The sequence below is a fragment of the Acinetobacter baretiae genome (assembly GCF_015627105.1).
GTDB classification, from domain to species: Bacteria; Pseudomonadota; Gammaproteobacteria; order Pseudomonadales; family Moraxellaceae; genus Acinetobacter; species Acinetobacter baretiae.
In genome coordinates this window covers 1-41133 of the sequence record NZ_VTDM01000025.1, presented here as the reverse complement: position 1 = coordinate 41133, position 41133 = coordinate 1, and the positions used below count along the sequence as shown (strand labels likewise).

The 41133-nt window shown below is 36.9% G+C and carries 36 protein-coding genes and 2 pseudogenes; 22 read left to right on the top strand and 16 right to left on the bottom strand.

Translation table 11 applies throughout. The features are described 5' to 3' along the window. On the bottom strand, window positions 1-161 hold a 161-nt coding region (locus tag I2F17_RS10225), incomplete at its 3' end, for a helix-turn-helix domain-containing protein (RefSeq protein WP_211139442.1). Between the two features lie 100 nt (window positions 162-261). Between I2F17_RS10225 and I2F17_RS10220 the strand changes: the two genes are divergently transcribed. The 4 genes from I2F17_RS10220 (at window position 262) to I2F17_RS10205 (ending at window position 4974) form a co-directional block, all read left to right on the top strand. After that, entirely contained in the window at window positions 262-642 is a 381-nt protein-coding gene (locus tag I2F17_RS10220) for a CDI toxin immunity protein (RefSeq protein WP_211139821.1), read from the top strand. Window positions 643-787: 145 nt separating this feature from the next. Next, window positions 788-2221 (top strand): hypothetical protein, encoded by a 1434-nt coding sequence (locus tag I2F17_RS10215; RefSeq protein ID WP_211139820.1) that lies wholly within the window; start codon window positions 788-790, stop codon window positions 2219-2221. 904 nt (window positions 2222-3125) lie between these two features. After that, window positions 3126-4235 carry a protein adenylyltransferase Fic gene (gene fic / locus I2F17_RS10210; protein WP_211139819.1) on the top strand — a complete coding sequence of 370 codons (1110 nt, stop codon included), beginning with the start codon at window positions 3126-3128 and terminating at the stop codon, window positions 4233-4235. A 430-nt stretch (window positions 4236-4665) separates the two neighbouring features. Next, on the top strand, window positions 4666-4974 hold the full coding sequence (locus I2F17_RS10205) for a DUF4282 domain-containing protein (protein WP_211139818.1): 309 nt from the start codon (window positions 4666-4668) through the stop codon (window positions 4972-4974). A gap of 1138 nt (window positions 4975-6112) precedes the next feature. On the opposite strand, the gene I2F17_RS10200 is transcribed toward I2F17_RS10205, so the two are convergent. Beyond that, window positions 6113-6886, bottom strand: a complete 774-nt coding sequence (locus I2F17_RS10200; RefSeq protein ID WP_211139817.1) for an META and DUF4377 domain-containing protein — start codon at window positions 6884-6886, stop codon at window positions 6113-6115. A 199-nt stretch (window positions 6887-7085) separates the two neighbouring features. Here I2F17_RS10200 and I2F17_RS10195 point away from each other — a divergent pair, with 199 nt between their 5' ends. Next, a complete protein-coding gene (locus I2F17_RS10195) occupies window positions 7086-8708 on the top strand; it encodes a PglL family O-oligosaccharyltransferase (RefSeq protein ID WP_211139816.1) in 1623 nt (540 codons plus the stop codon). 49 nt (window positions 8709-8757) lie between these two features. On the opposite strand, the gene bfr is transcribed toward I2F17_RS10195, so the two are convergent. The 9 genes from bfr to gmk all read right to left on the bottom strand — a co-directional run bounded on the left by bfr (window position 8758) and on the right by gmk (window position 18050). Next, window positions 8758-9228, bottom strand: coding sequence for a heteropolymeric bacterioferritin subunit Bfr (gene bfr / locus I2F17_RS10190; RefSeq protein WP_211139815.1), 471 nt, complete (start codon window positions 9226-9228; stop codon window positions 8758-8760). A gap of 188 nt (window positions 9229-9416) precedes the next feature. Continuing rightward, window positions 9417-9611 carry a bacterioferritin-associated ferredoxin gene (locus I2F17_RS10185; protein WP_196422750.1) on the bottom strand — a complete coding sequence of 65 codons (195 nt, stop codon included), beginning with the start codon at window positions 9609-9611 and terminating at the stop codon, window positions 9417-9419. Window positions 9612-10046: 435 nt separating this feature from the next. Continuing rightward, window positions 10047-11681 carry an ABC transporter permease gene (locus tag I2F17_RS10180; RefSeq protein ID WP_211139814.1) on the bottom strand — a complete coding sequence of 545 codons (1635 nt, stop codon included), beginning with the start codon at window positions 11679-11681 and terminating at the stop codon, window positions 10047-10049. 84 nt (window positions 11682-11765) lie between these two features. After that, window positions 11766-12788, bottom strand: coding sequence for an extracellular solute-binding protein (locus I2F17_RS10175; protein ID WP_196422752.1), 1023 nt, complete (start codon window positions 12786-12788; stop codon window positions 11766-11768). A gap of 39 nt (window positions 12789-12827) precedes the next feature. Next, a complete protein-coding gene (locus tag I2F17_RS10170) occupies window positions 12828-13913 on the bottom strand; it encodes an ABC transporter ATP-binding protein (protein WP_235985950.1) in 1086 nt (361 codons plus the stop codon). A 448-nt stretch (window positions 13914-14361) separates the two neighbouring features. After that, window positions 14362-14742, bottom strand: a complete 381-nt coding sequence (locus I2F17_RS10165) for a RidA family protein (RefSeq protein ID WP_196422753.1) — start codon at window positions 14740-14742, stop codon at window positions 14362-14364. Window positions 14743-14760: 18 nt separating this feature from the next. After that, a complete protein-coding gene (locus tag I2F17_RS10160; RefSeq protein ID WP_196422754.1) occupies window positions 14761-16878 on the bottom strand; it encodes a RelA/SpoT family protein in 2118 nt (705 codons plus the stop codon). Between the two features lie 197 nt (window positions 16879-17075). Continuing rightward, a complete protein-coding gene (gene rpoZ / locus I2F17_RS10155) occupies window positions 17076-17354 on the bottom strand; it encodes a DNA-directed RNA polymerase subunit omega (protein ID WP_196422755.1) in 279 nt (92 codons plus the stop codon). A 75-nt stretch (window positions 17355-17429) separates the two neighbouring features. Next, entirely contained in the window at window positions 17430-18050 is a 621-nt protein-coding gene (gmk, locus tag I2F17_RS10150; RefSeq protein ID WP_196422756.1) for a guanylate kinase, read from the bottom strand. Window positions 18051-18181: 131 nt separating this feature from the next. On the opposite strand from gmk, the gene ispH reads away from it, so the two are divergent. The 14 genes from ispH (at window position 18182) to I2F17_RS10080 (ending at window position 30514) form a co-directional block, all read left to right on the top strand. Continuing rightward, window positions 18182-19132, top strand: coding sequence for a 4-hydroxy-3-methylbut-2-enyl diphosphate reductase (gene ispH, locus I2F17_RS10145; protein ID WP_211139813.1), 951 nt, complete (start codon window positions 18182-18184; stop codon window positions 19130-19132). Window positions 19133-19213: 81 nt separating this feature from the next. After that, on the top strand, window positions 19214-19642 hold the full coding sequence (locus tag I2F17_RS10140) for a pilus assembly FimT family protein (RefSeq protein WP_196422757.1): 429 nt from the start codon (window positions 19214-19216) through the stop codon (window positions 19640-19642). Then, entirely contained in the window at window positions 19642-20169 is a 528-nt protein-coding gene (gene pilV / locus I2F17_RS10135) for a type IV pilus modification protein PilV (protein ID WP_211139812.1), read from the top strand. Before I2F17_RS10140 ends, pilV begins: the two co-directional genes overlap by 1 nt. Then, window positions 20169-21005, top strand: coding sequence for a PilW family protein (locus I2F17_RS10130; RefSeq protein ID WP_211139823.1), 837 nt, complete (start codon window positions 20169-20171; stop codon window positions 21003-21005). The genes pilV and I2F17_RS10130 overlap by 1 nt, the downstream gene beginning before the upstream one ends. Before the next feature lies 1 nt (window position 21006). Continuing rightward, window positions 21007-21819 (top strand): pilus assembly PilX family protein, encoded by an 813-nt coding sequence (locus I2F17_RS10125; RefSeq protein WP_196422760.1) that lies wholly within the window; start codon window positions 21007-21009, stop codon window positions 21817-21819. A 4-nt stretch (window positions 21820-21823) separates the two neighbouring features. Next, the gene (locus I2F17_RS10120) at window positions 21824-25525 is read left to right on the top strand and encodes a pilus assembly protein (protein ID WP_211139811.1); all 3702 of its coding nucleotides are present in this window, start codon (window positions 21824-21826) and stop codon (window positions 25523-25525) included. Further along, window positions 25509-25946: a type IV pilin protein gene (locus tag I2F17_RS10115; RefSeq protein WP_196422762.1), complete on the top strand. Its 438-nt coding sequence runs from the start codon at window positions 25509-25511 to the stop codon at window positions 25944-25946. Before I2F17_RS10120 ends, I2F17_RS10115 begins: the two co-directional genes overlap by 17 nt. After that, window positions 25940-26389, top strand: coding sequence for a type IV pilin protein (locus I2F17_RS10110; RefSeq protein WP_211139810.1), 450 nt, complete (start codon window positions 25940-25942; stop codon window positions 26387-26389). Before I2F17_RS10115 ends, I2F17_RS10110 begins: the two co-directional genes overlap by 7 nt. A gap of 129 nt (window positions 26390-26518) precedes the next feature. Next, window positions 26519-26776 carry a 30S ribosomal protein S16 gene (gene rpsP / locus I2F17_RS10105; RefSeq protein ID WP_196422764.1) on the top strand — a complete coding sequence of 86 codons (258 nt, stop codon included), beginning with the start codon at window positions 26519-26521 and terminating at the stop codon, window positions 26774-26776. 19 nt (window positions 26777-26795) lie between these two features. Beyond that, on the top strand, window positions 26796-27344 hold the full coding sequence (rimM, locus tag I2F17_RS10100; protein WP_196422765.1) for a ribosome maturation factor RimM: 549 nt from the start codon (window positions 26796-26798) through the stop codon (window positions 27342-27344). Window positions 27345-27386: 42 nt separating this feature from the next. Next, the gene (gene trmD / locus I2F17_RS10095; RefSeq protein ID WP_211139809.1) at window positions 27387-28127 is read left to right on the top strand and encodes a tRNA (guanosine(37)-N1)-methyltransferase TrmD; all 741 of its coding nucleotides are present in this window, start codon (window positions 27387-27389) and stop codon (window positions 28125-28127) included. Window positions 28128-28284: 157 nt separating this feature from the next. Then, window positions 28285-28656, top strand: a complete 372-nt coding sequence (gene rplS / locus I2F17_RS10090; RefSeq protein WP_196422767.1) for a 50S ribosomal protein L19 — start codon at window positions 28285-28287, stop codon at window positions 28654-28656. A gap of 158 nt (window positions 28657-28814) precedes the next feature. Beyond that, on the top strand, window positions 28815-29726 hold the full coding sequence (gene truB / locus I2F17_RS10085) for a tRNA pseudouridine(55) synthase TruB (RefSeq protein ID WP_211139808.1): 912 nt from the start codon (window positions 28815-28817) through the stop codon (window positions 29724-29726). Window positions 29727-29737: 11 nt separating this feature from the next. After that, window positions 29738-30514, top strand: coding sequence for a sulfite exporter TauE/SafE family protein (locus I2F17_RS10080; protein ID WP_211139807.1), 777 nt, complete (start codon window positions 29738-29740; stop codon window positions 30512-30514). 26 nt (window positions 30515-30540) lie between these two features. Here the strand turns inward: I2F17_RS10080 and I2F17_RS10075 are convergent, their stop codons facing one another. From I2F17_RS10075 to serA, 3 genes are all read right to left on the bottom strand, one after another. After that, window positions 30541-31398, bottom strand: coding sequence for an EamA family transporter (locus I2F17_RS10075; RefSeq protein WP_211139806.1), 858 nt, complete (start codon window positions 31396-31398; stop codon window positions 30541-30543). A 22-nt stretch (window positions 31399-31420) separates the two neighbouring features. After that, window positions 31421-32311 (bottom strand): EamA family transporter, encoded by an 891-nt coding sequence (locus tag I2F17_RS10070; RefSeq protein ID WP_211139805.1) that lies wholly within the window; start codon window positions 32309-32311, stop codon window positions 31421-31423. A 66-nt stretch (window positions 32312-32377) separates the two neighbouring features. Then, window positions 32378-33610: a phosphoglycerate dehydrogenase gene (serA, locus tag I2F17_RS10065; protein ID WP_211139804.1), complete on the bottom strand. Its 1233-nt coding sequence runs from the start codon at window positions 33608-33610 to the stop codon at window positions 32378-32380. A gap of 88 nt (window positions 33611-33698) precedes the next feature. Here serA and I2F17_RS10060 point away from each other — a divergent pair, with 88 nt between their 5' ends. Beyond that, a complete protein-coding gene (locus I2F17_RS10060; RefSeq protein WP_211139803.1) occupies window positions 33699-35108 on the top strand; it encodes an FAD-binding oxidoreductase in 1410 nt (469 codons plus the stop codon). A 162-nt stretch (window positions 35109-35270) separates the two neighbouring features. Here the strand turns inward: I2F17_RS10060 and I2F17_RS10055 are convergent, their stop codons facing one another. Continuing rightward, window positions 35271-37079: an aminopeptidase P family protein gene (locus I2F17_RS10055; RefSeq protein ID WP_196422774.1), complete on the bottom strand. Its 1809-nt coding sequence runs from the start codon at window positions 37077-37079 to the stop codon at window positions 35271-35273. A gap of 555 nt (window positions 37080-37634) precedes the next feature. Between I2F17_RS10055 and I2F17_RS10050 the strand changes: the two genes are divergently transcribed. Then, the gene (locus I2F17_RS10050; RefSeq protein ID WP_196422775.1) at window positions 37635-38858 is read left to right on the top strand and encodes an MFS transporter; all 1224 of its coding nucleotides are present in this window, start codon (window positions 37635-37637) and stop codon (window positions 38856-38858) included. 30 nt (window positions 38859-38888) lie between these two features. Here I2F17_RS10050 and yccS read toward each other — a convergent pair. Then, window positions 38889-40937 (bottom strand): annotated as a pseudogene (yccS, locus tag I2F17_RS10045) (YccS family putative transporter); the annotation flags it as partial. 90 nt (window positions 40938-41027) lie between these two features. Between yccS and I2F17_RS10040 the strand changes: the two are divergent. Then, window positions 41028-41133, top strand: a pseudogene (locus I2F17_RS10040) (IS982 family transposase); the annotation flags it as partial.

Here is a 41133-nt window from a genome sequence, read left to right as displayed (position 1 = left end):
TTAAAAGGTTTCCGTGGGCGGGTTCTTTTAATTTCAATTCGTTTTTTCCAACTCAAAATTGTATTTTTATCAATTTCAAATTGTGCAGAGACCGCTCGTATGGAATATCCTTCCTCAAGCTTCGCTATCACTTTTCGTCTAAAATGTTCTGAATAACTCATTTTTATATTGTCTTATATTTTTGATTGTTTGACTATAAAATAGAAATCAAAATAATGATTTGAAAATAGGTTTAGCTAAAACTTATATAGGAAAGTAGTAATGAATATGCTGTTTGAAGAATGCCGAATAGCTTTGGGAAAAGATTTTCAACTTATTGCTAAAGAAAAGGAAGAATTTATATTTAAACAATTAGACGAATATTTGACATGCTACGGTACAGTGGACTGGAGTAAACTTACTACACACGAATATGTAGAGATAAGTGACTTAATACAATCTAATAATCTAATAAATGGCAGTGATGTTTATGTTGTTGCGGATACTAGTGATGTACCAGTTTTTGAATCTAAACTAAATACGGTTTTAAGTAATTTTGCTGATGTGACAGCGTTGTCTTGTAAAGTATTTATTTTTAATCAAAGTTTCATTATCCAAGAGCAGTTTCCAAGTAGTACCATTAAAGTTGGGTACAAAGTATAAATAATAAGTTTTGAAAATTTCTCAAATAGTATTTTAAAAATTATTTGTATGAGTTAAGAAATTTGATAAAAATTAGTCCATATATTGAGCTTATGACGAAAATTCTCAACAAACTATCTTACGTATATTACAAGGAGTAACTTATATGAAATATGATGAAGATGAAGCAAAATTCCTTGGATTATGGAAGTATTTAGTTGGAAAAAACCTGATAGCAAGTATTAGCTTAGATACATTTAAAGTTGAAGCTAAAAGTAAGAATGTAATTATCAATGAGATAGAAGAGGTTGAGTTTGGTTTTTCTTCAACACTAAAAGCTATTAAAATAGTAACTTCAACAAACAAGAGTGCAGTTTTTCCTAGAAAAATAATAGATTCAGAGTTTTATGAAAAAAAGATAAAACCTTTTAAAAATGAGGAGAAATTTTGGAAGGAAGTGGATTGGTTCTTTCCGGTTATAATCTCAAGAGGTGATATTTGGGATGCCATAAAACAATCTGGAGTAAATAGATCTAATTTAAATGACCCAAATCTACAAGAAAAATTTGAACAGTTTTTTCCTAATGTTTATTGTATAAGAAATATTTTACCAATTACTATAATAACATTGGAAAAATCTTCAATAATTGGAAAGCATCTACCTGTCATTAAAGAAGCTATACTATCTTTTTTTAGTGGAATGAGAGTCACATCAGTAGCTTCATTAATTCCGATTATAGAAGATATTCTAAATGGAATAATTGGCATAGAAAAAAATGCATATAATTTAATTGAGAAAGTAGATCATTGTATTGATAAAGCAAAGAAAAATATCTTATATGAACATATATGCAGGAGTGACTGGGTTCCAGAAGATTATACTGATATTGATGTTTTAAAAGCTATGAATGAAAGAATTAGAGTTATTGAATCTGTACGGGAATGGTTGAAAAATAGTTTTTATAAAAATACAGATAATTATCAAAGTTTTTCAGGTTTCAATAGACACTATTTTGCACATGCAAAATCAGAAGTTTGGCAAAGAGAAACCAATTTTTTTAGAGCTATGGGGTTGATACATGCACTGGCTTTTGTTGAGTGTTTTGCTTTAAAAACGCCCAATTTAAGTATCTTAATGCATCCTTCAAACAAAAAAGTTGAATCTTTTTGGGAAGAAGTTATGTTGTGTATAGAAACTCAAAAAATTAGAAAAATCTTACTACAAGATACACAAATTAGAAAAACATTGCCTTTTTACAAAACAGCCTCTGATGATGGCGTACTGTTAAGGAAAGCTATGCTAGAAAAGAATATGAATGATACTTTACTGAAAAGACTAGCTTATAAAAATTGGATTATTTTTGATTTCGGTGAGCCATCTGTTAACGGTGAATATATAACAGTTAAAGCAAGAAAAAATCATCAAACTATAGGTATAGCATTATTATATTCATGTGCTTCAAGCAATAACATGTATAAAGAGCTAGCAACTTACAATGATTTTATCCTATATCAAGGTTATCCTTACAATCAGGATGATTATGCCTATGATATTAATTGCTATGTTGGACCATTAAATGCATGGCTTCCTCCGAACTAAATTTTTTTAACTATCTACAATGTAAATAAACCTATAAGTATTAGATTTTGTTAAATAATCATAAATAACTAAGGAGTATTTAAAACTCACTCTTAAAAGTAACAGGATTGAGCGATAGTTTAAGTATTAAGTTTAATATAGATATCTAGTTTTATGAGGTTCTAACCGCAGGTTTTGACAGGTTCTAACACCAGTAGCACTTAAAAGTCATGTTTAGTCATGGTTGAGCCACAGTCCTATAAATCTTGTTTGACAAGATATATTCTTATAGCTTACTCAAGGTACTGATATATAAGGAATATAGAGTTATTGATACCCCTCACTTTGTCATACTACGTCAAACAAAAACTTGCTAGACAGCAGTGTTATAACAATACGGATTTAATGCTTATCTAGTAAGGGATACAGGGCATTTTATACTTATTGCTTTGTCTAGCTACGTATAGCAAGAAATAGCCTTTCTAACGTGTTCAAAAAGTCGGTATAGGTATGGTGGAAATGGCCATGTCCCCTTTTACGGTTCAGGTTTTATAAGGTTTTGATACTTCAAAATGTCAAGTTTTATCAAGTCCAAAGGTGAGGTTTTGTGAGGTTCTAATGTTGGGTTTTGTGAGGTTCTAATACAGGGTTATTCTCATTAGTCATAAATAACGAGTGAGCTTTTAAAAGTCAGGTTTAGTCAGGTTCTACTGGAGTATATAAGCCCTACTCATGTTTATATTTCATGGTTTTATCGACACGTTAGGTATTTCATGTTTATAGCATCGACATATAAAGCCCCTCATGTCGATATTTTCCCTTTTTATCGACATGATGATGACAATATGTTTATAGTATCGACATATAGTTATACTCATGTCGAAGTTTTGCCCTTTTATCGACATGCCAATATAGGGTTATTTAGATGAATCAATGGCAAGCCGACCAACCATATAACCAACTTCCACAGCTACCACCTGAGCAAGAAGTAGAAACAAAAGTGGTCTTAAAAGCATGTATTACGGCGAATAAAGCCCTTGCTGAGTTAAAACAGGCAGGTGAGTTAATACCAAATCAAAACATGCTTATTAATATTATTCCTTTACTCGAAGCTAAAGACAGCTCAGAGATTGAAAACATTGTCACCACCACAGACAAGTTATTTCAGCATGCCCAAGGCAATGATGACACGGCAGACCATTCAACCAAAGAAGCCCTACGCTACCGCACTGCATTGTATAAAGGCGTACAGTCAATTAAAGAACGCCCATTGTCTACAGGTACAGCCATAGAGATATGCCAAACACTTAAAGGGGTAGATTTAGGTATTAGATCGACAACAGGGACAGCATTAAAAAATAGCTACACTGGTGAGGTGATTTATACGCCTCCAGTTGGAGAGGACAATATAAGAGGGCTACTGTCTAATTGGGAAAAGTTTATTCACTACAATGATGACATAGATCCTTTAGTTAAATTAGCTATCTCACATTATCAGTTTGAAGCAATACACCCATTTATAGATGGTAACGGACGTACAGGGCGTGTACTCAATGTATTGTACCTGATGGGTGAAAACCTTTTGAGCTTGCCTATACTCTACCTGAGCCGTTTCATTATTCAGAACAAGGCAAAGTATTACGAGCTATTGCTTAATGTGACTAAGGACGGCGATTGGCAATCATGGATATTATTTATCTTACAAGCGATTACGGTTACAAGTGAATGGACGCTTGCCAAGATTAACGGCATTAAACAGCTACATGAGCATACAGTGGAGTATGTGAAAGCCAATGCAGAGAAAATATATACAAGGGAGCTTGTAGACCTCATATTTGAACAACCTTATAGCCGTATTAGTAATGTGGTAGACAAAGGCATAGCTAAACGCCAGTCAGCTTCAAACTATCTTAAAAAACTAGCAGAGATAGGCATATTAGATGAAATGGCGGTAGGTAAAGAAAAGTTATTTATTCACCCTAAACTATTGGCTTTATTACAGGACGATAGCCATAGCTTCATGCCTTATGAGTAATCCAATATAGTAAGTACAAAACGCATTTTTGCGCTTTGTTTACTTATCAATGATATAGGGTGTAACGATTTGCGTTATACCCCTTTTTTTTGCTTTACAGCTCTTACTTACTAAATCACGTATAAACCATGATATATAAGGATTACAGGGCTATTTGTACTTTTTAATCTGTATAACTACGTATAACAAAAACAATGAAATCTTACCGTCCTATGACCTCGTTAAACCTTGGGGTAATCATGGGGTTCTCTTTATAAACCTTACCGTAATCTTACCATTCTTTTTGATGGGATTCTAAATCTAAGCAAGATGGGTTTATATTTATTTAAAAAAATTATATTTAATTGAGTTATAGCTAAAGTTAATTTTTTCATAGTAAATTGTCCGTATTATATTTTTATAACTTACTTAAATATTAACAGGTCTAAAAATGAAAAGTATATTGTTCCTTGATGCCGTTTTGTCGACAAAAATTGTAACCCTAGCATATTGGTTAATGCTATTAACACTTTTAGTATTTGGAGTGGGAGTTGCAATAGACTCTATAGATATTCCAATGCTTAGAGATACACCTCAAGGATTTAGATATTTTGCATCAGTAGCATTTACCCTTTTGGGAGCAATCTTAGTACGTCTATGGGCTGAATTCACGGTAGTTATGTTCAAAATCCAACAAAACACAAGAAGAACGGCTGAGTTACTAGAACAGAAGGCTAAGAGTGATATTCACCATAACTAAATAAAAACATTATTAATCATTTACTTGAATTGAGTTTCGATACAACTACGCGCGCGAGGGCATTTGCTAAAATATAGGGGTGTTGTTAAAAACGATGCCCCTACTATGACCTATTACTTTTCACTACACTTTTCGGGTAGTGAACCTTATTCACTAGGCTATAAATACAATTAATATTGAACCGTGGTGATTTCCACAATAGTAGCCATGTGATTGTTCAACCATCATGGAAAGAGTGATTGTTGTCATGGGGTGGCATTTGAAATCCAACCCTTTTGCATATCGGCATTTGAAATGCTGAATTGATGTAATTATTCAAAGTGAACCAATCGAGTAGTTCAAAATGAGCCAATCTCATATATAAGGGTTACAGGTAGGCTTTCTTAAGGTAGATATAAATATGGGCTAAAATTATTGTTTATATTTTAGTCAAACAACATTGGGAGGTTAAATGGGAGGTTAAAGGGAAATGTGTTTTAAAATAATTTATTTAAATCATATATTTATAGCAACAAACAAAGTCCCCCCTTCCGCACCAATAGTGCATAATTTGCAGTATTGGATACTCACTAAAGGCTTAATTCTTTAAGAATTGAGCTTTTTTGTTGCTCAGCAAAAATGTTTAAAAAGTGTCTATGTATAGCGTGTTTAAATATACAACACGTAATTAAAAGTGCCTTAACATAGAAATATTAATATTTATTCAATGATTGAAGCGATATATATCAAACTCATAAAGGTTTGGGTATTAAAATAGATTGTTTTACTCTATGAGTATTTTTTGTTCTGCATGTGGCAAAAATGAGTGTACAAGAAAATATACTATATACTGTCATTGATCATCAAATCATCAAATCATCAAATCATCAAATCATCAAATCATCAAATCATCAAATCATCAAATCATCAAATCATCAAATCATCAAATCATCAAATCATCAAATCATCAAATCATCAAATCATCAAATCATCAAATATAAGCTTTAACGGCATTATGATCATGATGATCAGCTTTATGAAATAAAGGCACTTTCAAGTGCCTTTATGGGGATGTGGTTTTTGCTGTTAAAGTAAATATTTTGAAATCAACTAACATTGACCTATGCATATTCATTCAATATTGAATATTTATTGGTATTTATGATCTATGGTGTGATACCTCTTGCTGTACAGTCATATCATAAATATATGCATATTGTGGGACAGTCGCTTTGGTTTGAAAGCGTTTTACACGTATAGTTTTTTTAACTTTAGGGTCATGAGTGTATCCCTGTATTCTTTCAGGCAATACTCTCCAATTTTGATCGATATAAGTTTGTATACCTTGATCATTGTATTTGATTTCTTTGACTTGAAAACATTGAGCATTTGTAGTGTTCGTACATGGTTTTGTGGTGGGTGCAATATCTAGAAAAATGATTTCAGCTGTAGATTGATATTGTGCTTCGGGTTTTATTGTTCCTGTGAATGTGAATGTTTTACCAGTTTGATCAATCATTTGTAATTGAGGTGTGTTGCTGTTGTGATGATTGATCTGAAGCGTTAATTTTGATTGATCAAATAAAGCTGCCGATAATTTTTCTTGTAACATGAGCTGAGGGCTACACATCATCATTGTTGAGCGTAATAAAGATGTTGTTAGGGTTTGGCCTGTAAGTTGCCAAGAGCCATTTTGTTGGTTACAGCCTGTAGATATGCTTAAATTTTGTGATTGATCAAAACTTGCAGTAATTGCAGGTAAATTTTGAGTGGCTTGATACGACCATGTATAGTCAGTAAGGATTTGTTTTAAATTGATGTCATGGTTATGTTGAGTATTCATCATCTGTGGCATCGTAGTGTGTTGAGGTAAATTTTGGCAAGCAGGCAATAAAAAGGGAATAATACTGAGTAAGAGATATTTTTTATTCATTGGATTGGTTCCTCATCGTGAACTTTTTAGTATTTAGTATAAAGTGATGTTGTAATTTGTTTGTTGTATTTGGTCAATATATTGATATTTTAAGTAAATTTAATTCTAAAAATAATCATATAAATTAATTTTTTTTATTACAGCCGTATGCATTAAAGTTATCTATAATTGCTCCTTTATTTTTTTACTGTCTGATCACATGCTTCGTTTTCTTTTTTTGTTTTCAGCAATCTTCCTTGCATTGGCTTGGTTGTCGCCCGATCACTATACGCCATGGCTCACTTTCTCGAGTGAAATGTTTACTTATGCAAGTATGTTCTGTTTGTTGGCCGTTTATATAGAGCGTCCTTTGCAGTGTCCGAAGTTTCAATTACTTTGGTTAGGCATTGTAAGCATACCGTTTGTACAGTGGTGTTTTGGAGTAGAGTTATATTTCAGCAAGGCACTGTTAAGTACCTGTTATTTACTTGGCTTTGGAGTGGCTGTAGTTTTAGGCTATAACCTTGCAAGAGATTATAGTAAGGCACGTATTTTAACTCAGTTGTCTTTGGTCATGTGTGCTGTTGCGGTGCTCAGCTGTTGTATTGCATGGATACAATGGCTAGATTTGGAAGGGAATCTTTGGGGAATTATGCAACTTAAAGGGAATCGTCCGTATTCAAATTTTGCACAGCCCAATAATTTTGCAACCTTTTTGTTAATGAGTTTGTTTGCGACATGGTATTTATTTGAAAAGCGCGTGCTATCGACGTTATTAACCATGATTGCGGCAAGTTGTATTATATTTACAATCGCTTTGACGCAGTCTAGAACACCTTGGATTGCGTGTATTGTTTTAACAGCCTACATTCTTTATAAATATAAACATGATCACTATCGTTTAAAATATTGGCATTTGGCTTTGTGGTTATCAGCCTATATCGGCAGTTTACTGTGTTTGCCTTTTTTAAATGGATGGTTGGTTCATTTAGGTTTGTCACAAGCACAAATGGTGGATGTTGTGCAACGTGCAAGCTCAAGTCATTCACGTTTTGGTATATGGGCACAAATGTTATATGCCATACGCGAACAGCCATGGCTTGGATATGGGTGGAATCAAACCAGTATTGCTCAATTGGTCGGGGCAGATTTTATCGTTCATAGTGAAAGAACCAATAGCGCACATAATTTAATTCTAGAGTTATTTATTTGGAATGGAATACCTCTAGGTCTCGCTATTATTGTGTACTTTTCATATTGGTTATTTAAGCTGAATCAGGTGGTTTGTTGTAAAGAAAATTTAATCGTAGCACTGATGGTCTTATCGGTCATGATTCATGCTATGTTGGAGTTTCCGCAAAATTACGCATATTTTTTATTTCCAAGTGCATTTTTACTTGGCATGATTCAATCTGATTTCATTGGTCAAAAGGTCGTTTTGATTCATTCATGGTTGAGTACTGTTTTTTTAGTGTTCTGTATATTGTTATATGGCTTAATTTGGCGTGACTATATTGTTGCTGTAGATGAGTTATCTGTAGCAAGAAAACATGCCGAAATCGGTCTGAATCAAGCACCAAAGAGTGAAATTATATTATTAACAGAATATAAAGCACGTGCCACGTGGTATGCTTTAGATCGTTTTAGTACACTTTCGCCTGTGCAATTGCAACAGTTTCGCGATGCAGTGGATGTATCACCCACTGAATATGATTTGTATAAATATGCACAATTATTGGCGTTTAATGGTCAGCAACGAAAAGCTGTACATCAGCTAGAACTGATTAAAGGATTATATCGGGTTGAATATACCGTTGATCAACTTGAAAAACGGCCTGAATAGATGTTATTAAAAAAAGCGCATTTCATGTGGAATGCGCTTTTACTAGAGTTTATTTGCTTAAATTGCTTTGAATATAATTTTCGATACTTACTTTTTCAGTCAGATCAATTTGTGTATCTGCCCAATCTAAAAACTCTTCTTCAGACTCTAAAATTTCCTGTATAAAATCGCGCGTGACATAGTCTTGTTTTTCTTCTGCAATTTTTACACATTGTGCCAAGGCATCTATATTTTCTTTCACTTTACGTACATCACACTGCAATACTTCTAAGGTGTGTTGACCAATATAGAGCTTCCCTAAATGTTGCAGATTAGGTAGACCTTCTAGAAATAAAATACGCTCAATTACTTTGTCTGCATGTTTCATTTGACGAATAGATTCTTTGTATTCAGCAGCTCCGAGCTTTTCAATACCCCAGTCATTGAACATACGTGAGTGTAAAAAATATTGGTTAATTGCGGTGAGGTGATGGTACAACACTTGGTTGAGCTGGTTAATAACGTCACGATTGCCTTTCATTTTATATGCTCCACACAATTTTGGTGCCTTATTTACATAACAAGGCAATCTATAGGTGTATATGCTAACGAAGCAGGCCGAGCAAAGCGAGATGTTTTTTGAACAGCAAATGGAAATCATAATCAAAAACAGTTATCTACAGTATTTGATTGAGTAAAGAGAACAGGGAGGAGGTATTAGAAAATATATTAAGCAGCAACCGAAATTCGAGCAGCGATTTGAGAAAGTTCTTCACCAATAATACTTTTTGCTTCAGGTGCACAACGACCACAGCATGTTGCTAGATCGAGCTGATCACGTACTTCACGAAAAGTCTCTGCACCATTTTGTACAGCGTCTTTAATGTCTTGATCTGTGATACCTCGGCATAAGCACACGTACATCAGATGAACTCACATTTTGATTTGATAATGGTTATATTATTGATAATTATTATCGATTGTCAAGATCGTTTTTACAGCAGATGTGATCTAAATTTTATAAAAAATATAGGCCAAAGATTGCGATAAATTTATTTTTTGTGAGGCTCGATAGAGGTGTTTTGCTAAGTATTTAATTTCATTCATGAATAGTGATTCACTGATTTTCATGCATATGAGCTGAGTATGTGTGAATAGAATGTGATCGTTTTTTATTATCTATTTTTGAGTTTCAAACAGAATAAATAATCAATACTGTAATGATGAAATAGTAATCACATTAAATGGTTGGGTGAGTGAAACAGGGGAATGAAAACAGCTGTTCGCAATCTACTGTGACTAGATGATATATTTTTTGAAGTAGATTGCTTGTTATGAGATATTTAATCTTTGGTCAAGCTAACGTTTTTTACTGACATAGGCCAATAAAATCACAGGAATTAAACCGACAATAACAATGAGTAAGGCAGCAATAGCACCATCTTCATAGGTTCCTCGTGAAGCCTCTGCATACAGAAAAGTCGCTAATGTTTCTAGGTTGATTGGACGTAATAATAGGGTTGCAGGTAACTCTTTCATGCAATCCACAAAAATAAGTAACGCAGCCGATACCAAAGCGGGCCTTAGGAGTGGTAAATGAATTTTATATAAAATACTGCCTGATTGGCGTTTAAGGTTACGAGCGGCATCATCTAAACTTGGACTAATTCGGTGGTATCCTGCTTCTGTACTACCAATAGCAATTGCTAAAAATCGGGTGCTATATGCATAAATTACGGTAAACGTGGTACCTAAAAATAACAACCCTGTAGAAATGCCCATTTTAAATTCTAAAAAGTCACCCACACTACGATCAATAAAACCAAGTGCTAACATGAGTCCGATGGCAAGTACAGTTCCTGGTACTGCGTAGCCTAAACTTGCAAAACGTACAATGGCACTATTTCCTTTGAAACGCATGGTGCTAGTAATGATGATTCCAATGACTACAGTGACCACAGTTGCAATCAGTGATAGGCTAAGTGTATTTAGTGAAATTTGTAATAGTTGTTCAGAAAAGCCATTAAATTGTATGCGTTTAAAGGCCTCAACGGTCAAGTAACTGGTCGGAATAATAAAACCGAACCATACTGGCATGAGTCCAACCAAAAACACAAAAATGCCGTTATATTTGCCAAGTTGTGTAGGTGTCATGGGGCGACCACGTTGTGAAGCAACGTGATAGCGTTGTTTACGCCGTCCCATGCGTTCTATCGTCACTAAAATCGTAATAATGACCAACATGAATATGGCAATTTGAGCCGCACCTGCCAAGTTAGATTGATTCACCCATGTCGAATAAATCGAAAGTGTGAGTGTTTTTACACCTAAAAATTCAGTGGCCCCGACATCATTAATGGTTTCCATTAATGCAAGGCTTGTACCTACTGCAATTGCAGGGCGAGCTAATGGAATAGCAACTCGATAAAATAATTGAATCGGTCCAAACCCTAAGGTTTTTGAAACTTCAATAAAACTTGCCGATTGCATCATGAATAAAGCACGTGTGCTGAGATATACGTAAGGATAAAGTACAAAACTGAGTAAAAAGATGCATCCCCATAAACTACGGATATTAGGAATGAATGTATTAATATGTTGTATGCCTAAATCATCTCGGAGTAGGCTTTGAATGGGCCCTATAGGGTGTAAAAGATCAATATAGCTGTAGGCAATAATATATGTCGGGACTGCAAGAGGTAATAGCAAAGCCCAATCGAGGATGGCTCGACCTTTGAACTCGTAAGCAGTGACCAACCACGCACTCCCCGTACCAATCAAAATCGTCATGATGCCAACACCAATCAATAAAATGAATGTGTTTATGAGTGTTGGAGGAATAATATACTGAATGAGCTGTAACCAAATATCAGAATTCCCCTGCAAGGCCGTCCAAAGTAATGCAATAACTGGTAGACAGGCCAGTAACGCCAATAAACAACTGAGCCAAAAACCAAATTTAAAGCGAGAGATAGAAGAAAAAGGACTTTGCATAGGGAAACTAAGATCAGTGATTGACGTTAAAAGAAGAAACATTCACTACACAATCTGAAGTGTAGTGAATAAGTGAAGACAGTTTTAGTGGTCAAATTGCACTTTTTCAACCAAAAGACTGGCTGCTTTACGATATTTTGCAATATCACTTAAACGAATATTATCAATCTTTAATGGGCCAAAGCCAGCAATGATCGGATCAATTTTGGCTGATTTATTGACAGGATACTCATAACCACTTTGAGCATACATGGCTTGACCACGATCAGATGCAAGAAACTCTAGTAATTGCACAGCCTCTTTACGGTTTGGTGAGTATTTTGCCAATACTGCACCTGTGACATTGACGTGTGTACCACCATTTTTAAAGGTTGGAAGTACGACATTAATGGCGTTGGCCCAACTTTTTTGTCTGTCATCACCATTACTCATCGTGCCCACATAGTACGTATTTGCAATGCCTAAATCACAAATATTACCCAATATATCGCGCGCAACATCGCGATCTCCGCCACTTGCAGAGCGTGCAAGATTGGCTTTTACACCACGAAGCCATTGTTCCGCTTGAGCTTCACCATGATGGGCAATATATGCGGCAATCAAAGCTGTGTTATATGGGTGAGCACCAGAGCGAATACAGACTTTGCCTTTCCATTTAGGATCTGCAAGATCTTCATAGTTAAATGCTGTTAATGGGGTGCGTTCTTTAGAGGCATATACTGCTCTTGCACGCATAGATAATGCATACCAATGTCCATTTGCTGCACGTAAATTTGCAGGAATAGATGCATCTAATACTTTAGAGTTTACTTTTTGTGTTAAATCATTTTCAACTAAATCAATTAAATTACCAAAGTCTACAGTCATTAATATATCTGCAGGAGAGCGTCTGCCTTCGGTTTTTACGCGCTCAACGAGCCCCTCTTTGACAAATATGGTGTTTACCTTAACCCCCGTAGACTGACTAAAATCGTTGAGTAAAGGTTGAATGAGTCCAGGCTCACGTGTGGTATAAAGATTCACTTCAGCGGCTTGTATTGTTGTTGCTAAGGTTAAAGCACATAAAGTGAGGCCACTTAAGGTAAAGCGTTTAAATATGTTTTTCATCTCTCATCTCAGATTGCTGTTGGTGAAAAGGGAGTAAAATTAATTGGTGACTGACTGTTTAGAAAAAATAAAGCTTTGGGTGAGGTTAAACTGTATAAAAAGTGATTGTCCGATTTGTGTAGGACATGAAAATATGCCTTGTACACGAATAATATGAGCCGTGTGATCAATCTGTACGTCTATAGATTGTTGGTGGCCTAAATATTCATTTGAAATTACAGTGACTGCAAAATAATCAGCTGTTTCTTGCGTTAGACTCAAACTGACATGATAGGGTCTAACGCAAAATAAATATTCTTGACCATGTATAGGCTGTACAGACAGTGTTGTCATTTTTTCAATGTTGAAATGAAGATGCCCACATGTACTTTTCAATTGCTCGTGTTCAAATATACAAGGGATTTGATTCATGGTTGAAAAATATTCAGCCGAAAATAAACTGCTTGGTGTTTCATAAAGCTGCTTAGGTGTGCCGATTTGAATAATTTCACCTTCATGCATCAAGATAATTTGATCTGCAATTTGTAAGGCTTCTTCTGGATCATGGGTCACAATGACCGTGGTTGTGCCAATCTCTCGCAAAATACCAATCGTATCTTTACGGATACGATCTCTGAGTCTACGGTCTAAGTTTGAAAAAGGTTCATCCATGAGCAATACATCGGGTTTCGGTGCAAGTGCTCTGGCTAAAGCGACACGTTGTTGTTCACCTCCTGATAATGTGTGGGGATATTTTTTAGCATGTTGGGATAAAGACACATGTGCTAATACGTCATGAGTAATTTGATGTTGTTGTTGTTTATTTAAGTGGGTTAGGCCGAATTTTACATTCTCAAATATATTGAGGTGAGGAAATAAAGCATAATCTTGAAAAACTAACCCAATATTACGTTGTTCTGCTGCAATATTTTGCTGATGACTCCATAGAGTACGGTCACCAAAACTGATCTGTCCTGAGCTTGGTGATTCTAAACCTGCAATTAAGCGTAGCATGGTGGTTTTTCCACACCCTGAATGACCGAGTAGACAGACAATCTCGCCACGTTGAGCATGCCAAGTGGTGTTGTGAATTGCACTGTGTTTACCAAACTTTTTACTGAGATTTTGAATGCGCAAAGAAGACATAACAGAAATGACATAATAGAAATTGATAATCGTTTTCATACTAGCATTTTAAGATTGGGACTTCATCAAATTATTTTAATTTAGCGTATTTCTTTATGTTTTTAAAATAAAATAACTAATAATCAAATACTTATGGTTTTTTAGGTTACTACACCCTTGTGTGGGTGGAGTATTTTACTGAAATTTAAGGGCGGTATTCATGTTCATTTATGAAAGTAAAGCAGGTTTTTTTTAATATTGAAGACATACTTTCATACCATTCACAGTAATAGTGAGTGTCACTCTAAATGATGGGTGGGTCGAATAATTGTTTAAAAAATGATGAAATGCAAGCAAAGTTTGATCAATGAACGTTTCTCCCATGTTTCACGATTAAAAATATGGAAAACGTTCATTTTTGTGGGTTAGGTAATGTATGAATTCTGATTTTATATTGCAATGTTAGAGTTTATCCAACAATGACAATACCATCCATTTCAACCAAGGCACCTTTAGGTAAACTGGCTACACCAAGTGCTGCACGTGCAGGGTAGGGCTGAACAAAATATTCCCCCATAATTTGATTAACCAGTTGAAAATGAGATAAGTCCGTCATAAAGATATTAAGTTTTGCAATATCAGCAAGGCTTGCATTTGCAGCTTCGCATACCGATTTTACATTTTCAAATACTTGACGAATTTGTGCTTCAATGCCGTCAGCAAGCTCCATGGTTTGTGGGTGAAGACCAATTTGACCAGAAAGATAAAGTGTTTTTTCAACAAGTACAGCTTGTGAGTAAGTGCCGATGGCAGCAGGTGCATTGTCGCTATGAATAACTTGACGGCTCATGTTGATTCCTTTGATGTCTTATGAGTAAACGGGTAGGTTTATTTTTTGACTATCGTGTGCATTAAATGGCGTATCTTGGCGAAGGATACGTGGAAATCCGAAATGTATACGTAAATCTCTGATGACATGCGCAATTTCTTGACGGTTATGTACAACGATATTGACGTAGGTTTTTTTATCTTGTGCATGTACAAATTCTACGCCAATGTGTGCTTTACGACATTGGTAAATTAATTCTGAAATTTGTTCGTCATTCATTTTTAAATGGATGCACAAAAATGCCGTAAAATTGATATCTAGGCTTTGGTCTGTATTCCATTCAAGTGACATCATACTTTCTGGGTGAAGGTGCTGTTCGTGGAGCAAGTTATTGCAACGTACTCGATGGACGATTAATCCTCTACGAGAAAGATGCCCTTGTATTGGATCGCCAAGTACAGGATTACAACAGCGAGCATATTTGACATCTACACCTTCAGTGCCTTGAATGAGTCGAGGAGAGTCGATGTGATTTTTAATTTCATCTGCAAATAAGTGGTTAGCCACAAGTTGTGGGAGTAAGTCTCCTACAGCAATTTGTTCATAAAGTCGATCTGTTGAGTCGATGTGTCGCCACTGTAGAACACTCTGCCATTGCGTTTGTGTAATGTCTGCTGTTGATTTATTGAATAGTCTAAATGCACGTGTGAGCGCTTGCTGGCCTAAAATACGTTGTTCTTCAGCACTTTGTTCTCTAAGTATGCTTTGAATCGCACGGCGTGCTTTTTGTGTGTTTACAAAGCTGAGCCAGTCTGGATTAGGTGTGGCAAGGACATCTGTAATAATTTCAATAACTTGACCATTATGTAAAGGTGTAGAGAGGGGTTTAATCTCACTGTCTACTTTGGCACCAATGGCATGATTACCTAAAAATAAGCTCGCAGAATAGGCAAAATCAACCACAGTTGCACCTTGTGGGAGTTCATGTAATTGGCCATGTGGGGTATAGACCCAAATTTTTTCTTGATGCAAGTAATCAAGCAGGTAGTTAAACGTTGTTTTTGCACAGTCTATATCGATGAGAGTATTTAAGTTTTGCATAGAGGCTTGAATCGCAGAGCGACAGGCCTGTGGTGCATTATCACCTAAAATTACGCCTAAACGAGCGACTTTTTGCATCAATTCAGTTTGTATGGTCAAAGACAAAGTGGTTTTTTCACCTTTTAACTTCATCACAAGTGATTGATTACCACCCGGGAGCGGTTTTCGAATGTTGTCCTCGAACTGAACCACTTTAAAATTAGCGGTTAAAATGTCGGTGAGGCGATCACAGTCGGCAATAGAGCTGAGTGTGATTTCAAAAGTATGGCTACGGGTCAACTGTTCAAGGTTAATTTCATTTTTAAAAAAATGACGCAGTAGTTCAATATTATTATTTTTCTTATTGACGTGACCTTGAATGTGATGTTGTTCGAGCAAATGATGTAGGTTCTTTTCCCAAGTTTTTTGGTATTCACAACGTTGTGGGCGTGTTTTTTCTAGAGCCTGTTGAATTTGTTCAAAGGTATCTAAATCTAAATTTTGGTAACATAGACGTTCTAAATGGTCTGCAATTTCATTCATGCCCACAATACGTGCAATCGGCACAAAAACATCGTAGGTTTCTTGTGCAATACGTGCCCGTTTGTCTGGGCGCAGTGCTTCAAGAGTAGTCATATTGTGATAACGGTCAGCAAGTTTGACAATAATCACTCGTGGATCTTGTAAAGTGGCTTGAATAATTTTGCGAAAAGATGCTGCTTTATTAAATTCTTTGTCGCTAGAGTGGGTGAGTTTTGTAACTCCATCGACCAACTCAGCAACAGTTTTGCTGAAGCGCTCAGTGATGTCTTCTTTTGTGAAGTGAGTATCCTCAATAACATCGTGAAGTAAAGAGGCCATGAGTGTTTCACGATCTAAGCGCATGTTGGCTAAAATACAACTGACAGCAATCGGATGCAGAATGTACGGTTCGCCACTTTTTCGCGTTATGCCATCATGTGCAAGGTCAGCAAAGTCGCATGCAGCCAATATCTGTTGCACGTCATATTCAGTTAAATAGACATCAATGATTTCTTTGAGCTGCTGCTTGGCTTGGCTAACTTCTTCGCCTGGCATAAAACGTCCTTTGTATAAATAAATGAAAATAGGATATAGGTCTTCTAATCAAAAGCATTCTGCCTGATTTGTCAAACTTTCTGTGCTCAAACTGAGTGTATTTTTCAATCTATTTGATCTTTTTTTACCATATTGGTTTAAAAAAGACCAATAAAAAAGCCTAGCATGACAGACTAGGCTTTATTTTAAATGTAAGTTTAGAATGAAAAGTTATCTAAACCTAAGTTGTTTGCAGATAAAGCAAGGTCTAAATTAGAACGTTGATAATCTTGATCACGTTGCTTTAAAATGTCTTTTGTGACATGGCCTTCTGCAATTTCACGAAGTGAAACAACAGTTGGTTTGTCATTGTCCCATTCAACAGTCGGTTCAAGACCTTGACGTGACAGTTGGCGCGCACGTTTACTAGCTACAAGTACTAACTCAAAGCGGTTATCTACATGTTCTAAACAATCTTCAACGGTTACGCGTGCCATAATATATCTCTAGTGTGAGTTAAAAATTAACCAAGTTGGACATTATAAAACGCTTTTAGATGAGACTCAAGCAACCTATTGTTCAACACGTAATAATTTTTCAATGAGTGACTGGTGTCGTATGGCTTGTTGTTGCATACTCAAGCGATTGGCACTCACAATAGATTCAAGATCGTGTAAAGCCTTATTGAAATCATCATTAATAATGACATAATCGAAATGGGTGTATTGTTGCATGTCTTCAACGGCACAGCTTAAACGATGTTCAATCACATCTACACTGTCAGTTCCTCGATTTGAAAGACGCTGTCGCAGGTCAAATTGACTCGGTGGTAAAATAAAAATTTGTTTCGCATGAGGAAAAATATGTCGAACTTGTTCTGCGCCTTGCCAATCAATTTCTAGTAACACATCGTGACCTTGGTCAAGTTGTTGGCGAACTGTGGCTTGAGAGGTACCATAGTAATTGCCAAACACTTCTGCATACTCAATAAAACCATTTTGCTTGACTTGATTTAGAAATTCTTCTTTCGAGATAAAGTGATAGTGTACACCGTTCAGCTCACCTGAACGTTGGGTACGCGTTGTGTGTGAAACAGATACGTGTAAGTTTGTTACACGCTCAAGCAGGGCTTTCACCAAGGATGTTTTGCCTGTTCCTGATGCGGCAGAAACAACAAACAAGAGTCCTGACATGATATTTTCCTGATATGATAAAATATCTTCTCTATTTTAAAGTAGACTGTAGCTAAACTGAATACTTTATTTGATTTGAATGGCGTATAAACGCAAAAAACTGTGTTGTTTTGAGTGTGATTGAGGATTTTATGGAAATTGTATTGGCGAATCCACGAGGTTTTTGTGCAGGTGTTGATCGCGCCATTGCGATCGTGAATAGAGCACTTGAGTGTTTTAACCATCCCATTTATGTGCGTCATGAAGTGGTACATAATAAGTTCGTTGTTGATGATTTACGTCAGCGAGGGGCAATTTTTGTCAATGAACTTGATCAGGTACCAGATGATAATATTGTGATTTTTAGTGCACATGGGGTCTCCAAAGCAGTTCAAGATGAAGCCAAACGCCGTGGCTTGAAAGTGTTTGATGCAACTTGCCCATTGGTGACCAAAGTGCATATTGAAGTCACAAAGTACGCCAGAGAAGCTAGAGAAGCGATCTTAATTGGTCATCACGGACATCCAGAAGTTGAAGGTACGATGGGGCAGTATGACTTGCAATATGGGGGTCAAATCTATTTGGTGGAAGATGAACAAGATGTGGCTAAACTTGAAGTCATGAACACTGAACATTTAGCATTTGTGACACAGACTACATTATCGATTGATGATACTGCAAAAGTGATTGATGCATTACGAGAAAAATTTCCACAAATTAAAGGGCCACGCAAAGATGATATTTGCTATGCCACACAAAATCGTCAAGATGCTGTACGTGACTTAGCAGCTCAGTGTGATGTCGTTTTGGTGGTTGGTTCACCGAACTCATCGAACTCAAATCGTTTAAGAGAGCTTGCTGAGCGTGTGGGAAAAACAGCCTTTTTGGTCGATAATGCAGAGCAATTGCAGGCAGATTGGTTTAAACCTAATAGTAAGGTTGGTGTGACCGCAGGTGCGTCTGCACCAGAAATTTTAATTAAACAAGTTATTCAGCGCTTAAAAGATTGGGGAGCGGAGTCGCCCAAAGAGTTAGATGGCCGTGAAGAGAATATTACTTTTAGTTTGCCGAAAGAATTAAGAATACAAGTCGTTCAATCTTAACAAAAACAGCATACAATGAAAGCGGGCTCCACAGTTCCGCTTTTTTTATCACAAGGTTGAGGTTTTTTTTGGAGGGTATTGGTGAAATTAATACGGGGTTTTACTCTTATTGAGTTAATGATCACAATTGCAGTGATGGCAATCATTGCCTCAATTGCTGCGCCTTCCTTTTCTAGCATGTTTGAAAGACAGCGTTTAAATCAAAATACGCAAAACTTATTATTACAATTTTCAAAAGCACGTAGTCAGGCTGTAGCCATAAGAACAGAGGTGACTGTCAATTTAAACAGTCAAACGAAAGATACTGCAGATATTTTGAATTGGGTGCCATCGAATAACAATCAATTGAAATCACCAAGTTTAACACGTGTTATATTTAATTCATCTGGGGTTACAGATTTACCTGCGGATACGAATTTTTCAATCTGTAATAGTAAACTTGGAGTGACTCAAAACTTCACTTTAACACGTTTTGGTACGGTGGTACTGACAGCAAATGGGGTGTGTTGATGCGTTTATCTACAATGCAAAAAGGTGTGGGACTGATTGAGATATTGGTAGCATTACTGATTTTATCTGTTGCGGTCTTAGGGTTTGTTGCCTTACAAATAAAAGCTGTCGAGGCAGCAAGAGAAGCTTCTGATCGTATTTTAGCCATGAATGTTGCACGTGATTTATCTGAAAAAATAAGAATCAACAGTACAGAAATTACGACATATACGGCACAAATGCAAACAACAGAATCACAAGAAAAAAGTAGCTCAAATTGTTTTAGTAACTATTGTACAGCAAGCCAAAAAGCAGACTTTGATGTACAACAGTCATATTTAAATGCGTTGTCTTTGGGAATGTCTATGAATATGCAGGCATGTCCGAGTGGTTCAAATGGTAAACAATGTATTTATGTTGCGTGGGGAAAAACGCAACCACAAAATAGTGATTCTGAAACAAGTAGCCCAAATTCTTGCACCCTCAGTACAAATAATGGATTCACATATAGAAATAACTCAACCTGTATTGTCATGGAGGTTTTTTAATGAGAACACAAAATGGCTTTACAATGGTAGAGTTAATGATTGCTTTATTGTTAGGTACAATCATTTCTTCTATTGCATTGATGTTATTTTTATCTGGTCAAAGAAGCCAAGCTTTACAACAAGCGACATCTGAAATTCAAGACAGCTCTAATTTTTCCTTAGATTACATCATAAAAAACATAAGAATGGCTAATTTTGGAGCAAATGGAAATGTGGTGAATAGTAGCTCTGCCAATGGGGGCATTGTACTTACGACAAGTAACTTAAATCAGGTGAATAGTGATTTAGTGACATTAGATGAGGCTAGTACGAGTGCCTCTAATCGTATTAATATTAATCAAAGTGACCAATTAACCATACAATATTTTGTGACACCATTTAAAGTGGGTGATGGTTTTTTTGATTGTACAGGAAGACAAGTGACCGCAAGTCGGTATGTTGTTGAGCGTTACTTTGTGAGAGAAAATGGTGGTTTGGTTTGTGCATCTAATAGTGATGGCAATATCAAGAATTTGGAAAAGAATGCTCAATTAATTATGCCTGGTGTAGATTATTTTCGCGTTCTTTTGTCAGTTCAGCGCGAAAATGACAATGCTTTAAGAGATGTTGCTATTAACCAATATAATGGCGTAGACAATATTGTGGGGGTGAAATTAGGTGTGCTTGTTAGATCTAATCAAACCTTAGGAACAAATATTGCATCAAATCAAGGACAAGATATCCGTGTTTTAGATCGTACTGTTCAGTTGAGTAATAAAGAGACAACAACAAATCATTTGCGTGTTGTTTTAGAGCAAACAGTCGCTTTGCGTAATGCAATAGGTGGGGGAAAGTAAAATGATACGTAGATCCACTCAACAAGGGGCAACGTTGATTATTGTATTATGTGTGTTGGTCTTGACCGCTTTAATTGGGGCAGTGATTGTACGACAAAGTATGACATCATTAAACATTGCAACAAATGCTCAAGCCAAACAGCTTTTATTTCAAAGCTCAGATGCTGCCCTAATGAAAATACAAAATGCGCCAGAGTCACTCATTTTAACCATTAGTGGAAGTTTGGGGCGCTCAATGAACGGTGTGGCTAGAGCGCCAGAAATTGTTTTTTGTTATCAAAAGAATAATACAGATTTTTTTAATGTTACTAATTATAGCACTATAGAGTGGCCAGATGGTGCATCTGCTCCAAATGGCACATCATCGGGTACGCTTGGCTATTGTCAAGCCAGTCGATCAAATCTGAATTTTTTTACCAGTGGTCGTAATGCCATACTGACACAAATATCTATTCAGAGCATAGGAACATCAAGCGAATCTAATCAAACCAATCCATTTGAAGGTTATAGTGTAGGTACAGATGCACAATCACTTAATTCAACTTCTGGTGGTGGAAATAATACGCAAATGAATCAAGTCATTCGCGTATATGCCATATCTCTTATGCCAAGTATGTCTACAGCATCAGCAGCAAATATTAATACTTGTTTGAACTCTCATATGAATCAACCCATTGTGCCATTGACATCTACACCAAGTACAGGAGCAACCGACACCATATCGATGTGTTTGCAGCGATTGGGTGTTCCGTTTGCAACACAGTTTAGTGATTACAATTTGATTCAAACTGAATATCAACGAGTGGCGAGGTAATATAATGAGTAATGTTAATTCAAAACTACAAAGTAGCATTACCCGCTGTGGAAGTAACTTTAAATGGTTGAGTTTTGTTGCTTTGACTGTGGGAGTGATGCAAATAAGTCATAGTAGTGATATTGAAATTTATCAAGCAAAACCTGAAGTATCACCTACATTAATGTTCTTGTTGGACATTTCAGGGAGTATGACATCACGCTTTCCAACTCAAAGTGTAGCAATTGAGGCTTGTGATATACCTTCAGACTATCAATTTTCCTCTTTTGGTATTGACTCTGCAACCACTAGTACACCATATGCTCGAAGCTATTGTAATGCAATATCAGAGAACAACACTACATACTTCTTTAGACGAGTTCTTGTGCGTATAAGCCTTGTGAGATCGAGATATGACTATTATAGTTGTGGTACAAACGGCTCTTCTGATCCTTCTAAGTGTACTAATTTGATTGGTGCTCCTTCTGCTGCAACGCTTAATCGTTATAGTCAAAGTGGCAGTGGAAATACAACCTATTATTTTCAATATGATCAACAAAGATTTTATGATCGAATCACTAAAGTGAAAGATGGTATGTTTACTTTACTAAGAGGTTCATCGACTGTAAGTCAGCTTGCAGATGATAAAGTTCTTGGATTGTCTGCATTTTCTTATACCAATGGGAGTGAAACGAATAAAAGAGGGTATATTATTACACCTGCTAGAACATTAAATACAATGGTAGGTAATAAAACACAACGAACGATTTTATTAGAAGAAATTGCAAAGCTCAATGCAACAGGTGGTACGCCAACTGCCCATGCCTATGCTGAGACTGCTGCATATTTAATGGGCACAACCACTCAGCCATCTGATGTGAGCGGTATGGATTATGCGACAGCAGCAGGCATTAAAAATACAGCTACACAATATAAAAAACCAGAGACATTAAGTCGACCAAATGCTCAATGTGCAGGGCAAGGTATATATGTGCTGACAGATGGTCAACCGAACGCTACAACACCCGAGCGTTCAAGAAATATTATGAATAATGCACTTACGTCTCGTTATGCTTCTTCGCAAATTTGCTCAGCCAATATACTGAAACTCTCTGAAATTAAAGGAGCGTATAGAGATATCTATCAGTCAAGTTGGCCGGTAGTTAATGGAGATGATAATGCTTGGCTGTGTATTGGTGACTTTTCTCAGCGACTCTTAAATCAAGATCAGAACCCTTTAGGCAAATCTATTAAAACCGCAGTTGTTGGGTTTGGGAGTCAATTTAAAGGTATACAGTCTTATAATCCAGCACTCAGTAAAGAAGCAAATTTAGCAAATGTCCAGGGTGAAGGTAATGTGCAAAATGCTGCCAAGTGGGGTATAGGTGCTGAAGGAGGGTGGTATTATGGAGAAAATGCCCAAGATGTTGTGGATAGTTTTAAACAGTTTATAGATAATACTCCGGGTGATATTTCACCAATCACTACAGGTGCTGCCACTGTACCCTTGGATAACTTAAACCCATTGGCTTTAAGAAATAAAGCTTACTTTTCTCAGTTCCAACCCACACCAAGTAATAATTACCAATTATGGTTAGGTAATTTAAAACAATACGAAATTATAGATGGATTTTTAACAGATCAAAAGAAAAATAAGATTCAAAACAGTACAGGTGAGATTGTTAGTAATTATGATTTTTGGGCGAATTCAGAAACAGATCTGATAGGTGGTGTGCAAAATAAGTTACCGTTAGGTCTAAAAAGTGATACTGAGTTTAAGCGAACCTTATGGACAGATCGTACTATAAGTGGCTCTACTAATGAGACCAGTTTAAGAAAAATTGGTTTTAATGACTTAAATGGCTCAGATCCAGATCGAGGTTATTTGTTATCTCTATTAGGTTATAATATTGATGTAAGAAATGTACCAACAACACTTGATGCTTTAAAAAGAACATCTGAATTGAGACAAATGGGTGCATTACTACATTCATCACCACTGCTGTTAACCAATGAAGGTGTGATTAAGGTCGATAATGGAAAAATTGTGACCAGTCAGCGATCTGATTATATCGTTTTTGGCACAACACAAGGCTTATTGCATGTGGTTGATGCAGTCACAGGTGTAGAAAAGTTTGCATTTGTGCCAAATGAATTAATTAAAGTACAAAAAGATGCTTTTAGTAAAGTGAACAGTACAACCGGTGGTTTAGACAGCCTTTTTTATGGAGTTGATGCCCCTTGGACAAGTTACACAGAATATGTGACTAAAAATAGTGCAACAGGAGCGGTAACTGTTGGAAGTGGGGAAAATAATACCACAGGTAAACAAATTATTTATGGTGGCTTACGTATGGGTGGGCGTGGGTACTATGCACTTGATTTAAAAAATATAGATAGTCCATCTGTTTTATTTCACATTAGTCCAGAAGATCAAAAAGTTTTTTCTCAATCAGAAAATATTTCGAGTAAGAATTATCCTGAATTAGATTTTATGGGACAAAGTTGGGCAAAACCAACCACAGCATGGGTAAATTGGCAAAATAAAAAACGCTTAGTGATGTTTGTCAGTGGAGGATATGATGCTGGTGGTGACGATGGTAATGGTACATTTGAATACTCTGCAGGTAAGCGAGGGAAATATACGGGTTATGAGTCGCCAGCGTATGAACAGAGTAATAAAAAAGGTGCAGGCGTATATATGTTTGATGCCTTAACCGGTGAACTACTGTGGTGGGCAAGTGCAAATCAAGTACCAAATAATGTAAATTCTACTGTTCAGTATACAAATGCACCAGATATGAAATACAGTGTGGTGAGTCAAATTAGAACAGTGGATCGCAACTTAGATGGGCTCGTAGATCACTTGTATTTTGGTGACTTAGGTGGGCAGTTATGGCGTATTGACTTAAACAATGATGCTAAAACAGATCATTTATTTGCAAAAACACCTGTTCGTTTAATGAACCTTCATAATGGTCAATATAGCCCACGTTTTTATGAGATGCCTGCGTTTTCGGTCTATAGAGACAACAATAAATTGTTTGGTGTATTGTCTATTGGTGCAGGAAATAGAAGTTCTCCAATGTTTAATACAACAAATAGTAATTATAAAGATGATGCAATTTATAATGTTTTTGACAAAGATGTTGTGAAAGCGAATCTTTTTAATATAAAAACAAATGATCAAGGAACAGATGAATATACCAATGAAGGTGGTTTAAATAGCCAAAATGCTTTACTAGGAAGCGAACAAATTGAGCATAAAATTGTGAAATTAGGTGATGCAAATGTTACTCAATCTGCTGGATGGTATTATTCATTTCAAAATACAGCATCAGGAACATTGCAAGCTGAAAAAGTCATGCAAATGCCAATTGTTGTCAGTAATGACATGTATGTCACCACATTTAATAGTTTGCAAACTAATTCAAGTGATGGTAATTGTGGTGCAGCAGTAAATGGCAAAAGCTATGTCAGCTTATTTTGTATGCCTTATGGCCAATGCGCAGGTGGTGTACAGAAAAATGAGATCGGTATGGGTATTGTCTCTCCATCTGTTGCATCACCTACATCCGATGGTTATGACCGTACCTTGGTGTCTACAGTAGCTTCAATTTTGAATGGTTCAAAAAACCCATTCAATCAGTATAAAAATCATAGATATTTTATATTGAAAAGTTGGAGTGAAGAGGAGGTGAGTCATAAAAATGTTCGCGAGATATAAACAGGGCTTCACTTTAATTGAACTCATGGTCGTTGTTGTTATTGTTGCAATTTTAGCTGCAGTGGCCATACCAAGCTATCAATCTTACGTGCGTAGGGTGAATGAGGGGCGAGCGATACAAGCCTTACAAAATGAAAGTGTTTTGTTAGAGCGCTTTAAGGCACGTAATTTTAGCTATCTTTCCTATACGTTAAGCCAAAGTACAGTGCAGGGATATGTTTTTACGCTCACCGACCAGTCTGGAAACTCGTTAACCAGTAATAATACCACTGGATCAGACTGGGCTTTAGTGGCTGAAAATAAAACAGCAGATACTAAACAAGCTTCATTTTTAATGAACAGTAATGGTATTCGTTGTAAAAATACAGCATTTAGCAATATTAGCAAAACTGACTGTGGGACAGGAGCAGAAGCATGGTAAATGTAAAGTACAAGGGGTTTACACTTGTTGAAATCATGATTGTAGTGGCCATTATTGCGCTATTGGCGGCCATTGCTTACCCCTCATATACACGCCATGTGGTGAATAGCAATAGAGCAGATGTGCAAGCAGAATTGACACGGCTTTCAGGTCGGTTACAAAGTTATATTACTGTAAATCGCACTTATCGTGATGCAACACTTGCTAATATTGGTGGTACAGCAAATTACCCAAGTCAAGGTGTCGCAAAATATACACTGAATTTGGTGGTAGATGCAGACACTCGAGGGTATACCTTGTCTGCAGTTCCGTTAAATGGTACTCAAAAAAATAATGGTGTTGTCTGTTTAAATCAGGAAGGACAAAAGAATTGGAATCAAACAGCAACGAAAGAAAATGAATGTCTTACGGGTTTAAATTCAACATCAACATGGAATAAATAACAAATTAAATTCAAATATGTGAATAACTCAAACTTTGACCTTTCCCTTCAAGCGAATATATCGTAAAATGACCGCCTTTTTAGGCTCAGCCGAGTTTAAAAAGTTTTATCAACATGTGAGAGTATTAACATGGTCGTAATTCGTCTAGCACGCGGTGGTGCTAAAAAACGTCCGTTTTATCAAGTGATCATTACAGATAGCCGTAATGCACGTGACGGTCGTTTCATCGAACGTATTGGTTTCTTTAACCCAACTGCTCAAGGTCAAGCGGAAAAACTTCGTTTAGATGTTGATCGTTATGCACACTGGGTTGCTCAAGGTGCACAACCTTCAGAGCGTGTTGCTGCATTAGCTGCTCAAGCTAAAAAAGCAACAGTGACTGCGTAATTGTGGTAGGTAATAGCCCATGAAACCAACACAGAATGTACCCGAAAATCACATACAGATTGGGCAGTTACGTTCAGCATATGGACTAAATGGGTGGCTCTGGGTGTATTCTAATACAGAACCTATGAGCAATGTGTTTGACTATCTTCCTTGGTTGGTTAAAACCAAAGAGGGCTGGCAAACAATGAGTGTAAAACGTTGGAAACCACATGGTAAAGGCCTTGTTGTTGCATTAAAAGGTGTGAGTGATCGCACAGCAGCAGATGCTTTAGTGGGTGCTGAAATTTGGGTAGATAAGTCACAACTTCCAAAAGCAGGTGTAGATGAGTATTACTGGTCCGACTTAAAAGGGTTAACCGTTTTGAGTTTAGGTGATCAAGAACAAGACATCAATCTTGGTTCTATCTACGAATTGTTTGAAACAGGAGCAAATGATGTCATGGTGGTTCATGCAACCCCAGATAGCATTGATTCGGAAGAGCGAATGATCCCGTGGCATAAAGACGTAGTACAACACGTTGATCTAGAAGCTGGTCGTATTTACGTCAACTGGGGCGTAGATTATTAGCCCTGTATTGGGCCGAAACGGCAGGAAATAGAGGAATCTGCGATGTTTTTTGCAGTGATTACGCTTTTTCCTGAAATGTTTGAAGCGATTACAGCCTATGGTATTAGCGGCCGTGCAATAAAACGAGAGATCGTACAAGTAGATTGTATTAATCCTCGCGATTTTGCAGAAGGTCACTACAAAAAAGTGGATGAACGTCCATTTGGTGGTGGTCCTGGCATGGTTATGATGGCTGAGCCTTTGGCAAAAGCAATTCATCATGCCAAACAACTTGCAAAGCAAGCAGGCTGTGAACATGTACCTGTGGTATATATGTCACCGCAAGGAAAAACACTTCATGAAAATGAAGTACATCAGCTCATTGATTATGATGGTTTGATTGTACTTTGTGGTCGTTATGAGGGTGTGGATGAGCGCTTAATTCAACGTTATGTTGATCAAGAATGGTCAATTGGCGATTATGTGCTGTCTGGTGGTGAACTTCCTGCGATGGTTTTATTAGATACACTTATTCGGCGTTTGCCAAATACCATGTCTGATGAGTTGTCTGCGGTGCAAGACTCTTTTGTGGATGGTTTACTCGATTGCCCACAATATACAAAACCTGATCATTTTGAAGGTATTGCTGTGCCTAACGTCCTAAAATCTGGGCATCACGGTAATATTGAAAAGTGGCGTTTTTTACAGCGCTATCAGCGAACACTTGAACGTCGTCCAGAATTGGTCGAACAAGTTACTCTGACAACGCAGCAAAAAAAATGGTTGAAAGAATTTAAAGCTTAATATTTAACCTATTAAGCGACTCAGATAGGCTCTTTATACATTTTTCAGATATTGAAAATGATAAAGGGGAAGATAAACGGGTTGATATGCGCATTTAGCCTCTATCCCCAGCGGTTGTGAAGATTAAACCTTCGCCGCATTATTGGAGATTCCCACAATGAGTGGTAAACATCCTTTAGTTCAAGCTGTTGAAAATGCACAGTTAAAATCAGATATTCCTGCATTTGCACCAGGTGATACTGTTATTGTTCAAGTAAAAGTAAAAGAGGGCGAGCGTGAACGTCTTCAGGCTTTTGAAGGCGTAGTGATTGCAAAGAAAAATCGCGGCTTGAACTCAGCATTTACAGTACGTAAAATTTCTAGCGGTGTTGGTGTTGAGCGTGTATTCCAAACACATTCACCAATCGTTGCTAAAGTAGAAGTTAAACGCCGTGGTGATGTACGCCGTGCGAAACTTTACTACTTACGTGAATTATCTGGTAAAGCTGCACGTATTCGTGAAAAGCTACCTGCACGTAAAGCAAAATAAGAGATATTCAAAAATGCGCCAATTACGGCGCATTTTTTATGCTTTAATTTTATATTAAAGTTGTAAGTGTACAATAATCAAGATGAAAATAAAGAATTCTACTGATGATGGTCAAGTGCTTTGTTAATATAGTAAGTCATGTGTTGATGGTATAAATCATGTCTGTTCAAAAGAAAAAAATTGCACGTCGCCGAGTTCATGGTGTCTTTTTACTCAACAAACCCCTTGAAATCAGTTCTAATGCAGCATTACAAAAAGTGCGTTGGCTATTTCGTGCAGAAAAAGCAGGTCATACAGGTGCATTAGATCCGCTTGCGACAGGGTTGTTACCGATTTGTTTGGGTGAAGCCACTAAATTTTCACACTATCTATTAGAGTCTGAAAAACGTTATCAAACAACATTAAAGTTGGGAGAAACAACGACCACAGGTGATGTAGAGGGTGAAATTTTAAAAACACGTGCTGTACCACAGCTGACTGAAGAAAACATTGAACATGTATTGGCAAAATTTCGTGGTCATACACAACAAATACCACCCATGTATTCAGCGTTGAAACAACAAGGTCGACCATTATATGAGCTGGCAAGACAAGGAATTACTGTTGAAAGAATGCCAAGACCGATATTTATTGCTCATTTAACATTGATGCATTGGACTACAGACAGCATCACTTTAGATGTGGTGTGTTCGAAAGGTACATATATTCGAGTGTTAGGTGAAGATATTGGTGAAGCACTTGGATGCGGAGCACATTTGTCTGCATTGCATCGTATTGCAACCGGACATTTCAATCTTATTCCAGAATATACCATTGAGTATTTAGAAAGCCTTACTGAACAACAAAGAGATGAGCTACTTCTACCAGCTTTTGAAGCGGTATCATATTTACCAAAAGTACAAGTGCCTGAAGGCCGAGCTTCTTATTTTTGTAATGGCTTAGAAAGTAATATTGAGGCAGCTGAAGCCGAAAAAGTGCTGGTTTTTGATGGTGATCATTGTTTAGGGCTTGCTCAAGTCACTGATAAAAAACGTCTTGTACCCAAAAGAGTACTTAATCTTCATAAATAATGGATCCTCATATGGACATTGATATTTTTACACTGATCACGTTAATTGGTTTTGCTTTTACTGCAGGCGCCATTGATGCAGCCGTAGGGGGTGGTGGATTAATCCAAATTCCAGGTTTAATGAGTACATTCCCACACATGTCTACGGCAACGGTGATTGGTACAAATAAACTATCGTCTATTTTTGGTACAGCCTCTGCAGCCTATACCTTTGCCAAAAAAGTAAAACTACAATGGAAATTACTGATTGTGATTGCAATCTGCGCGTTGGTAAGTTCTTTTGCAGGGGCTGCATGTTTATCTATGATTCCACAATCTGTTTTACGCCCTTTTGTATTAGTAATGCTTATTGTCATTGCGGTATATACATTTATGAAAAAAGATTTTGGTCAAGCGCAAATACAATTAGAAGTCACAAAAAAAGTACTTATATTTGCTGCGATTGGTAGTTTACTCATAGGTTTTTACGATGGGATTTTTGGCCCTGGTACAGGTAGTTTTTTTATTTTCTTTTTTATACGTTTTTTGGGTGTTGATTTTTTACATGCTTCTGCTTTGTCTAAAATTGGTAATTTTATGACGAATTTTGCTGCTTTGAGTTTTTTAGTACCAACAGGGCATGTTTTGTTTGGAATAGGCTTGATGATGGCCATTGCAAATGTTGTTGGTTCAGTGATTGGGGTTCGTGTAGCTCTAAAATATGGCAGTGGTTTTGTGAGAAAAATATTTCTTGTACTTGTAACTGTGCTCATTTGTCGTATTGGTTATCAAACTTTAACGTTATCTTAATACTCAATGCAAAATAGCTGAACATATCAGCTATTTTTTTCGCTGAGGGTTATACCTATAGCGGCAAACATAATTAAAAATAAAGAAAACCATTGGGTTAAAGATAGAATTTCTTGTAAAAAAATAAAGCCAGAAAATGCAGCTAAAACGGGAGAAAGACTAGAAAGCGTACCGTAACTGACGCTAGATAAGTGTTTTAATGCCAACAAATCGAGGCTATATGGTATAGCTGTTGCGAGAACTGCAATCATTATGCCGTGTAACCAAAATTCAGGATGGGTGAAAACAGGGCTGTGTTGTAGAACACTAATTGGAATTAAAAAGGCTGTAGAGAGCACAAGTGCGATACTCAGTGCGTGCATTCCAATGTTGAGTTGAATTACACGTTGTCCGTAATAAATATAAAAAGCCCAAAAAAGTCCTGCACCAAGTGAGCAAGCTGCTCCAAAAAATGAAAAGTGTAGGTGGTCTAAGTGTGCCCAAGGTACCATCAATACAAGACCAATCACTGTTAAAATGATCCAAAAAGCATCAGACGTTTTTTTGATTGATAAAAAGGCCAAGCCAAGAGGCCCAAAAAATTCTAAACCAACAGCAATGCCTTGTGGCAGCTTGCCAAGAGAAAAGTAGAATAAAGTATTCATGAGCCCTAAAGATAGGCTATAGATGAGTAAAGAAGACCATGGTAGTTTTTTGAGTTGAGGAATCACTTTCCAAGATCTAAACATGACACACACAATAAGACTTGCAAAAAACATGCGTAATAATGTCACGCTGAGGGCATCTAGTTGTTCCATGAGTTGTTTGGCAAATGATGCACTCATTTGGTAAGAAAGCATAGATAAAATCAGATATACCACGGCCATGGTGTAAGTATTTGGCATGATTGAAGATGATCCTGATTTTTTACATAGATTCTGTTTTTAAACGTTGTTTTTTACTACGTTGTATAGAATAGGTACAGCCAATTGAAGCGCTAATAATCGTACACAGTGCAATCCATTGAGTAAATAGCAATGTTTCATGTAAAAAAATAAAACCAATCATTGCTGCAATGGCGGGTTCTAAACTGGTTAGTGTACCAAAGACTAAAGGGGGCAAACGTTTGAGTGCTAAAATATCTAAGGAAAAAGGCAATGCTCCAGAAAGTATGGCCACCAACAAAAAGTAACCTATGGCATGTATGTCTAAAATGCTTGTGATACTTCCTGTTGCGATGGCAAAAGGCACGATCATACATGCACCAATCATCATGCCCAAAGTAACGGTATGTTGGCTTGAAATACCCGTATTTCTTTTTGCAGATACGATATAAATAGCCCAGCCAATACCTGCACCTAAAGCGTATAGAGCACCAAGTACATCAAAATGATGTTCTGTTTGTTGAAAAGGAATCAGTAAAATAATTCCAATCACTGCCAATCCAACCCAAATAAAATCAGTTTTTTGTTGAGCATAATAAAGTGCAACGCTTAATGGCCCAAGAAATTCAATCGCAACAACAATTCCAAGCGGTAAGCGAGCTAAAGCAAGATAAAATAATGCATTCATGGCAGCCAAAGATGTGCCATAAATCATCATATTTTTCCAATGAATGTTTTGAATGTTCATCTGCCAAAGTTTGCTAAAGCAGGCCAAAATAAGCGCACCAAAACCTAAACGCATCACGGCAACGACCAATACATGGTGTGTTTGAAATAAAACTTTTGCAAAAGAGCTACCAAATTGTATGCTCAAGATGGAAATAATGAGTAAAACAACAGCGCCTGTATAATGATTATGTTGAGCATTTTGCATCTGAGCACCATTGAGCGAAGAAAAAAGCCACAACAACGTTGTGGCTTAATTGAAAAACACAGAGGTTTAAAATAAAACACGGATACGAATCGTACCTTGTACTTGATGTAGCATATCTAGCGCTTCTTTCGATGCAGAGGCATCTACATCCATCACTAAGTAGCCGACATCGCCTTTCGTCATGAGCGTTTGACTTGAAATATTCACTTCTTGTTCAGCAAATAAAGTGTTTACCTTAGACAGTACACCCGGTACATTTTGATGAATATGGAGTAAACGGTGTTTCCCTTCGGCCAGTGGTAAAGCAATTTCAGGGAAGTTAACTGCAGATAAAGTCATTCCTCGGTCTGAGTAAGCAACAAACTTTTCAGCCACTTCTAGACCAATATTTTCTTGAGCTTCAACCGTAGACCCACCAACATGCGGTGTTAAAATCACGTTATCTAAGCCACGAAGAGGAGATTGGAATTCTTCGTTGTTGCCTTTAGGTTCTTTAGGGAACACATCTACAGCAGCGCCTGCAATATGGCCAGATTTTAACGCATCTGCAAGGTCTTCAATGACTACACACGTACCACGTGCAGCATTAATAAAAATTGAGCCCTGCTTCATTTTATCAAACTGTACTTTAGTAAAAAAGTTACGTGTAGATGGTAAGTCAGGTACGTGTAGAGTGACAACATCTGCTGTTTCAAGAAGTTCATTAAGTGAACCGACTTGGCGTGCATTGCCCATAGGAAGCTTGGTCACCGTGTCATAGTAGATGACATGCATACCTAAGCTTTCTGCAAGAACAGATAATTGTGATCCAATTGATCCATAGCCAACAATACCAAGTGTTTTGCCACGCGCTTCAAATGAACCCACAGCAGTTTTTTGCCAACCACCACGATGACAGCTCATTGATTTTTCAGGCACACCACGTAGTAATAAAATCGTTTCTGCTAAAACCAGTTCAGCCACTGAGCGTGTATTTGAAAAAGGTGCATTAAACACAGGAATACCGCGTTTCATGGCAGCATCGAGGTCAACTTGGTTTGTACCAATGCAAAAACACCCAACAGCAATCAGTTTGTCAGCTGCTGCAAACACATCTTCGGTCAGCTGTGTACGAGAGCGTATTCCAATAAAATGGGCATCTTTAACTGCTTCTTTTAACGTATCACCTTCAAGGGCAGTTTTATGGTATTCGATGTTGGTGTAACCTGCTGCATTTAATGTATTAATTGCGTTTTGGTGTACACCTTCTAGGAGTAAAAAACGAATTTTGTCTTTATCAAGAGAAAGAGGTTGGCTCATTACGGCTCCGCTAGAAAGGCCAAATGTTGGTCGCAGTATGATAACATAATGCGTAACAACTTGTTTATTTCTTGCTGGGTTTGCCTTGATGAATATTGCAGCACCATTATCGCCACAATTATTGACTGAACTAACCAAAATTGTGGGTGAAAGCCGTATTAAGACAGATGATTTAAGTTTACAAACATGGGGGTGTGATTACACCAAACATTTTGAACCCAACCCATCTGTTATTGTATTTCCAACATCCACTGAACAGGTGCAACAGATTGTACAGTTTGCTAACCAAAATCAAGTGGCAGTGACCCCTTCAGGCGGACGTACAGGATTATCTGCAGGTGCTGTTGCAGCCAATGGCGAAATTGTCATTAGCTTAGATAAAATGAATCAGGTCTTGGCGTTTTTTCCAGCAGATCGTTTGGTACGCATTCAAGCAGGTGTGGTGACTGAGCAGTTACAACATTATGCCGAAGAGCAAGGTCTGTACTACCCAGTAGATTTTGCCTCAGCAGGTTCGAGCCAAATAGGTGGGAATATTGCGACCAATGCAGGTGGAATTAAAGTTATTAAATATGGAATGACACGTAATTGGATTTTAGGACTCACTGTTGTTACAGGTAAAGGTGATATTTTACGCATTAACAAAGGCATGATCAAAAATGCAACAGGGTATGCGCTACAACATTTATTTATTGGTGGAGAGGGAACGCTTGGTATTGTTACCGAAGCTGAAATAAAATTAGACCGTCCACCGCAGGACTTGCAAGTGATGGTGCTTGGTGTTCCTGATTTTGATGCTGTGATGCCAATTTTACATGCATTTCAAAGTAAAATAGACCTTACAGCATTTGAATTTTTTGGTGAAGTGGCCATGCAAAAGGTCTTGGATCACGGCCATGTACAACGCCCATTTGATACACAATGCCCATTTTATGTTCTTCTTGAGTTTGAAGCACCCTACGAACCAATCATGGATAAAGCCATGGAAATTTTTGAGCATTGCATGGAAGAGGGTTGGGTGCTCGATGGGGTGTTGAGTCAAAGTTTAGAGCAAGTGAATAATTTATGGCGTTTGCGTGAAGATATTTCCGAATCGATTGCACCATTTACACCCTATAAAAATGACATCTCTGTATTGATTACACATGTTCCTGCATTTATTAAGGACATTGAAGCGATTGTCCAAAGTAGTTATCCTGACTTTGAAATTTGTTGGTTTGGCCACATTGGCGATGGTAATTTACATTTAAATATTTTAAAGCCACAAGACCTGACTAAAGATGAATTCTTTGCTAAATGCCAAGCTGTAAATCAGTCTGTTTTTGATACAGTTAAAAAATATGATGGTTCAATTTCAGCTGAGCATGGTGTTGGAATGACGAAAAAGCCGTATTTGGCATATACTCGTAGTGCTGAAGAAATTGAATATATGAAAGCATTAAAGCAAGTGTTTGATCCAAATCTGGTCATGAATCCAGGGAAGCTTTTTGATATATGAGCAAACGTAGATCATAAAGTAAATTATGTGTCATCATTTAAAGGTTGAACCTTATTTTTTAAGGTTCAACCTTTTTTATTTAACTCAGTAAAAGCAATACTATAAAAATAATAAAACCCCTTTCAATATTTTTTTGAAAGGGGTGATCTTGCTAGAGTTTGTTTAAATGGCTTGCGTTTGTTCGATTAGCCATGCTTTAACTTCTCCATCGAGGTGGTCGCTCAATGCATTTAAAACTTGCTCGTGATACTGATTAAGCCATGCTTTTTCTGGTGCTGTCATTAGTTCGTGTTGAATACAGCGTGTATTAATTGGACACAAAGTTAAGGTATCAAATTTTAAAAATGTGCCGTAACCAAGATCTTCAGTGCTGACTAAAGTGTTGGCGACCAGATTTTCAATCCGAATTCCCCATTGATGTTCACGGTATAAGCCCGGTTCGATCGAAGTGAGCATGCCTTCACGCATGGCAACTTTGTCACTGATTGGCGTATGGTAAGAAATACTTTGAGGCCCTTCATGCACATTGAGTGCAAAACCTACGCCGTGACCTGTACCGTGTCTATAGTCAAGTTGGTGTTGCCAAAGTGGTTGACGAGCAATGCTGTCAAGTAAAGGGGCAGCAAGTCCTTCTGGAAATACAGCTTGAGAGAGTGCGATATTGCTCTTGAGTACGAGCGTGTAATCTTTTCGTTGTTCTTCAGAAGGTGTGCCAATCGGAACAACTCGTGTAATGTCAGTTGTACCATCTGTGTACTGTGCGCCAGAGTCGATCAGTAACAGACCATCACCCTGAATGTGTGAAAATGATTCAGGGGTTGCTCTATAGTGAGGCAGTGCTCCATTTTCATTGAATCCAGCGATAGTTGGAAAGCTAAGCCCTGTAAAGCCGTCTTGTTGTGCTCTAAAGAAGGTAATTTTTTCATCAATGGTCAGTTCATTAATGACGTCATTGTTTTTGAGGGCTTGTTCTAGCCAATGAAAAAAATGACACAGTGCAATTCCATCTTTGAGCATGGCATGTTTGATGTGTTCAATTTCGCTTTGTGTTTTACAGGCCTTTAAGAAGGTACTTGGGTTAGTTTCTTGAATGACCTCTACGTTGTTTGGAATCGCGTGTGCGTGATACAAAGTGACTTTATGAGGATCAATTAAGATTTTTGATGTTTCAAGTTGTGCTAAAAAGCGTGCACTGTCTTCATATTGATGGATGTGAATGCGCTCTTGATCAAAAATATCTCTCACATCTTGTGGGAGTTTATCTTCATCAATAAAGAGTGTTGTGGTTTTATCATTGGCAATGTATAAGTGTGCTAAAAATACAGGGTTATATTCTACATCGTGACCACGACAGTTAAGTAACCATGCAATATCATCTAGGCTTGAAATAAAGTGCCCATCAATGCCATGTTCATTCAAGTGTCTGCAGACTTCAGCAATCTTTTCTTTTAAAGAAAGGCTGTTTAGTCCCTCTTGCATCGCATAAATGGGTTTTTTAGGTAACGCAGGACGGTCTGTCCAAATCGGGTCGACCAAATCTTTGATGGTATGCAGTGCAATATTTTGTGCTTTGAGTGTTTTTGAGAGTTGTTCAAATTGCGCCAAAGACAAAACACGACCATCGATTCCTACAATTTGATGGGCATTTAGCTTATGGGTAAGCCAAGGCATATAATGCGAATCAGGTTCTGTCGTTAACCTTTTAAGATAAATTTCAGTATCTTGAAGCTCTTTTTCAGCTTGTGCCCAATATCGAGCATCTACCCATAGGCCTGCTTCTTCTTGCGTGACGACCAATGTGCCTACAGAACCTGTAAAACCTGTGAGCCACTCACGTGCTTGCCAATGGGCGGGTAGATACTCAGATAAGTGAGGGTCTGCACTAGGTACAATATATGCATCAATATGGTGTGATTCCATACGTTGGCGTAATTGTTGTAGTTTTTGATTGGGTGTAGACAAGTGTGTCATTCGTAATCAACCTTCATTGTTTAAACGATGTTTAGGTTAGAAAGTATGGCTTTATTTAACGCTTTCTTATATTGATTAAGATACACGGATCTGTTTGTTTCGTCTAATTTATCTGTATGGTTTATATTGTTTTACTGTATTTAATCTGCCATGTACAAGCTTTCATGGTTGGTTTTATTTTGTTGAAACCTATTGCCACCTTTGAAAATATAAGCAAATCTAAGAAACAGGCCATGCACTGTTGTATGGGGTGGAAACGCTAGAGTGATATTTTCATAAAGTCGTCTTGGTAATATGTAAGCAAGCTCAATGCAGCGTGGGCAATTGTTGTAAAATTGTTCGACCTTTTGGGGGATATATGCTAATGTTCCGCCACTTTAAAACAGTCAAAACAAGCTGATGCGAGTTTTTACGTTGTCATTTTAGATGTTTAAAACAACAATCATCGTGCTTCATATTTGAGTATATTCCGATCATTTTATGTGCAGTCTTGATCTATGTGCCGTTTCTTTATCGCATATTGATTATGACTAAACTCTAGCTATTTAGATAAACATGCAAAATTCTCCTACACGAACATTGAATCGAACTACGCTCATGTTTCCGCTCGCATTGGTTCTATTTGAACTTGCGACATATATTGGTAATGACTTAATTCAACCAGCAATGTTGCCAATCACACAATATTTTGGTGTGAGTACAACATTGGCTCCCTCTGCAATGTCACTTTACTTGCTCGGTGGAGCATGTGTTGCGTGGCTATTTGGCCCTTTATCTGATCGTTATGGTCGAAAAAAGGTGCTTTTAGCAGGTGTATTATTTTTTACGATCTGCTGTGTACTTATTCTTTTTACCCAAAGTATGTCACAATTTTTAATCTTAAGATTTTTACAAGGTTCGGGGCTAACCATTGTATCTGCAGTGGGATATGCTGCTGTACAAGAGTCATTTGAGGAGCGTGATGCTGTAAAAGTCATGGCACTTATGACCAATTTATCTCTTTTAGCACCTTTACTAGGGCCTGTATTGGGCGCATTTTTAATTAGTCATATTTCTTGGCATTGGGGGTTTGTATTTATTGCTCTCATTTCTTTACTGAGTTGGTTTGGTTTAAAGCAGGCAATGCCTGAAATTAAACCACATGTCACAGAGCAAAAAACATTGCCTGAATTGTTGAAAGGATTTAAAGCGGTGTATTCAGATACTCACTTTTTAAGCCTTGCAATCGCTTTACCTTTAGTGGTTTTACCACTGATGTTATGGATCGCGATTTCTCCAATTATTTTGGTCGATGAACTAAAATTATCTAGTTTTCAATATGGCTTATTTCAAGTCCCTGTATTTGCAGGTTTGATTTTAGGTAATATTGTTTTAATTAAAGTTGTTGATCGTTTTGAACTTGGTAAAACAATTTTTATTGGCTTTCCGATCATGTTAGTGGGTGCAATCATTGCAGCAGCATCACTGTTGTGGCCTATGTGGGTACTACCATTATTATTAGTGGGTTTAACATTAGTCAGCTTTGGTGAAGGCATTGCTGTATCTGTCGTATTTAGATCTGCATTTGCATCATCTGATTTACCCAAAGGAACAGTGGCTGCTTCCATGTCGATGTTAAATATGACATGTTTTTTTGTAGGCATTGAAGTCGTTCGTATTTTATATACTCATTTTCATATGGCAGCATACTTACTCATGAGTATTGTTGTGATTTTAATATGGTTTACATTTCCACGCCGTGCACTGATTAAAGAAATGAAAAAACGTCAACAAGCTTAATGTGAAAAAAAGAGGCTATAGCCTCTTTTTTTATTTGATGTCTCGTGTCAGTAAATAATGCCTAATATTCATAAATTCAGGCAGAGACTCTAATAACAAGTTCATTTGTTTTAATGTGAGCTGTAAGTGCTCGGAAAGATTATCTTGCTGAAATAAATCTTCAATTTCTTTTGATTTTTCAAGAATTTGTGTGGTAGACAAGCCTTTTTTATATAGTAAAGTATTTTGCATGGCATCATTGCACCATTGAAGTAGAGCCAATATTTGTGAATCTGTGACCAAATGGCGTTGTGCACCTAACGCGGAAATATAACTGAGTTGGCTGTGGCTATAGACTAAATAACGAAAAGCATGATGAATAAGTGTTGAATCTGGAGAAGGTTCAGCACTTAAACTAGAAATCATATTTGCTAATTCTGTTTGTTTATTGTGTGCAAAACGTCGAGCTATACGATATTGCATGCCATTATTTTTACCTTGTTTATACTGTACGCTAATTTCTGCCAAATATTGTATGGTCGCTCGCTCACTATTTTTAATATTTTGAGAGATATTTCTGTATTGCCAGTCAGGCCAAATAAAACTGACTGCAAACCATGCAATAAAACATCCAATGAAAGTGTCTACAATGCGAGGAATGATAATTTCATAGCCAGCACCTTTAATACTAAAAATAAGTAATACCATGAGTGTTGCCATCAGCGTTGCTATGGCATATTTTTTAACACGCAAATAGAAAAATAACACAGCACAAATCACTGTAAGAACCAACTGTGTTGGAGTATCTTGTACAAAATATAAAATAGGGATTCCAATAATAACGCCTAAAATTGTACCTAAGGTACGCATTTTTAAGCGTGTTTTGGTTGCAAAGTAACTAACTTGGCATACAAATAAACTGGTCAATAAAATCCAATAACCATGCTTAGCCAATGGTAATAATGACACTAAATAACCAACAAAAAAAACAAAAGCAATCCGAACTGCATGACGAAATAATGACGATTGTGGCGTCAAATGTTGCTTAAATTTTAAAATCAAGTCTTGCCAGTCTTGAATATCCCCATCTAATAAATTGTTATTGTCTTGAGTTTGTGAATCTACAATATTTTGTTGAATAGTGAGTGTATTTAAATGATTGAGTTGTTCGTAAATTCTTCTTAAATTATTTGAAATCAAGAGTAAATTTTTTACTTCAATATTTTTGGGATGTTGACTGATCCAATCTTGTACTGAAGATTCAAGGTGTGACAGAGTTGTGGTGTGTTGATCTGTAATTTCATATGATTGGTAATATAAAATACTGTTGGATAGATGATGAAATGCATTTGCTGTGTGATGAATGGTCTTTTGCATTCGAAAAATAACATCGCTACGACTAAAATGTGAGCCTACTTTTTCATAGTTTAAATAATTTGCAGTCGCTTGTTCATGAATATCTTGTGCAAAAAAATGTAAATTAAGCCAATAAATGGTGTTTTTATTGGCACGAGATGCTTTGAGCCGAGTGAGTAAGGCGGTTTTATTAATGTCTAACTGTTGTACGAGTTTTGAATTGTATTCTGAAAGAACATATAAGATTTGCTCTATATCATCTTTATGATTATCAGGATCAAAGAGTTTTGCTTTATGATGAAGAAGTTTTGATAACAAAGAAAAGGTTTGCGCAAGGCTATCTTGTATAAATAAGGTGGGCTTGAGTAAATAAAATAAAATGGACGTGACGCTATACCAAATGGCACCGACAACAAAACAAATCGGCTGAACGTACCAAGTGGTATATTCAGTTAAACCAAACATCGTATAAATAGATAATAAAATCGTACCAAAAGAAATAGCAGCATAACGTTGGCCTAGGCTGCCCAATAAAATAAAAAATGCACTCGATAACGACAAATAGGTAATAAATAACACAGGCTGTGTTGCGAGTTTTTCTAAAATACTGCTCGTAATAAAAAACAAACAACACACATAAATTAAACTACGCAGTCGTATGCTCAAACGATCATCAAAATCAGTGAGTGCAGCAGCAATGGTGCCAAGTGTAATTGGAACAATATATTCTTCATAGTTTAAGTAACCCGAATCCTGTTTAAGGATTTATTTGAAAAAGCCAAGGATTAGAGCCATAAGTTGAGTTACTAGACACGACTTACCACTCTAATCCTCATGACTGATATTACTGCTTTATTCTGTACCATTGATGATTTTTTTATAAAATTTGAATCCACTTATTTGAAATTTCTAAAACAGAATCAATACTTCAAACGAATAC

Coding starts and splice junctions, on each gene's coding strand:
- I2F17_RS10220 (WP_211139821.1), top strand. CDS start 262: ATGAATATGCTGTTTGAAGAATGCCGAATAGCTTTGGGAAAAGATTTT.
- I2F17_RS10215 (WP_211139820.1), top strand. CDS start 788: ATGAAATATGATGAAGATGAAGCAAAATTCCTTGGATTATGGAAGTAT.
- fic (WP_211139819.1), top strand. CDS start 3,126: ATGAATCAATGGCAAGCCGACCAACCATATAACCAACTTCCACAGCTA.
- I2F17_RS10205 (WP_211139818.1), top strand. CDS start 4,666: ATGAAAAGTATATTGTTCCTTGATGCCGTTTTGTCGACAAAAATTGTA.
- I2F17_RS10200 (WP_211139817.1), bottom strand. CDS start 6,886: ATGAATAAAAAATATCTCTTACTCAGTATTATTCCCTTTTTATTGCCT.
- I2F17_RS10195 (WP_211139816.1), top strand. CDS start 7,086: ATGCTTCGTTTTCTTTTTTTGTTTTCAGCAATCTTCCTTGCATTGGCT.
- bfr (WP_211139815.1), bottom strand. CDS start 9,228: ATGAAAGGCAATCGTGACGTTATTAACCAGCTCAACCAAGTGTTGTAC.
- I2F17_RS10185 (WP_196422750.1), bottom strand. CDS start 9,611: ATGTACGTGTGCTTATGCCGAGGTATCACAGATCAAGACATTAAAGAC.
- I2F17_RS10180 (WP_211139814.1), bottom strand. CDS start 11,681: ATGCAAAGTCCTTTTTCTTCTATCTCTCGCTTTAAATTTGGTTTTTGG.
- I2F17_RS10175 (WP_196422752.1), bottom strand. CDS start 12,788: ATGAAAAACATATTTAAACGCTTTACCTTAAGTGGCCTCACTTTATGT.
- I2F17_RS10170 (WP_235985950.1), bottom strand. CDS start 13,913: ATGTCTTCTTTGCGCATTCAAAATCTCAGTAAAAAGTTTGGTAAACAC.
- I2F17_RS10165 (WP_196422753.1), bottom strand. CDS start 14,742: ATGAGCCGTCAAGTTATTCATAGCGACAATGCACCTGCTGCCATCGGC.
- I2F17_RS10160 (WP_196422754.1), bottom strand. CDS start 16,878: ATGCCAGGCGAAGAAGTTAGCCAAGCCAAGCAGCAGCTCAAAGAAATC.
- rpoZ (WP_196422755.1), bottom strand. CDS start 17,354: ATGGCACGCGTAACCGTTGAAGATTGTTTAGAACATGTAGATAACCGC.
- gmk (WP_196422756.1), bottom strand. CDS start 18,050: ATGTCAGGACTCTTGTTTGTTGTTTCTGCCGCATCAGGAACAGGCAAA.
- ispH (WP_211139813.1), top strand. CDS start 18,182: ATGGAAATTGTATTGGCGAATCCACGAGGTTTTTGTGCAGGTGTTGAT.
- pilV (WP_211139812.1), top strand. CDS start 19,642: ATGCGTTTATCTACAATGCAAAAAGGTGTGGGACTGATTGAGATATTG.
- I2F17_RS10130 (WP_211139823.1), top strand. CDS start 20,169: ATGAGAACACAAAATGGCTTTACAATGGTAGAGTTAATGATTGCTTTA.
- I2F17_RS10125 (WP_196422760.1), top strand. CDS start 21,007: ATGATACGTAGATCCACTCAACAAGGGGCAACGTTGATTATTGTATTA.
- I2F17_RS10120 (WP_211139811.1), top strand. CDS start 21,824: ATGAGTAATGTTAATTCAAAACTACAAAGTAGCATTACCCGCTGTGGA.
- I2F17_RS10115 (WP_196422762.1), top strand. CDS start 25,509: ATGTTCGCGAGATATAAACAGGGCTTCACTTTAATTGAACTCATGGTC.
- I2F17_RS10110 (WP_211139810.1), top strand. CDS start 25,940: ATGGTAAATGTAAAGTACAAGGGGTTTACACTTGTTGAAATCATGATT.
- rpsP (WP_196422764.1), top strand. CDS start 26,519: ATGGTCGTAATTCGTCTAGCACGCGGTGGTGCTAAAAAACGTCCGTTT.
- rimM (WP_196422765.1), top strand. CDS start 26,796: ATGAAACCAACACAGAATGTACCCGAAAATCACATACAGATTGGGCAG.
- trmD (WP_211139809.1), top strand. CDS start 27,387: ATGTTTTTTGCAGTGATTACGCTTTTTCCTGAAATGTTTGAAGCGATT.
- rplS (WP_196422767.1), top strand. CDS start 28,285: ATGAGTGGTAAACATCCTTTAGTTCAAGCTGTTGAAAATGCACAGTTA.
- truB (WP_211139808.1), top strand. CDS start 28,815: ATGTCTGTTCAAAAGAAAAAAATTGCACGTCGCCGAGTTCATGGTGTC.
- I2F17_RS10080 (WP_211139807.1), top strand. CDS start 29,738: ATGGACATTGATATTTTTACACTGATCACGTTAATTGGTTTTGCTTTT.
- I2F17_RS10075 (WP_211139806.1), bottom strand. CDS start 31,398: ATGCCAAATACTTACACCATGGCCGTGGTATATCTGATTTTATCTATG.
- I2F17_RS10070 (WP_211139805.1), bottom strand. CDS start 32,311: ATGCAAAATGCTCAACATAATCATTATACAGGCGCTGTTGTTTTACTC.
- serA (WP_211139804.1), bottom strand. CDS start 33,610: ATGAGCCAACCTCTTTCTCTTGATAAAGACAAAATTCGTTTTTTACTC.
- I2F17_RS10060 (WP_211139803.1), top strand. CDS start 33,699: ATGAATATTGCAGCACCATTATCGCCACAATTATTGACTGAACTAACC.
- I2F17_RS10055 (WP_196422774.1), bottom strand. CDS start 37,079: ATGACACACTTGTCTACACCCAATCAAAAACTACAACAATTACGCCAA.
- I2F17_RS10050 (WP_196422775.1), top strand. CDS start 37,635: ATGCAAAATTCTCCTACACGAACATTGAATCGAACTACGCTCATGTTT.